This is a genomic window from Mycobacterium sp. (assembly GCF_035570115.1).
Classification (GTDB): domain Bacteria; phylum Actinomycetota; class Actinomycetes; order Mycobacteriales; family Mycobacteriaceae; genus Mycobacterium.
The window spans coordinates 1-44,870 of the sequence record NZ_DATMLH010000086.1; the positions used below are offsets into that span (position 1 = coordinate 1).

A 44,870-nucleotide genomic window follows, 5' to 3' on the forward strand; every position below is an offset into this window, starting at 1 on the left:
ACCGGGCGAGGTATTGCCGTGCGCTCGCGAAATCGCAAAGCGCATTGCGGCTCTGGCGCCGTTGGCCGTGCAGGGCACGAAACGAGCCCTGAACCATGTGACGTCGCTTCGGGCCGACGAAGTGGTCCGGCTGGCTTTCGAACTCGAAGAGCACACCCTGACCAGCGACGACCTGCTGGAGGGTATCGCCGCGTTCAAGGAAGGCCGCGGGGCCAACTTCGTCGGACGATGAGTGCCGCATGACAACTGCGCAAATTCCAACCAGTCGCGGCGCAACCGCCGACTGGGCCAGCGCGTCTCGAACCAGGCAAGGCTCAACTGCCAATAGGTCGCAACGCGTCAACCCTGACGATCCGTTGAGCGACTGGATCATTCCCGACTGTTACGTCCCAGGGCGGGCGGACTGTCAGTAAGGAGGTAAACGATCGTAAACCAAACAGGTCTTGACAATTCCCCGGAAATTTGTTGGTCTCCTCTAATCTAGACTCCCTGAATCGGCGCCGTGGACCAGGGAATACACAAAGGATGTCAGCCATGAACCGTCGCGCATCAGTGGTTGCCTTGATCGTGGGCATTGTCGCCGGCGGCGGGGCCGTGGGGACACTAGCACCGCAGGCACACGCCAAACCCGCGCCCGAAGTGGAGTTCGTGTACAACGTGCAGGTGCGGCGGTACTACTGGTTTCCGAACAATGACGCGGTCGGCTATGGCTATGGGATCTGCGGCAAGGTCGGCGCGGGCGAGGGCTACGCCCAGGTGATGGGTGATGTGAAACACGATGTGACTCCCAACGACGAGTTCGCGGCAAATTATCTGGTCTCCTATGCCGTCGATAATTTGTGCCCTGAACACATCTGGCAGCTGCGGAACTCGGCGCAGGGATACCGCCCACCACCAGGTCAAGAGTATTTCGGTAGCCCCGGCGCCGAGTGAGCCGCCGGACGACGTCGGTCGGATCGGCCAGGACTGACAGCAAACACTGGGCGGCCCGACTCGACCGGATCAGTGTTCCAGGACTTCCGTCCTGACTTACGGCATCGTGTAGCCGCCGCTGACCGAGATGAGCTGCCCGGTCACCTGCCGAGCCGCCGTCGGTGAGCAGAACCATGCAGCGGCCCGGCCGATGTCCTCGGCGCTGGTCAGGCGGCGCAGCGGGGTGCCCTTCACCATGTAGTCGATCTGGTCCTGGTTGAACACGTTCTCCTGGCCGACGGCCCACAGACTCGATTCGCCGACCGCTTCGGGACCCTCGGGAATCACCAGGCCAGGGCAGATGACGTTGGACCTGATCCCGTGGCGGCCGTGTTCGTGCGCCACGGTGCGGGCCAGGGCTACCACCGCAGCCTTTGACGCGCCGTAGACGCCTTGACGGATCTGTCCGAACGCGGCGTCGCTGGCGATGAACGCGATCGCGCCGCCGCCGGCCTCTTTCATCGGACCGATCGCGGCCTGGGTGGCGGCGATAGCGCTGAAAAGATTGATTTCGATGGTGCGCTGCCATTTGTCACGATCGGTGTCGGTGGCGATGAAGCCGGGCACGCTCCACCCCGCGTTGTTCACCAAGACATCGATGCCGCCCCAGTTGTTTACGGCGGTCCCAATCGCGGACGCGGCTCCGCCGGGAACGGTCAAGTCATCAATCGCGAGTTCGACTTCCGGCGCGCCTTTGGCCTGCGCTTCACCGCGCACCCGCTCCGCCTGAGGCTTGTCGATATCGCTGATCACGATTCGGGCACCCTCCGCAGCGAACACGTGAACGATGCCACGCCCGATGTTGGATGCGCCTCCGGTCACCACCACCCGGGCCCCTGCCAATCCAAGGTCCATTCTCTGCTCCTCGTCCGGGCGGCTGTTGTGACCGCCGTCAAGTTAGTTTAACGTGGATTAGAAATCGTGATTCCAGGTTCCGGTAGGGAAGGGTATTTCATGGCTGTGTCGCTGGTTGACCAGCGCGAGACTGCTCGATCGTTGACCGAGCGCGGCACCCGTGTGGTGCGTACGGGTCTCAACAAGGGGCTGCCCACATGACACTTGTGCGCAGCGATGTTACCGATGGGATCGCGTGGATCACGCTCAATCGACCCGAACGGATGAACGCCATCACCGTCGCGCTGAGCGGTGAACTGGAGAAGGCGATCGTCGAGTTGGGCAACGACCCTACTATCACCGTTGTCATCATCCGGGGTGCGGAGGGAAACTTCTGCGCTGGAGGCGATTTCGATGAAGTGGAGCGGCTTCGCCCGCAAGGGCCTGATGCGCTGCGCCAACTTTTCGTGGCGTTCCGCCGCGCCTGCGAAGCCATCGCCCGGGTCGACGTCCCGGTGGTTGCGGCGGTCGAAGGCGTCGCGATGGCGGGCGGCTTCGAGCTGATGCAGGCCTGCGACATCGTGCTGGTCAGCGAGGACGCCAGGATTGCCGACAACCACATCAAGTTCGGGTGGATCCCCGGCGGTGGCAGCACTCAGCGGTTGGCTCGGCTGGTCGGCCGCCAGCAGGCGCTGGGTCTGTTGTTATCGGGCGACCGGATCTCCGGCGCGGACGCGGTGCGTCTCGGCTTGGCATATCGCGGTTTTCCGCAGCCCGACTTCGACGACGGCGTGCGGCGGTTCGCCGCCGACCTGGCTGCGCGCCGGCGCGAGGCCGTCATTTCGATCAAGCGGCTGGTGTATGGCGGCCTCGAGGTTGCATTATCCGCAGGATTGGAAGACGAAATCGATTCCGTAGTGGACCATGTCTGCGGACACGCCGGACAGAATGGGGTGGCCGCTTTTCGGCAGCGAGGAGTGAAGCGATGAGTGTTGCAGGAACCACCGCGCCAGTCGTGCTCGACGTCGCCGACGGCGTCGCTCGGCTGCGTCTGAATCGACCCGAGGCGTCGAACGGGATGAACGTCGAACTCCTCAGGGCGCTGCACGAAGAGGTACTGGCGTGTCACGCAGATCCCGCGGTACGAGTGGTTCTGCTTACCGGTGAGGGCCGCAATTTCTGTGCCGGCGGTGATATCCACACCTTCGAGTCCAAGGGCTCGAGTCTCCCGGACTACCTGCGCGAGGCGACGGCGTGGCTGCAATTGGCCGCTGCTGCATTGATTCAGCTTCGGGCGCCGGTGGTGACCGCGGTGCAGGGTTTCGCCGCCGGCGGCGGCGGGCTGGGATTGGTGTGCGCATCCGACATCGTCGTCGCGGCGCGATCGGCGAAGTTCTTCTCGGGTGCGGTCCGGGTCGGCATGGCGCCGGACGGCGGCTCGTCGGTCACGCTGGCCCAGCTGGTCGGTCTGCGTCACGCGCTGCGAATTCTGTTGACCAACCCGACGTTGACGGCCACCGAGGCGCTTGAGATCGGGTTGATCACCGAGGTAGTCGACGATGATGAGTTGCCAAGCCGTGCAGAACAACTGGCGACTGAACTGGCAGCGATGCCGGCCAAGGCACTGTCGGCCACGAAACGACTGGTGTGGAGCGGAATAGGTTCATCGGTCGAGCAGCGTTTGGCCGAAGAGGCGCGCACCGTCTCGGAGCTGTCCGGGACCGCCGACGCGCTGGAAGGCCTACGGGCTGTCATCGAACGCCGCAAACCGAAATTCACCGGCCAATGAGCGACGACTGTGTTGTGGTCGAAGACCGCGGTGCGGTACGGGTTGTCACGCTGAACCGGCCCGAGAGGCGAAACGCGATCGACATCCCGGTTCGGCTCGAGCTTGCCAAAGTGCTGGAGGCTGCGGACGCGGACAGCTCGATCCGGGCCATCGTGCTGACGGGTGCGGGCCCGGCATTCTGCTCGGGCGGTGACATCGCCTCGATGAAGCCGATGGCGCTGGAGCCGGCCTTGGAGCGGGTACAGCTGGCGCAGAAGGTAATTCGCGCGATATGGAACACGCCCAAGCCCGTCGTCGCCGCGGTGGAGGGTTCTGCCTACGGCGCGGGCGTCGCGCTTGCCGCGGCGTGCGACCGTGTCGTCGCCGCCAGGAATGCGCGTTTCGCGACGACGTTCACCAGTGTCGGACTGGCGGGCGACATGGGAATATTCGCCTCACTGCCGACGCGGGTCGGTATCGCCCGCGCCCGCCAGATGCTGATGATGCCGAGCCCTATCGACGCGCCCGCAGCATTGGAGATGGGCCTCGCCGATGCGCTCGCTGAGCCGGGAACGGCGTTAGAGGTTGCGCTGGCCGATGCCGCGCGACTGGCCGCCGGTCCTACACGGGCCTACGGGGCGATCAAATCGTTGCTCTCCGTGGCTACCTCACTCAGCCCATTGGAGATCCTCGACCGCGAGGCTGACAACCAGGCACGGCTGTTCGGTAGTGATGACTTCGCCGAGGGCGTCGAGGCGTTTCGCGCAAAGCGGCGTCCGGAGTTCGGTGCGGTACGACAATGACCCCGAAGCTTTGCACCGACATTATCGCGCAACGTATTTCGCGCGAATTGTCCCGAGAGGAGCCATAACAGTGACGTCACTGATCGAATCGACCGCCGACGCCGGCAGTCGCTACGAGCGATTGATCAAACACGACAAGGTGCACGGGTCGCTCTACACCGACCCGGATATCTTCGCCGAGGAACTACGCAAGATCTGGTATCGCACTTGGGTTTTCGTCGGTCATGAAAGCGAAGTGCCCCAACCGGGCGATTATATGCGGAAGCGGCTGGGGCTACAGGACGTCATCATGACCCGAGACCGGGACGGGCAGCTACACTTGCTGCTCAACCGCTGCGCGCACCGCGGCAATCAGGTCTGCGCCGATGCGAAAGGTAACTCGTCGACTTTCCGCTGCCCCTACCACGGGTGGACGTATCGCAACACCGGCGAGCTCGTTGGCTTCCCGTTCTTCAAGGGCTACGGCCAGCGGGAGCTGGACCTGCGACTGGGGCGGGTACCGCGCATGGACACCCACCGTGGCTTTGTATTCGGCAGTTTTGCCACCGACGGACCCAGCCTTGCTGAGCATCTCGGCGCTGCCGCCGGCGAGATCGACCGGCTGGCCACGCTGTCGCCGGAAGGTGAAGTCGAGCTCACCGCCGGCTGGCTGCAGCATCAGACACGCGCGAACTGGAAACTGCTGGCGGAGAATGAAACCGATGGGTATCACCCGCAGTTCGTGCACGGCTCAATATTCGGTGTCACCGGCAGTCCTATCGGTGCTCTGTACAGTGATTCCTCGATCGCGGTGACCCGGGACTTAGGCAAAGGTCACAGCGAAAACGACCTGCGCCCGGAGTTCCGGAAGTTTGCCGAGCCGATGCGCTGGTTCGGCACCACCGAGGACCGGGTACCCGACTATGTCGCGGCGATAAGAAAACGCTACGGTGCCGAGGCCGAGCAGATCCTCGTTGAGGGCGGCCCCCACGTGATGATATTCCCGAACTTGTTCATCGCCGAGATCCAGGTATTCAACATCCAACCGATGGCGGTCGGCGAGTGCGTTCAGTACTCCACGGCCGTCCAGCTGGTCGGCGCAGCGGAGTTGAATAAGCGGATGGTGTCGCAGTGCATGGGCTCGGTGGGACCGGCCGGCATGTTGCTGGCCGATGACACCGAGATGTATGAGCGTAACCAGCTCGGCCTCGAGGCCCTGACGCCCGAGTGGCTGGACGTGCGTCGCGGCCTCAATAGGGAACGCCTCGACGAGAACGGTTTCACCATCGGCGGCGCCACCGATGAGACCGGGATGCGCGGTTTTTGGTCGCACTACAAGATGCTGATGGAGGCGCAAACGTGACGAGCATGCTGAACAACGCCACCGCGCCGGGTCCGGTGCCCGACGGTTTCGATCGCTGGGAGGTGGAGCAGTTCCTCTACCGCGAAGCGCGCCATGCCGACGAATCCGACTACGACGCCTGGGAGGCTTTGTGGACCGATGACGCGCTCTACTGGGTCCCCACGGCCTCAACCAATGACCCATCGCGCGAGATGTCGGTGATCTACGACAACCGCAGCCGCATCGCCACCCGGCTCAAGCAGATCCGCACTGGAAAACGCTACGCGCAGTCGCCGCCGTCCAACCTACGGCGGTTGCTATCCAACATCGAATTCCTCGGCGGCCGGGCCAATTCCAACGGTGGAGTCGACCTTGAGGTAGGCGCGAACTTCATGGTGCTGGAATCCCGCGCGCGCGGCACCCACCTGTGGGGCGGCCGAGTGACCTACCGGGTGCGTCGTCAGGACGGTGAGTTGCGCTTGGCGTACAAGAAGGTCGTCTTGGTGGACAATGACCGGCCGATTCCCACGCTCGGCTTCCTGATCTGAGCCCGCGATGACCATTGAATTCGGTGACGCTGATTCTGTGGACGTGCCGAGCGTGGGCCCGGTAATCGGCAATGAATTCGCCCAAGTCTCAGTGAATTTCGATACCTCAGCCAATACTCCACGGCTACGTTTGGAGGACCTGCGGTCCGGTCGGGTGCGCTACCTCGATGCGCTGGAGCTGGAAACGATTATCTGGCTGCCTGAGGAGCGTTTGACCGCGCTGATGGATCCGTCCGCCGGACGCTGGCGGGGCGACGCGTGAAGCGGGCGGCGATCGTCTGCCCGCTTCGCACTGCCGTCGGGGCGTTCGGCGGCAGTCTGCGTCCGCTGCGCGCCGAGGATCTCGCTGCGCGGGTCATCGAGGCCGTGGTCGAGCGCAGCGCTGTCGATCCGGGTGCCATCGAGGACGTCGTCTTCGCACAGTCCTACGCCAATTCCGAGGCGCCGTGCATTGGACGGTGGGCCGCGCTGCACGCCAACCTGCCGATCAGCGTGCCCGGACTGCAGATCGACCGCCGCTGCGGCGGCGGACTACAGGCCGTCCTCACCGCGGCGATGATGGTGCAAACCGGTGCCGCGGACGTCGTGCTGGCCGGCGGTGTCGAATCGATGAGCAATATCGAGCACTACACCACCACTGCTCGGTGGGGCTCGCGGTCCGGCAACCAGATGCTCTATGACCGGCTTGATCGCGGCCGCGAATTATCGCAGCCGATCTGGCGGTTCGGCGCGATCAGCGGCATGATCGAGACCGCTGAGAACCTGGCCACCGATTACGGTGTCGACCGCGAGGCCGCCGACAGCTTTGCCGCGCGCAGCCACCAGCGCGCCGCTGCGGCCCAGCGGGCGGGCCGGTTCGACGACGAGATAGTCGCCATCGAGGTGCCGCAGCGCAAAGCTGAGCCGGTGGTGTTCGACCGCGACGAGGGCATCCGTCCGGACACCACCCCGGAGACGTTGAGCCGGCTGCGCCCGGTCATGGCGGACGGCACGGTTACGGCCGGCAACTCCAGTCAGCAGAACGACGCCGCGGCGGCTTGCCTGGTGGTAGCCGAGGACCGGCTCGATGATCTCGGCCTGGAACCGCTCGGCTACCTCGAGGGCTGGGCGGCGGTTGGCTGCGAGCCGTCGCGGATGGGCATCGGGCCCGTCGGCGCAGTGGAAAAGCTCTTCCGGAGAACGGGTTTGGGGTTGGACGACCTGGCGCTGATCGAGCTCAACGAGGCGTTCGCGGTGCAGGTGCTGGCCGTGCTGGCCGGTTGGGGCGTCAAGCTCGACGACGTCGAGGACCGGCTGAACGTCAACGGTTCCGGCATCTCACTGGGACATCCGATCGGCGCCACCGGGGTGCGGATCCTGGCAACGATGCTGTATGAGCTGCGTCGGCGGGGCGGCGGCCTGGCGCTGGAGACGATGTGTATCGGCGGCGGTCAAGGCATCGCCGCGATATTCCGCGGCGCCCCGTCATGACACGGTTGCTCGGCTATGCCGGCTACCTGCCCCGCTACCGGCTGGCCGGTGTCGACATCGGGTTGCGCCGGGGTGATCGGGTCGTCGCCGCGTTCGACGAGGACGCCACCACCATGGCGGTCGCCGCCGCCGCCGATATACCTGGTGTCCGCGCCGCGGGCGCGCTGTATTTCGCCACCAGCACGCCGGCCTACGCCGACAAGACAAACGCCACCGCAATTCACGCCGCGCTCGGTCTGCCCGCCGATTGCCTCGCGGTCGACTTCTGTGGTTCGGGCCGCAGCGGGTTTGCCGCGCTTCTCGCCGCGGCGAACACCGGTGGCCTCGCGGTCAGCGCCGACGTCCGGGTGGGCCGGCCCGGATCGGCCGACGAGAAGCTCGGCGGCGACGGCGGGGCCGCCCTACTGTTCGGCGATGCGGGTCCCGCTATCGCCGAGGTGATCGCCACGACGTCGCTCACGGCGGAATTCCTGGACCGTTGGCGCGCAACGACTTCGGTGACCGGAGAGCAGTGGGAGGAACGGTTCGGCGCCGAGCGGTATGCAGCACTCATCCGGACGGCGGTGGAGCGCGTGCTCGACACCGCCGGGCTGGCCGGTGCCGACCACGTGGTCCTCACCTGCCCGAACAGCGGGATCGTCAAGCGAGCGGCAACCTTGGTGAAGGGGGAGAAGTCGGTGGTCACCTCACCCATCGGCTTCTCGGGCGCCTGCGACGCCGCACTCGCACTGTGCAGTGTGCTGGATATCGCCGATGCGGGGGAGACCGTCCTGGTGGTGTCGGCGGTCGATGGCTGTGACGCGATGCTCCTGCGGACCACCACTGCGCTGCCGAAGGCGCGTCAACCGCGGCCGGTCACTGCGCAACGGGCCGGCGGCTTGCCCGTCGCCCACCTGACGTACCTCTCCTGGCGCGGGCTGGTCGAGCTGGAACCGCCGCGTCGCCCCGAACCGGACCGGGCGTCGGGGCCGGCCGCCGGGCGATCCACGCCATGGAAATTCGGCCTCTGCGGTTCACGCTGTGACGCTTGCGGTTTCGTTCACTTGCCACCGGCGAGGGTGTGCAAGGGCTGTGGCGCAACCGACCGGATGAGCGTCATACCGGTCGCGGGCTTGCGCGGCACCGTCGCCACCTACACCGTTGATCACCTGGCGTACTCACCATCACCGCCGGTCGTGCAAGCCGTCGTCGACGTGACCGGCGGGGGGCGATTCACCTGCGAAGTGGCCGACGCCGAACCCGAACGAATCCAGGTCGGCTCGGCCGTGGGCTTCACCTTTCGGCGCCTGTTCACTGCGGGCCATGTGCACAACTACTTCTGGAAGGCTCGATTGGACGGGAAACGCGATGGCTAGCAAGGGAATAGCGGGCAAGGTCGCGGTGGTGGCCATGGGCTGCTCGCGGTTCGGCGAGCGGTGGGACAGTTCTGCCGACGACTTGCTGGTGGAGGCGGTCACCGAGTGTATGACGTCGGTCCCGAAGCTGGACAGGGACCACATCGATGCTTACTGGCTGGGCACCCTGAGTTCGGGAATGTCGGGATTGACCCTGAGCCGGCCGCTGGGCATCGGGGACAAGCCGGTCACTCGGGTGGAAAACATGTGCGCCAGTGGATCCGAAGCGTTCCGCAACGCGTGTTACGCGGTCGCCAGCGGTGCCTACGACGTCGCGATGGCGGTCGGGGTGGAGAAGCTGAAAGATTCGGGATTTTCGGGGCTGCTGCGTCAGGACCCGCCCGGCGATGGCACCGCGCCCGAACTGTCAATGACCGCGCCCGCCGCCTTCTCCCTGCTCGACCCGGCCTACTGCGCGAAATACGGCGTCCACGCTGAGCAGATGCGTGACGCAATGACACACGTGGCATGGAAAAACCATGCCAACGGTGCTCATAACCCTAAAGCGCAGTTCCGGTCTCCCGTCGCCAAGGAGACGATCGACAAGGCGCCCAAGGTGGCCGGACGGCTCGGCGTGTTCGACTGCTCCGGGGTGTCCGACGGTGCCGCATGCGCGATCATCGTGCCCGCCGAGCACGCGCGTGACTACACCGAAACGCCGATGTACGTGCGAGCGCTGTCGCTGGTCGCGGGCTCGGGGCGCGGCGCGATGGACCCGAGCTACGACTACACGAGCTTTCCCGAAGTTGTGCGCTCCGCCCGGGATGCCTACCAGCAGGCGGGAATCGACGATCCCCGTACCGCCTTCTCCCTGGCCGAGGTGCACGACTGCTTCACCCCCACCGAGATCGTCCTGATGGAAGACCTCGGCTTCAGCGATCCCGGTCAGTCCTGGAAAGACGTGTTGGCCGGTGATTTCGATGCCGACGGACGATTGCCAATCAACCCGGACGGGGGCTTGAAGTCGTTCGGGCACCCGGTGGGCGCCAGCGGGCTGCGGATGCTCTACGAAGCCTGGCTGCAGTTCCGCGGCGAGGCCGGCCAGCGGCAACTGCCCGACCCGCGCACCGCGCTCACCCACAACCTCGGCGGCCGGCCCGGCAGTTGTGTCTCATTCGTATCGGTAGTGGGCCGCGAGGCCGGTCGCTAAGGCAGTGCCTATGGCGTCACGGCGCCGTTGTGAGGGGGATGGCGCATCAAGCTCAACTGGGGGGGACCGAGGTGAACCGGCCAGCATCGAGCGCGTCGAGCAGCTGAGCGACGATCCACTCCAGAGCGGCCTTGTCGGGAGGTAGGGTCGCCTGCTCGTAGCCGACGAGCAGGTAGACCGCCCAGTCGGCGAACAGCTGGGCCTGCCGTTCATCGTGCAAGATCTCCAACGCGGACTCGCGCAGGATCTGGTGGCGCTCGTTGTCGACGTCGACTTGTACCGCATGCACATCGGAATCCGCGCTGCTCCAAGCCCGGATCGCGGCTTCGGCGCGATGCGGCAGATTCAAGCCGACGTCGATGATGGTGCCGATGCGCTGTCGTGGATCGGGTTCTGTTCGGATCCACTCGACCAGCCGGACGGTGTTGGCCTGGCGCCAGTGCTCCACCAGTTCTTTCGTGTACGTCGGCCAGTTGTCGAAATAGTGATAAAACGAGCCGGTGGTGACCCCGAGCCGGTTGCACACCTCGGCCAACTTGAGCCCGCCGTAACCAAGATCGGAGAGCACGGCTAGGCCCGTCTCCAAGTAGGCCACCCGCGACGCGCCGCTCACCATGCTTGGGACTCTAGCTGGTAATCGGAGCGTCAAATTCTCGCTCGTGTCCGAGATATGAACAGTGCTCGCCAGACCTGTTGCGCCAGCCGACCGCGGTGCTTGACGTCCGTCGATATTTTAATTTAGGTTAAACTGAGCCGTCAGCGCGTCAACACCAGTGGAGGAAGCAGAAGTGCCTGGAGTGCAAGACAGGGTCGTGATTGTCACCGGAGCCGGGGGAGGGTTGGGCCGCTCGTACGCAAAATTCCTTGCTGCCAACGGCGCACTCGTCGTCGTCAACGACGTTGGCGGGGCTCGAGACGGCTCCGGATCGGGCCGCAGCATGGCCGACGCGGTGGTCGAGGAGATCCGCGGTGACGGTGGCCGGGCGGTCGCCAATTACTCCAGTGTGGCCACCCGGGAAGGTGCCGAGGCGATTGTCGCGACCGCTATCGAGCAGTTCGGGGCCGTGCACGGTGTGGTCAACAACGCGGGGATCCTCCGTGATGGAGCGTTCCACAAAATGACCGACGAGAACTGGGATGCCGTGATCAACGTGCACCTTCACGGCGGCTATCAGGTTACTCGGGCGGCGTGGCCCTACCTGCGTGAGCAGAAGTTCGGGCGCGTTGTGATGGCGACCTCGACCAGCGGGATATACGGCAATTTCGGTCAGGCCAACTATGGAGCCGCCAAGCTGGGGTTGGTCGGTCTGGTCAACACGCTGGCGATCGAAGGTGCCAAGTACCAGATCACGGCGAATGCGGTCGCCCCGATGGCGGCCACCCGGATGACCGCCGATATCGCGCCCCAGGAGGTCCTGGACAAACTGGGCCCGGACCATGTCGCGCCGGCCGTCGGTTACCTGGTGTCCGAAGAGAATCAGCAATCCGGCTCGGTGTTCGTCGTCGGCGGCGGTCTGGTGCAGCGGGTGGCACAGTTTCAGAACGACGGTGTCACGTTCGGCGAACCGCCGAGTCTGGAGGAGATCACCAAGCGCTGGGCGGAAATCAGTGACATGTCGAACGCGAAGCTCGGCACCAATCCGGTGGGATAGCAACGCCCCCAACATGGTTCGACCGGGCCGTTGATCACCGACATCGAGGCGCGAAGAGAGGCACTGTCCCAGCGCTTCCCGGTGTGGCGAGCGCAGACGCTCGCCGGGTGGCTTGACACCTGCGCCGGCCGGTATGGCAGCCGCCCCGTCGTGCTGAGCGACGACGCGCAGCTTGGCTACTCGGAGGTGGCAGCCGAGTCCCGGCGGCTGGCCGACGGTCTTGTTGCACTCGGTGTTCGCCCCGGCGATCGGGTCGCCATGATCATGGCGAATTACCCGCAGTTCGTCACCGTGAAATTCGCGATCGCCCGGGTCGGCGCGATCGCGGTCCCGCTTAACTTCCTCTACCGGCAGGACGAACTGCGTTACGTCCTTGCCGACTCGGCATGCCGGGTAGTGGTCACCATGACGGGTTTTCGCGCCCTCGACTACCAATCGATGCTGGATGGGATCATGCCGGGCTGGGATTCATCGACGCCGAGCACACCGTGCACTGTGGTCCTGCTCGACACCGATGGCCGGGCGCGGCCGGGCCGTTTGACGGTGGCCGGCCTCGCCGCCCTCGGAGACGAGAACCGCGGCGCCAGCGCCGGTTTGGTCGTTGATTCCCACGATGCCAGCGACATGCTGTACACCTCCGGCACCACCGGTTCACCAAGGGGGGTCCTGGTCACCCACGACGCGGTGCTGCGGACGGCGTATGCATCGGCACTGACACGCGCCTACCAGGACGGCAGGCGCATACTGTTCTCCCTGCCCTGCTATCACATGTTCGGTTATATCGAAGGATTGCTGTCGATCATGTTCGTCGGCGGGGCGATCATTCCACAGACCACATTCAGCGCCGAGAGTTACTTCGCAGGTATCGAGCGCCACCGCGCCAGCGACATTCTGTGTGTTCCCACAATGGCTGTCGCGATGATCGAAAGTGCGGCCCGTCAGCAGTACGACCTCGACTCCCTGAACGCGATTTTGTGCGGATCGGCGCCGGCGCCGATCTGGCTGTGGCAGCGGATCGAACAAGACTTCGGGGTCAGCGAGATCGTCACCGGCTACGGGATGACCGAATGCGGTGGCGCGATGACACTGACGCGGCCCGAGGATTCGCTGCGCCTGACATCCGAAACCGCCGGGAAACCGAAAATGGCCGGTGCCGCATCGGTTCCGGGCACCGACGCTCTCGTTGTCTACAAGGCGGTGGATCCGCAAACGGGCGAAGATCTGCCCAGCGGCGAGGAAGGCGAGTTGGTGTCATCGGGACCGACCGCGATGTTGAGGTACTGGAACCGGCCCGAGGAGACCGTGGCGACCCTGCGCGACGGGTGGCTCTTCTCCGGAGACCTCGGTCGGGTGCGCGCCGACGGTTATCTGCAGGTAACCGGCCGGCGAAAGGAGCTGTACAAAAGCGGCGGCGAGCTGGTGATGCCCAAGGAGATTGAGGACCTGCTGGCTGCGCATGACCAGATCAGCCAGGTCTTCGCCGTCGGTCTGGTGGACGACCGCTGGGGCGAGATCGGTTGTGTCGTAGTCGTTCCGGTAGCTGATGCGACGCTCACCGAAAACGATGTGCTCGATATGTGCCGGGCAAAGCTGGCGCGCTTCAAGGTACCCAAGCGGGTGGTGTTCTACCGAGCCGAAGATCTGCCAACCACCCCGACCGGCAAGGTTCAAAAGTACAAGCTCGTCCAGCAGCTCACATCGACAAGGCGTTGAAGACAGGACCGCTTGGCGGACCCGCAATGCCGGTTACTGCCAATCGACCAATTCGTCGGCCAGTTCGGGGGAGGCGTCAAAGATGGCCTCGGACGCCGAAGCCATATGTTCGCGCATCAGCCGCCGCGCTGAATCGCCGTCCCCATGCTGGATCGCGTCGGCGATCCTGATGTGGTCGAGGTGCAGCCGAATACGGGTCTCGGGCGTGAACAGGTTGGCCCCGCCGTGGGCAGTGCGGCTGCTATAGATGTGGCTGGCGGATTCGGCGAGCAGGTCCAGTACCGGATTCGGGCTAATCTCGCGCACCAGGGTGTGAAACTGGCTGCCCGAATCGACGTAGGCCTGACTGGACAACGGGCGCTCGCTGACCCGGGCCATCCCGCGCCGGCTTTCCTCGACCATCTCGGCGATGGCCTCTTTGCTCGCGAGGCCCTCGCCGACCAGCAGGGCTGCGCGTTCTGCGGCCAGCGGCTCGAGGTAGATAACGGCCTCGTTGACGTCGCGCATAGTGGCGTGCCGGACCTGCAGGTGCATTGTCATCGTCTCGCCAAAGCGTTGCGGGGCCGAGGATCCCACGATGGGACCTCCGCCGTTGCCGCGGCGGATCTCGACGATGCCTTGCAGTTCTAGGAGCCGCAGGGCCTCGCGGATCGATGCTCGGCCGACGCCGAACTGGGTCGCCATCGCCTGTTCGGTGGGCAACGGGCTGCCCGTCGACAAGTTGTCGATGGCGATGCGCCGCACGATCGCCTGAGCGACGCCAAGCGAAATCTTGCCGCGCCGGATCCGGTCGACGATTTCGTGGCTGGCCGTGGCGCGGGTGGCCGGGTGCATATGCCTCATCTTCCTCGGTGGTGGCCGTCGATGGCGGGCATGCTCTACGTGCCTTGACTTTTTGTCGACCCGCCACGTACGTTGACCTCAAATAGTCGAACATTAGGATACTCCGGGAGTGTAGTGGCTTCGTTGTCCGGGCGCGTTGCGTTCATCACCGGAGCCGCGCGGGGGCAGGGCCGCGCTCACGCAGTGCGACTGGCCGCTGACGGCGCCGACATCATCGCGGTCGATATCTGTGCCAACATCGACACCATCCCCTACGACATGGGTAGTCGCGAAGAACTCGATGAGACGTGTCGCCTAGTGGAGAAGGAGGGGCGCCGCGCCAGCGCCCAGGTCGCTGACGTGCGCGACATCGAGCAACTGCGCCGGGCCTTTCGCGATGGCACGACCGCGCTGGGTGTGGCGCAGGCCGACATTGTGGTGGCCAATGCCGGCGGATGCGCTTACCCATCGGAGGTCGACGAGGTTCGCGCCTTTCGCGACGCACTGGACGTCATGCTGGTCGGAGTCTGGAACACCGTGAAGGTCACCACGCCCGCGCTGGTCGTGGCCGGACGTGGCGGGTCGGTCGTGATGACCAGTTCGACCGCGGCAGTCAAGGGATTCACCGGCGGGTGGGGCGGGTTGGACGGCTACACCGCGGCGAAGGCCGGAATCCTAGGCCTTATGCGGGTTTTCGCAAACCTCCTGGGGCGCCAGAACATCCGGGTCAACGCCATCCTGCCCACCGGCGTCAACTCGGGCATGGTGCAAAACGCCGCTTTCGAGAACTGGATCGGCGAAGCGGCGGCGAACCCGATCAGCAATCTCAGCAACGTGCTGCCCGGCGTTACGCTTATCGAACCCAGTGACGTCGCCGACGCGCTCGCCTGGCTGGTCTCGGATCAGGCGCGCCACGTGACCGGTGTATGCCTGCCGGTCGACGCTGGATTCTGCAACGCATGAGCGGAGAAGCGAAGTCGACTCCCGGCCCACGGGACCGCGGCCCCGAACGCCCCGACGACGACGATCACGACCTCTTGACCTACGGCGAGGCCGGGGCACGGCTCCACCAGGAGATCGAGTTGCAACAACAGCACCTGGCCCGGTTGCGGGCCGACGGTGCCCCTGGGGTCGAGGAAGCCCAGAAGCGTCTGAAACTGCTGCTCGACACCGCCGAACGCAACGCTCGTCAGCCCATCAACGACGCGAACTTCGAGCGGTTCTTCGGCTATCGCGGCACGGCTCGACGCAACACCTGACCGCGGTCGAATCGAGTGGCGGCGTGAGTTGACCGAATACTAAATATAGGTATATTTGTAGTATTGCCGATCACATGTGGGGCTAGCCCGCATGATTGGAGGACCACGATGCCTCTGCAGGATCACCATCAGATCATCTCCGTGGATGACCACCTCGTGGAGCACCCGCGAGTGTGGCTCGACCGGTTGCCGCGCGGCCTGCACGATGTGGCTCCCCAGATCAAAGAAGTCAACGGGTCCCAGTTGTGGCACTACAACGGCGACGCGTATCCGACGCTGGGCCTCAATGCCGTGGCGGGGAAGCCGCGTGAGGAATGGGGCGTCGATCCGCTGCGCTACGAGGACATGATCCCGGGATGCTATGACCCGGTGGCGCGGGTCAAGGATATGGACGTCGATGGCGTGCAGGCCGCCCTGTGCTTCCCGTCGTTCCCGGGGTTCGCCGGCAGCACCTTCTTCCGCGCCACGGACCGTGATCTCGCGGTGCTGTGTGTCCAGGCATGGAACGACTTCTACATCGAGGAGTGGTGCGCTACGGCTCCCGACCGCTACATTCCGATGGGCATCGTCCCGTTCTGGGACATCGATCTGGCGGTCAAGGAGACCGAACGTCTTGCGTCGATGGGTGCCCGGACCATCTCCTTCCCGGACACGCCGGTGCCCTTCGGTTTGCCGTCCTTCCACACCGATCACTGGGACCCGTTGTGGCAGCTGTGCTCCGATGCCGATATCCCGTTGTCACTGCACTTCGGGGCCGGGGGCTATGTGCCCGGATTCTCCTTTTCTGGTGCTCCGTTCGTCGCGAGTACGCTGCAAAGCAACGCCGTACCCTTTGCAGTGGCGATCGCTATTTTCGCGACCAATTCCTGGTGGACCACCGTCGATCTGTTGTTCTCTGGCAAGTTGCAGCAGTTCCCGAACCTGAAGTTCTCCCTGGCTGAGGGAGGCATCGGGTGGGTGCCCTATATGTTGGAGCGCATCGACTTCACTTGGGAACGTCACCGCTACTACCAGGACATCGACTTCGAAACCCGCCCATCAGAATTGTTCTACAGGCAATTCTGGACCTGCTTCATCGACGACGAGCACGGTCTGATCAATCGCGACAAGGTAGGTGTTGACCACATGATGCTTGAAAGCGACTTTCCGCATTCAGACTCCAACTGGCCCAACACCCGCAAGCGTGCGGCCGAGGTGCTGGCCAAGGTTCCCGATGACGAGGTGGCCAGGATCGCCGAAACCAACGCTCGCGAGCTGCTGCGCTTTCCGCGCACAGCCTGATTACCACCCTGGCCTGTCGAGAAAGGACCGTTGCCGTGGCTGAACGCACTAGTGGTCTTTACATCAACGGAAAATGGACCGACGGAACCGGTTCCGAACAGATCTCGGTGATCAACCCGGCCACCGAGACCGTCATCGGAACGGTGCCACAAGGAACGGTCACCGACGTCCAGGAGGCGTTGCGCGCCGCACGCGCGGCGTTCGACGACGGACCGTGGCCGCGGATGTCACCTCAGGAACGCTCGGCGGTGTTGACCCGGATGGGGGAGATCATGCAGCGCCGCTATGACGAACTCGTCGAACTCAACGTCGCCGAGACCGGCGCGACCCGGATGCTTGCCCACCACCTTCAGGTCGGCATCCCGGTCTCGGTGTGGATGGACATTGCGACTCGCGTGCTGCCCAAGTACGAATTCGAAAAACCATTGGCACCCAACGTGGTTGCGGGGCTGGGCATCGGTCAGGGCATCGTCGCGCGTCAGCCGTTTGGTGTCGCGGCGCTGATCACCCCGTTCAACTTTCCGTTCCTGCTCAACGTGTTCAAGGTCGCATTCGCGCTGGCTGCCGGGTGCACCGCCGTGCTCAAACCGTCGCCCTACACGCCGTTCGAAGCGTTGGTGTTCGGCGAGATCGCCGAGGAGGCCGGCCTGCCAGTTGGTGCGCTCAATGTGGTGACCGGCGACGTGGAGGCCGGCGCCGAACTGACCCGCAGCCCCATGGTCGACATCGTCAGCTTCACCGGTTCGGATGCGGTCGGACGTAAGGTGTACACCCAGGCCGCCGACAGCCTCAAAAAGGTGGTCCTCGAACTCGGCGGTAAGTCGGCCAACATCATCTGCGAAGACGCCGATCTCCAGGCCGTGATACCGAACGTGGTGGCCAACACCGTCACCCACTGCGGGCAGGGGTGTGCGATCCTGTCGCGCACTCTGGTGCACGCGTCGCGTTACGAAGAGGTGGTGGGCGCGGTCAGCGAGGCACTGCGCCACGTCAGCATCGGCGATCCCGCGGACCCGGGCGTGATGATGGGCCCGCTGATCCGCGAGCAGCAACGCACCCGCGTCGAAGCACTGATCAGCCAGGCTGTCGCCGACGGTGCCGAAATCGCTTACGGCGGTGGTCGTCCCGCCGGACTCGAGCGCGGCTTCTTCGTCGAGCCGACCCTGTTCACGGGCGTCAGTAATGACATGCGCATCGCGCAGGAGGAAGTTTTCGGTCCGGTCAACGTCATCATCCCGTTCAGCGACGACGACGAGGCGGTGCGCATCGCCAACGACAGCGACTACGGTCTTGGCGGCGGCGTATGGTCAGCGGATACCGTGCGCGCCCTGGGGATCGCACGTCGACTGCACACCGGAGGGGTCCAGATCAACGGCGGCGGCGTGGGTCTGTCCCAACATGGACCGTTCGGCGGATACAAAAAGAGCGGACTGGGGCGGGAGTTCGGCGCGTGGGGCATGGAGGAGTACCTGCAGCACAAGACAATTGAGTGGAGCGCGCGGTAGCGGCACTGGTGGTCGAACTCTTCCGACACTCAGATGATGGCGCCGCTGATCTTGAGCTCCAGTAGCCGCTCGTCACTCATACCGTGCGCGCGCAGCAACTCATCGGTGTGCTGGCCGTGATCCGGCGCCGGGGCCAGCTCGGCTGCGTTGCCGTCGAACTGGATCGGTGCTGGAACCAGCGGTAGCCGCGCGCCATTGTCGTACTCCACCACGGTGAAAAAGCCGTTGTCCCAGGCCTGTTGGTCATTGAGAGCCTCGCGCGGTGATTGCACGACACTCCACTGACCATCTTGGTTGGACAGCGCCGACGTCCAATGAGTCAGCGGATGTTCAGCGAACAGCTCATCGAGCAATTGCACGGTCTTCTCGACGTTGGCCAGGCGGACCTCGGCTGTGGCCAGGCTGGGATCCGCCACCCAGTCGGGACGCCCGACCGCCTCGCAGAAGCCTGGCCAATACCGGTCGGCCTCGAGCATGGCAAGGAAGATAAACCGCCCGTCTGCGGTGCGGTAGACGTTGGCGAGCGGGTTGCCGGGCCGGCGCCGGTCCGCCTTGGGAAGATGGTCACGGTCGATCACGTAGCTGCCGGCGATGGTCGACTGCATGGCCCACAATCCAGCCGCCAGCAGCGACGCGTCCACCACCGATCCCTCGCCGGTGCGCTCCCGGTGAAACAGGGCAGCGGCGATCCCGCCGGCGAGGTTAAGACCGGCCTGAATGTCGCCGACGGCCGGCCCGGGCAAGTTGATGGGGTAGTCGTAGTCCTTCGGCATGGCCGCGATGGCCAGCCCCGTGCGCGCCCAATAGGAGATTCCGTCGAAGCCGCCCCGGTCCGCGTCGGCGCCGCGGACTCCATGGCCGGTCCCGCGGGCATAGATGATGTCGGGGTTGCGGGCGCGGATGTGTTCGGCGTCGATGCGCAGCCGGCTGCGGGCCGGCCCAAGGAAATTGGTCACGAAGACGTCGGCCTCATCGACAAGTGACATCAGCACCTCGTAACCTTCTGGGTGCGCGATATCAATTCCGGCGCAGCGCTTTCCGCGATTAAGAACCTCCCACAGCATGGTCACTCCGCCGTCGCCGGGTTTGACACCGAATGCCGTCAACCCCCGGATCGGATCGCCGGTCTCGGGGTGCTCGATTTTGACCACGTCGGCACCCCAGTCGGCCAGGACGCTGGCCGCTGCCGGCACGAAGCCGTACAGGGCCACCTCCAAAACCCGCACTCCCTCGAGCACTTTGGTCATTGCTTCTCTCCTTTGTGGTGGGATACGGGCTCCCATTGCGGCAGTGCGATCCCGGTTGCGGTGTGGTCGAACCGAATTCGCAGCTGCTGGCCCTCGACGAGGTCGGGATCACCGTCGAGGCGTCCCAGCAGCCGCACCTGCGGATACTGGCGCAGCTCGACCAGCACCAAGGTGTAGGGCACCCGGAATGCCGGATGCACTCCGTGGCGCACGACGGCCCATGAGTACACGGTGGCCGCAGGCTCGACCTCGCGCCAGCAGGTATCGGTCGAACCGCAGCGGGGGCACTGCGGGCGGGGCAGGTGAATGGGTTGCTGGCATTTGGAACACAATTGGATCGCCAGCGCGCCACCCTGGGCGGCTTGCCAGTAGCCACCGGTGTCGGGGTCGTCGACGACGGGCGTCAGCTCAGCAGTCATGACAACCGCTATCTGGCCGCCGTCAACAGCAGCGCCCCGGTTGCCGTCGGCAGACCGGAGGTCACGAGGCACACCTCGGCGTCGCTGACCTGGTTGGTCGAGGTTCCGCGGATCTGTCGGGCCCCCTCGACGATGTGGTTGAGGCCGTGGATGTAGCCCTCCGAGAGGTTCCCTCCCGCAGTGTTGATCGGCAACGCACCGTCGAGTCCAAGCGCACCGCTGGCGGCGAAGGCCCCTCCTTGTCCTTTGGCGCAGAACCCATAGTCCTCGAGTTGCAGCAACACCGTGATGGTGAAGCAGTCGTAGAACTGGGCGACGTCGACGTCGGCGGGGCCCAGACCGGCGCGGCTGTACAACGTCTGAGCCACCCGAGCCGACGGCTGGGTCGTCAGGCTGTCGCGCATCAGCGCGGGAAAGACCAGTCCCGGCTGCTGTCCGGCGTCACCCCCCTGTGCGGCGGCGCGGACGAGCACCGCCGTTGCGGCACCGTCACGGGCCCGGTCGGCTGAGGTCACCACTACCGCACAGGCACCGTCGGTCTCCTGGCAATAGTCGAACAGCCGCAGCGGGTCGGTGACGGGCCGTGACGACAGGTAGTCGTCAAGGCCCATCGGCCGGCCATACATTTGCGCGGCCGGGTTGTTGTTGGCGTGTTCACGGCACGCCATCGCGATGGCGCCCAGCTGCTCGGGCTGGGTACCGAACTCCAGCATGTGCCGCCGTGCTATCAGCGCGAACATCTGCCCGGGTGCCAGCAGACCGTACGGGAGGAAGTACTCGTCATACGATCCGTTTCCCCCCACCGGCAGGTCGGCGTGACGGCCTTGCCCGTAGCGTGCTCCGGAGCGCCCGTTTAGCGAGCGGAACACCAGCACGCTAGTGGCCAGGCCGGCGATGATGGCCGCGCATGCCTGAGCGATCATTCCGGCCGGCGCCGATCCCCCGGTACCGGTGGATCCCCAGTAGTTCAATGCGGGTAGGCCCAAGACGTCGGCGAGGTCGTTGTGGCGGACGTTGTCCTGCTCGCACCGCACGATGCCGTCTATGTCGGCCGGGGCCAGCCCCGCATCGGTGATCGCTGCCGATGCGGCTTCCGCCGCCAACGCCACCTCCGTGCGCCCAGACCTGCGGGTGAAGTCGGTGGCGCCGATGCCAACGATGGCGCAACGGTCGCGCAGGGGGTGCGCGCGCGGGAGACCGACAGTGCTCACCGGGACAGCGTAGCGTCAAATGGACCTAATATGCCAGTATTTGAGGCGGGCGGGGCGATAGGAGGCAGCGTGCAAAGAGCAGTAGCCACCCGGGTGGCGAACGGGCCGGTGGCTGACGTCATCGAGGTCATCACCGAGGATGACCCGGCGCCCCGGCCCGGATGGACCGTCGTCGAGGTCAAGGCCGCAGCGTTGAATCGCCACGACTTGTGGGCGATTCGTGACGGGGGAGGGAGTCCCGACCGGTTCCCATTGGGCCTGGGCTCCGACGTGGCCGGGGTGACCACCGAGGGTCGAGAGGTGCTGGTGCACGCACTCGTCGCTCCCAATGCCTCAGGCGCGGCGGGTGAACTCCTCGATCCCGGTCGGGTCATGCTGGCCGAGGCAACCACCGGAGCATGCGCGACACGTGTGGCGGTGCCGGACCGCAACCTGGTGGACAAGCCGGCCGAACTCAGCTTCACTGCGGCGGCGTGTCTGCCGACCGCTTGGTTGACCGCCTACTCGATGTTGTACCGGAAAGCGCAGATCAGGCCTGGTCAAACCGTACTCGTGCAGGGCGCGGCAGGTGGCGTCTCCACGGCGGCGATCGCCTTGGCGCGCGCCGGCGGGGCCCGCGTCTGGGTCGCGGGGCGCTCGCGCGCGCGCCTCGCGGCGGCAGTGCAGATCGGTGCCGACGACATCTTCGACGCGGGCGCCCGCCTGCCCGAGCGCGTCGATGTCGTGATCGAGACGGTGGGCTCGGCGACGTGGGCGCATTCAGTGCGTGCGGTGCGCCCGGGCGGCGTCGTCGTGGTCGCCGGCGCAACCACGGGCGCGACCGTCGAACTCGACTTAGGCCGTATCTTCCTGCAGCACGTCTCAATCCTCGGTTCGACGATGGGCACCCTCGACGATCTGCGGTTGTTGGCCCGGTTCTGCGCCCTCCACGGCGTGACCCCGCCGGTCGACGCCGTCTACCCGCTCGCGGCAGCGCGGGACGCGGTAGCCCGGCTGGAGTCGGGTGACGCCATCGGAAAGGTCCTTGTTGACCCGTCCGCAGCTAGCGTCAAATGGCCGAAATGATGGTATGTTTGAGATCCATGTTTGGGGGCCTTAGCGCGCCAGTCAACGTAGACAGTGTCCGCACTCGGAGGAAACGGCATGACCAGTACGCTCAACACGAAAGCGCCCGATATCCAGATCGACTTGTACTCCGCGGCGTCCTTCAGCAACGGGCACCCGTTCGAGCAGTATCGCTGGTTACGCGCTAACGCGCCGGTGTATCGCCACCCGGCCCCGGACGGCGGGTTCTTCTGGGCGGTCACCCGCAACGCCGACATCCGTTCCGTGGAACACCATCCCGAGCTGTTCCGGTCAGCGCCAGGGGTGATGATTCTCGACATGAACGTGGAGGCCGGCTTCCTGGCAATGGACGCCCCGCGACACCCGCAATTTCGTAAAGTGGTGGCGCCCATGCTGATTCCCCCGAAGGTCAAGCTGATGCTGCCCAATTTGCAGCAAATCGCGGCCTCGATCGTCGACGAGATCGCCCCCCTGGGTGAGTGTGATCTCGTCGACGCGGTTGCCGGGCGCATGGCCGGCTTCACCGCCGCGGCGTTTCTTGGCATCCCGCGGTCCAGCGGACAGCGCCTGCACGAGCTGTTCATGATCAGCCACAGCTCCCCGGACGTGGTCGGCGAAGAGGCCATGAACGCCGCGACGATGGAGATCGTCGCCATGGGATTTGAGACGTTCGCCGAGAAGCGAGCCCACCCCAGCGACGACGTATTCAGCGCGTACGCCAACATGGAGGTCGACGGACGTCCCATCACCGACTTGGAATTCGTGGGCAATTTCGTCCTGCTGACCGACGGCGGCCTCGACACCTCACGCAACTTGATCTCGGGCGGCATGAAGCTGCTCTTCGACCACCCGCAGGTCCGCCAACAGCTTGTCGACGACATCGACGCTTTGCTCCCGGGAGCCATCGAAGAGATGTTGCGGCTACTGTCGCCCGTCGTCTACATCCGCCGGGTGGCTACCCAGGACACCGAATTGGGCGGGCAAAAGATCGCCGAAGGCGACCGCGTCGCTATCTACTACGGCTCCGGCAACCGCGACGAGGCGGTTTACACCGATCCCGAGGCGTTCGAGATCACCCGCAAGCGCAGTGAGCACATCGCCTTCGGCGGCGGGGGTCCACATTTCTGCGTGGGCTCGCACCTCGGCCGCGCCGAAGGCGCGATCATGATCCGTGAACTACTCACCAGGCTGTCCGACATCGAGCAAGCGGGACCGGAATCCTGGGCCGCCACCAGTCTGACGTCAGGGCTCTCGCGCCTGCCGGTCAGGTTCACCCCACGGTAAGCAAGCCCGCGTGCCGCATCGTGCTATGCGTTCGGTGCCGACCAGGCCTGAGGGGCAACCGTTCCGACACCTGGGGCGTCAACGCGCAGCCTTGACCATAAGTCGACTTATGGTAATCTCGCGTTCCAGGGGTTGTGTGACAGAGGTCATAAGCTGTGGGTCGAAGGACTCATCCAAAGCGGAGCGCTGTCCGGGGATGGGAATTGAATCGAAAGTAGATTAAGGAGAACAATGGGGTTCAAGGACGCGGCGGAGGTCACGAAATACATCGGCGGCATCTTCGAGACCGCCTTCGGCGATGCGGAGATCGGCCCCAAGCTGGTTGACACCGGACTCGTGGTGGCGTTCGACTTCACCGACCCCGAGGCTGTCGTAGTCATCGACATGGCGAACAAATCCGTGCGCGAAGGCCTGGCGGGCGGACCGGCGCCGACGGCGACGATGTCCATGACGGCCGATACCGGAAACGGGTACTGGCAGGGCAAGGTCAATCTGCCGCTGGCCATGGCCAAGAAGAAGATCAAGGTCGAAGGCAACGTGGCGAGCCTGCTCAAGCTGGCTCCGCTCGGCAAGAAGCTCTATCCCGGCTATATCGAGCGACTCAAGCACGACGGTCGCGACGACCTGCTCGTCTAAAAGTATGTTTCCGGGCACCCACGCGGCGTCTGCGCCCGACCGACCGGCCGTGATCATGGCCGAGTCGGGCCGGACGCTAACCTACCGAGAACTTGACGACAATTCGGCTCGGCTGGCCGCAGCGCTATACGGAATGGGCCTGCGCAAGGGCGATGTCATCGCCATGGTCTCGGACAACGCCGCCGAAGCGTTCGAGATTTACTGGGCTGCACTACGTTCCGGTCTGTACATCACCGCCGTGAACTGGCATTTGGCTGCAGAGGAAGCGGCCTACATCCTGCGCGACAGTGGGGCCCGGGTAGTCATAGCCTCTTCTGGTGTGCGAGAACTGGCCGAGCCACTGGTCGACCTGGTTCCGGAGGCGCAGTGGTGGTATTCGTTCGGTGACGCTATCACCGGGTACCTGCCGTATGGCGAGCTGCTGGCCGCGGCAGAACCACGACTGACCGATCAGCCGCGCGGTTCGGAGATGTTGTACTCCTCGGGCACCACCGGACGACCCAAGGGCATCAAGCCGCACCTGCTGCCGATCCAGGTCGACCAACCCGGGGACCCGCTCGTCGGGCTGTTGGAGCACGCCTTCAAGATCACCGGTGATGATATCTACCTGTCGCCTGCGCCGATCTACCACACCGCACCGCTGAGGTGGTGCGGCGGCGTTCAGGCGCTGGGCGGCACGGTGGTTCTCATGGAGCGCTTCGACGCCGAAAAGGCGCTGGCTGCCATCCAGAAGTACCGCGCGACGGTCACCCAGGTGGTCCCGACGATGTTCGTGCGGATGCTGCAATTGCCAGACGCAATCCGCAAAGCCTACGACGTCTCTTCGCTGCGAATGGCGGTGCACGCCGCCGCGCCCTGCCCGCCCGACGTCAAAGAAGCGATGATCGACTGGTGGGGACCGATCCTCGTCGAATACTACGGTGCGACAGAGGGGCATGGCACCACCGTGATCGCCACCGCGGAGTGGAAAACCAAGCGCGGATCGGTTGGCAAAGCCGCACTCGGTGTCCTGCGCATCTGCGACGACGATGGCAACGAGCAGCCGCCGGGCACGATTGGCACCGTCTACTTCGAACGCGACGTCGTGCCCTTCGAATATCACAACGATCCCGAAAAGACCGCTTCCTCAAGGCATCCGGAACACCAGAACTGGTCCACCGTCGGCGACATCGGTTATGTCGACGAAGATGGCTACCTGTTCCTGACCGATCGCAAGTCATTCGTGATCATCTCCGGTGGGGTGAACATCTACCCACAGGAAGTCGAGAATGTCCTGGCACTGCACCCGAAAGTCTTCGACGTCGCGGTGATCGGCGTGCCCGACCCGGAAATGGGCGAACAGGTCAAAGCAGTAGTCCAATTACGGCCCGGGACAACACCATCCGCCGAATTGGCCGATGAGATCATCAACTACGTCCGGGACCGTATCGCGCGTTACAAAGCACCCCGCACCGTCGACTTCGTCGACGAGCTACCCCGGACAGCCACCGGGAAGCTCGTGAAGAGAACTCTCAAAGCCCGCTACATGGAGGCAACCGCATGACTACAGAGATACCGCCGAAGATCGACCGCCCGCCCTTCGATCCGGTAAGCATCTCGCCGTTGGATTTCTGGGCGCGAAGCTTTGACGAGCGCGAGAAGGCGTTCAAAATCCTTCGCGACGAAAGCCCGGTCAGCTGGCACCACCCGATCGAGGGCTCCTTGATGGAGCCCGAGGTCGACGGCGTCTGGGTGGTCACGCGCCACGAGGACGTCAGCTACGTCAGCAAGAACCCAGAGATCTTCTGCTCCGGGCAGGGCATCACGTTCGAGTCCGTACCCGAAGAGATGCTCGAGGCCGCCCAGTCCTTCCTGGGCATGGACGGCGCGAAGCACTCGAGCCTGCGAAGGCTCGTCAGCTCGGTCTTCACCCCGCGGCAAGTCGCCACGATCAAGGACCAGATCGATCACCAGGCGAAGTCGATCATCGACGATCTGCTCAAGACGACGGAGGGTGACTTCGTCCAGCAGGTGTCCAAGCGTCTGCCGATGTGGACCATTTACGAGATGCTTGGCTTACCCGAGGACGAGCGCGATGAGGCTGCGCACCTGGCCGAGGGCATGGTGGCCTGGGCCGATCCCGATGTCGCCGCCGGTCGTGAACCCGCCGAAGTGCTGACCGATTCGCTGGTCGGACTGCTCAATATCGGGATCGGTTTGGCCGAGAGCCGGCGTGCACATCCGCAGAACGACCTGATGACCTCGCTGGTGCAGGCCGAGGTCGACGGGCGGCGGCTCACCGACGACGAGCTGGGCCCGTACTTCGTCCTGCTCTCGGTGGCGGCGAACGACACCACCCGCACCACTACCACCTTCACCACGATTGCTTTGCAGCAATTTCCCGAGCAGAAAGCGTTGCTGGAGAAGGATTTCGACGGGCGCATCAAGGTTGCCATCGAGGAGTTCGTTCGCTGGACGACCCCGGTGATGACGTTCCGCCGCACCGCCACCCAGGACACCGAGCTACGTGGCCAGCACATCCGCGAGGGCGACTGGGTGACGATGGTCTACTCGTCGGCCAACCGCGACGAGCGGGTGTTCACCAACCCTTACGAATTCGACATCACCCGATCGCCTAACCCCCACGTTGCATTCGGGGGCGGTGGCGCGCACTTCTGCATGGGTGCTTTCATGGCGAAGATGCAGCTGGAATCCATCTTCCGTGAGCTGATCTTCCGGGCGCCGAACCTGCGGGTCGGCGAACCCGAGTATCTGACCGGAAACTTCATCACCGCAGTCAAATCCCTGCCCTACACCCTCGACTAGGAGAGCCATGACTGACTTTTCCGGCAAGCGCTACGTCGTCACCGGCGCGGCATCAGGCATCGGCCATGCGGTCGCCGAGCGGTTGCTGGCCGCGGGCGCGGAGGTTCACTGCCTGGACCGAAACCAACCGAGCGCCAAGGTAACCCAACACATCGAGGTCGATCTGGCGAATCCGCACAGCATCGACACCGCCGTGGAACAACTCGGCGGCGAGTTCGACGGCCTGATGAACGTTGCCGGCATCCCCGGCACCGCGCCGGCCGACTTGGTGTTGGCCGTCAACAGCCTGGCGGTGCGTCACTTGACCGAGTCGTTCTTCGAACGACTGAAGCCGAGCGGTTCGGTCACAATCGTGTCGTCGACCGCCGGCTTCGGCTGGCCGCTGCGTCTTGACGCGATCCGCGACTTGCTGGCCACCGATACCTTCGAGGAGGGCGCGGCCTGGTTCAAGGCCCACCCGCAGCAGGGTAATGCGTACAACTTCTCCAAAGAAGTCACCACCGTCTACGCCATGTCGATGGGTTTGGCGTTGGCCGAGATGGGATTTCGGATCAACGCGGTGCTGCCCGGGCCGGTAGAGACGCCGATCCTGGTTGACTTCGAGGAGTCGATGGGCAAGGACACCCTCGACGGATTGAAGAACCTGCTTGGCCGGCACGCCGACCCGGGCGATATCGCCGATGTGGTGCTGTTTTTGGCTTCCGACGATGCCCGCTGGGTCAACGGCCAGGCGATTGCCGTCGACGGCGGCATCACCGGGGCGGTGGCAAGTGGCGTAGTGCCGGCCCCCGAAATCTAAGGTTAGCGGGGAGAATCTATGACCATTCATGCACCAGACACGACCGGCAGCGCCGGCGTGCTCACCGACCTGCGGCGGGTGTTCGCCGCCGGCCGCACCCGCGCCCTGGAATGGCGGCTAGAACAGCTGCGCGCGATCGAGCGCTTACTCGACGAGCGGGAGCCGGAGATCGCCGCGGCGCTGGCCGAAGACCTGGGCCGCTCGCCGGCGGAGGCGTGGCTGGGTGATGTCGCCTCGACCAAGGCCGAAGCTACTTATGCACGCAAGCATGTGCGGAGGTGGATGCGCAGGCGGCGGGAGTCGTTGCCCTTGGCGCAGCTACCTGGTCGGGCGTGGGTGCAGTACGACCCGCTGGGCGTCGTGCTGGTCATCGGGCCGTGGAATTATCCGCTGTACCTGAGCCTGGCGCCGCTGGTTGCCGCGGTGGCCGCGGGCAACTGTGCGGTCATCAAGCCCTCCGAGCTGGCGCCCGCCACCTCGGCGCTGTTGGCGCGGTTGCTTCCGCAATATGTCGATGCAGAGGCCGTGCGCGTCATTGAGGGCGATGCCGCCACCACTCAGGAGTTGCTGGCGGCGGGATTCGATCACGTTTTGTTTACCGGCGGCACGGAGGTCGGCAAGAAGATCATGGCCGCGGCCGCGCCGACCCTGACCCCGGTCACGCTGGAACTGGGCGGCAAAAGTCCGGTAATCGTTACGGCTGACGCCGACATCGATGTTGCGGCGCGACGCATCGCCTGGGTGAAGCTGTTGAATTCGGGCCAGACCTGCATTGCGCCGGACTATGTGCTGGCCGATCACAGCATCGTTGCCGATTTGGTCGACAAGATTGTCGCCAATGTCCGCGATTTCCGGGCGGACGAGGTGGATTCGGGGTTGCGGATCGTCAACCAACGTCAGTTCGACCGACTGGTTTCGCTGATCAGCACCACCGACGGCAAGGTCGTCACCGGAGGCCGCTCGGACGGCGCCACGCTGCGGATCGAACCGACATTGATCGTCGACCCGTCACCGACTGATCCGGTGATGGCCGATGAAATCTTCGGCCCGCTACTGCCTGTCCTCACCGTCGAATCCCTCGACCAGGCCGTGCAGTTCGTCAACAGCCGTCCGAAGCCCTTGGCGCTATACGTCTTTTCCTCTGGGCAGCTTGGCCGCGACCTGATCGACCGCATCCCGTCCGGCGGCGCGGTGATCAACCACGTCGCCATGCATTGTCTGGTGCCCTCACTGCCGTTTGGTGGTGTCGGCGCCAGCGGCATGGGCGCCTATCACGGCAGGTGGGGCTTCGAAACACTCAGCCACCGCCGCGCGGTGTTGGCCAGGCCGGCAAGACCCGATCCACGTCTGGTCTATCCGCCCTACAGCCAACGGGCCCTCAGCATCATGCGGAGGCTGTTCTGATGAAAGTCAAAGTCGACACCGCCAGGTGTTCGGGAATCGGATTGTGCGAAGTCACCGCACCGACGGTGTTCCAGGTCGGTGACGACGGCCAGTCGCACGCAATCAATCCCGAACCGCCAGAAGACGATCGAGCAGCAGTCGAAGAGGCTGTGAGCAACTGCCCGACCAGCGCGCTGTCAATCGAGGACTAAGACGCGATCACAATGGCTGACATCACCACCGCTGAACCGCACCGCTTCGTCGTAAAGCTGGACGGCCGTGCCGGTCTTCCCCGCGCGGCGCTGGGCAACAAGGGCTACGGCATTGATGCGATGCGGCAAAACGGGTTGCCGGTGCCGCCGGCGTTTTGCATCACTACGGAGGTGTGTGCGAGGTTCTTCGCCGACCCTCGTGGCTGTCTTGATGACATCTGGGGTGAGGTGCGCCAGATGATGCAGTGGCTGGAGGTCGAGACCTCACGCACGTTCGGGCGCGGTCCGCGGCCGCTGTTGGTCAGTGTGCGTAGCGGGGCGGCGCTGTCGATGCCCGGGATGATGGACACGGTGCTTGACCTTGGCATCGACGATGGGGTCGAAGATGCGCTCGCGGCGGTGGCGGGTGGGGAGTTCGCGGGCGATACGCGCAACCGATTTAGCGGTATGTACCGGCGCATCGTGTTGGGTGGGGACGAACACGCTGAGGTGCCCGCCGATCCCTGGGCGCAGCTGCGGGGAGCGATCGAGGCGGTCTTCGCGTCGTGGAACAGTGCGCGGGCGATCACCTACCGCGCGCACCACGGTCTGAGCGATGCGGCTGGCACCGCGGTTGTCGTGCAGGCCATGGTGTTTGGCAACTTGGCGGATAACTCGGGTACTGGGGTTCTGTTCTCCCGTAACCCGATGACCGGTGCCAACGAGCCGTTCGGTGAATGGCTGGCGGGAGGCCAGGGCGAAGATGTCGTCTCGGGCAGCGTCGACGTTGAACCCGTCGCCGCGCTGCGTGATGAGCAACCGGCCGTCTATGAGCAGCTGATGGCCGCGGCGCAGACGCTGGAGCGGCTTGTCGCCGAGGTGCAGGACATCGAATTCACCGTCGAGGAGGGCACACTGTGGCTGCTGCAGACTCGGGTGGCCAAACGGTCGGCTCAGGCCGCGGTGCGCCTGGCATTGCAGTTGTGCCGCGAGGGATTGATCGACGATGCGGAGGCATTGCGCCGGGTCACCCCCGCCCAGGTCGAGACTTTGCTGATGCCCTGCTTGCAACCCGAAACCCGGTTGGCGGCAACACTGTTAGCCAAGGGCCTGCCGGCGTGTCCGGGCGTGGTGTCGGGTAAGGCCTACACCGACGTCGATGAGGCGCTCGATGCCGCCGACGAAGGGCACGATGTCATCTTGGTCCGCACGGCGACCAGCCCCGACGATGTGCAGGGCATGCTGGCTGCCCGAGGCATCGTCACCGAGATTGGTGGAGCAACATCGCATGCCGCGGTGGTGAGCCGGGAGATCGGCCGACCGGCCGTGGTGGGGTGCGGCGCCGGGGTGGCCGCGGCCCTTGCCGGCAAGCTGATCACCGTTGACGGTGCTGAAGGGGAAGTGCGCGAGGGGATTCTGCAACGCACGGCCTGGTCGGAGAGCGACTCGCCTGACCTGGCTGAGCTCGCCGAGATCGCCCGCCGCGAGAGCCCGCTCCGTGCCCACGTGAGCGGCGACTACGAGGTGCTTGACGACACCTCTCCGGCGGCGGTTGCCGGTGCGCTTGCCGCCGGCCATACCGATGTCATCTCACCGCATCCGCTGATCACTATGCTCATTGCGCTACGACTGAATGAAGACACGAAGGGACTGGCCAATGTCTGAGTTGACTGTGTTGCAGGCCGTCCGACTCAAAGGCCGGGTTAGCGAGGCTGATCTGGTTGCCACCCTGGGTGAAGACGCCGCTGATGTCGCGGCGACGTTAGCGCAACTGACCGCCGCCGGACTGCTGGTCGAAGGGAAGACCTTCCGGATCAGCGCCGAGGGACGCGAGCGGCTCAACGCCCTGCTGGCAAACGAGCGTTCCGGTGTCGACCAGAACGCCCTGGCCGAAACGTACGGCGATTTCCGGGTCGTCAACAACGAATTCAAGGCGCTGGTATCGGACTGGCAGATCAAAGACGGTCAACCTAACTCACACGACGACGCCGAGTATGACGCCGCGATAGTGAACCGCCTCGACACCCTGCATCAGCGGGTGTCGCCCATCGCTGCCACGATCACCACGCTATTGCCTCGGCTAAGTGCATATGCTGCGAAACTGAACTCGGCCTTAGGCAAGGTCAAGGCCGGCGACGCAACATGGTTCGCTCGGCCGATCATCGACTCCTACCACACCGTGTGGTTCGAATTGCACGAGGAGCTCATTGGCGCCTCGGGCCTCACTCGCGAAGAGGAAGCCAGGGCCGGGCACGCGGATTAGCCAGCACCCGAGGGCATTCCTTGCCGGCTGCGCGGGGGATTTTGATCCGCGCCGGCCCGTCCGCTCCGTCGAGCGATACCGGGATCGGCCATTGTCCTGCCGGCCGGACTATCCAAACCCCGGAGGCCGGTATCCCAGCCAGGATCGTTTAATCTAAAATAGAATCTGGTTGAGAGGAGGTGATGGTATGAGTTCTGTGTTGACCGAGGAAGAACGGCTACTGGTCCAGACAGTTCGGACGTTCGTCGACCGTGACGTCAAACCGACGGTCCGTGACGTCGAACACGCCAACGAGTATCCCGAAAAGTGGATCGAACAAATGAAGCAGATCGGGATCTACGGGTTGGCGATTCCTGAAGAGTATGGCGGTTCGCCGGTATCCATGCCTTGCTATGTGCTGGTGACCCAGGAGTTGGCGCGTGGCTGGATGAGCCTGGCCGGCGCGATGGGCGGACACACCGTGGTGGCCAAATTACTCACGCTGTTCGGCACCGAGGAGCAGAAAAAGACCTATCTCCCTGTGATGGCCACCGGCGAGGTCCGCGCGACGATGGCGCTCACCGAACCTGGCGGCGGTTCCGACCTGCAGAACATGACCACCAACGCGCTTCCCGACGGGGAGGACCTGGTGATCACCGGCGCAAAAACCTGGATCTCCAACGCACGCCGCTCAGGCGTCATTGCCCTACTCTGCAAAACCGATCCGAAAGCAACGCCGAGGCACACCGGCATCTCGATTGTGCTCGCAGAGCACGGCCCGGGCCTGACGGTGTCGCGTGATCTGCCCAAGCTCGGCTACAAAGGCGTGGAAAGCTGCGAGCTGTCCTTCGACGGCTACCGCATTGCCGGATCGGCGATCCTCGGCGGCGTGCCCGGCAAGGGGTTTGCGCAAATGATGAAAGGCCTGGAGACCGGCCGCATCCAGGTCGCCTCCCGTGCGCTCGGCGTGGCGACCGCCGCCCTCGAGGATGCGCTTGCTTACGCGCAGCAGCGGGAGAGTTTCGGCCAGCCGATCTGGAAACACCAAGCGATCGGCAACTATTTGGCCGACATGGCAACAAAACTCACTGCTGCCCGACAGCTCACCCTCTATGCAGCCGAGCGCTATGACAGCGGTGAGCGCTGCGATATGGAGGCCGGCATGGCCAAGCTGTTCGCGTCGGAAGTGGCGATGGAGATCGCACTGAATGCCGTGCGGATCCACGGCGGTTACGGCTATTCCACAGAGTTCGACGCTGAACGTTACTTCCGGGACGCGCCATTGATGATTGTCGGCGAAGGCACCAATGAGATCCAGCGCAATGTAATCGCTGCCCAACTCGTCGCCCGCGGCGGTATCTGAATGGCTCGACGCCGCGCGCTTTTTGGGCCTGCGTGAGCATGCCGCGGTCCGTCACTGCCGAGCGGCGTGTGCTCGGCGACAATCCCTTTGGTGTCGAGCCCGGGCTGGACCTGTTGCATGCGCCGTCAGTCGACGTGCCGGGCTGGAGCGAGACCATGTATTTCCACGCCTGGTCACCGCAGGATGGTGTTGGGGTGTTCGTGCATACCGGCCGGTGGCCCGCTGACCTTGACTTGTGGTGGGCTCAGGTAATCGCGATGCTGCCGGACGGCGAGCTACTGGTGGACCGGTCGTGGGGGCGAGCTGTCGACGCGCGCGGCCCCGCGACGGGAAACCTGCGAGTCACATGCACGACTCCGCTGCGCGGTTGGCGGTTGGCATTCGACGGGGCAGGCGCTGTCTGCGACTTGGCCACGATGGCGACTGGCCCGGTCGGTGCCGGGCCGGCGCGCGCTTTCTCCTTCGACCTCGAGCTGCAAGCCGTCGCCCCGGTGTGGGACATGCACGGCGCGTTGGGTATCGACGGCTTGAGTTGGGCGTCGTTTCATCACACCCAAGGGTTCCGCGCGACTGGGCGGCTGACCGCGGGCTCCCGGAGCTGGGACGTCGATGGTGTTGCTCATCGAGACCATTCCAGCGGCCCGCGGGACATCGGAGGCCTCGGCGGGCTGCATTTCTTCGTGGTGGTCTTCCCCCGTACCGATCGCGTCGTCAACGGTCTGGTGAATTGGCGCCGCGACGGTCAGGTGGACCACCGCACCTTTTGCATCCAGCAAGCCGGCATCTGTGAGATCGGGACCGACGTCAGGGTCACCGGCCTGCACAGCATCGCCACCCACCAGCCGCACGCGATGACTATCACCCTGTCGCGGGCCGACGAGTCGACAGAGGTATTCAAAGCCTCTCGGTTGCATGGCTATTCGCTGACTTACCTGCAGCCCAACGAGAACATCAACGGGGTCGACCTGGTGTCGCAGCCCGACCCCGTCATCGTCACCCAGAGCACAGTGCATGCGGTTGCCGCCGACGGCGAGGTCGGTTACGGGGTCATCGAGCGTGACTACCGGCCGTCCATGCTCCCTTCAACGGAGGAACGCTAGAGTGCCGTCGAATCAGCCGCGACGCGCCACCGAGCTGACTCCCGACGAGCTGGCCGCCAGCCCGGTCCACTGGCCCGGGGCCAAGCTGCGCTGGACGACGGCCAATGTCGATGAGGGTCTGCCCGGAACGGTGACGCCGCTGACCTGGTCGATGTACTTCCCGCCGACCGAGTCCACGATGCGCGGTTGTTGGGTGGATCTTGGTGTGCTGCCGAAATCGCGGCGGCCGATTCCGGACGACGTCGATGGTCGATTCTTTTCCGTTGCCTACGGTCACGCCATTGGCAACCTCGACCTGCTGGGCCGCATGGCGGCGCAGGTGCCGGGCGGCTCGGCCGCGCTGATGGAGGCGCAGGTGTTCGGATCTGTGCAGCGCGGCGGTGAGCCCGAGCTCACCGGCCTGCGCAAGATGCGTCGTTATCCGTTCGTGGTGGCGAAGTTTCCTCGCGCGCTGCGGCGCGCGATGCGCAACCTTGAGCCATGCGCTGAAGAGACCGCACGGTGGTGGCAGGCCACGGTTTTCGAACCCCAACGGCTAACCGGCGATTCGGCCGTGGGCGCGCTCGTCGAGGCGCGTCGCCGGTTCGACGGGATCCTGGTCATTCACATGGTGTTGTCCATGGCGTGCCAGGGGGTGATGGGTCGAGTCGAGACCATGGCGATCAAAGCCGGGCTGGAGGGCCTGCAGCACGAGCTCATCAAGAGCGACGAGGGGACCGCCGAGTTCGATCTGGTCCGAGACCTGTGGCAGTTGTCGGCCGACAGGATTACCGTCGAAGATTTCCTGCGTCGGCATGGCTATCACGGGCCGCGCGAGGGCTTGGTGGAATCGACGGTATGGCGGGAGGATTCGCAGCCCGTCGTCGAGCTGGCCGCCACCTACCGGTCGCGGCGCGGGGCCGAGGATGTGGATCAGCTGGTGCGGCGGCGCCGCCGCGAACACGCCGTCGCCGTCCAGCGCCTGGAGCAGGTTCTCGGTCCGATCCGGTCGATACCGGCGAGGGCGCTTGTCCGCTTTGCCGCGCACGCACCGACATGGCGCGAGACCGGCCGTGCCAGCATGTTGCGGGCCATTGACGTCGGCCGCGCGGCGTCCCGCGTCGTCGGCCGTGACCTCGCCGACGCCGGAGTGCTCGACGATCCAACAGACGTGCGATTCCTGACCATCGACGAGCTCGCCCGCGGTAATCGTGGCGGCTGGGCCGACCTGGTCAGCCAGCGCCGGTCTGATCATGCGATGTTCGACCGGATGGTGCTTCCGCACGTATGGCGTGGCGAGCCTGACTTCGAGATCGGCGCCCGGGTCGCTGACGTGGCGGCTGACCGCCGGCCTGACACGGTCGAGGGCTTAGGGGTTAGCGCCGGCATCGCCGAGGGAACCGTGCGCGTCGTCCGCGATCTCGACGACGCCGACATCGACGAGGGCACTGTCCTGGTGTGCCGGGCGACCGATCCCAGCTGGGCTGCGCTGTTTCCGCTTGCCGAAGCGGTGGTCACCGACGTGGGCAGCGCCATGAGCCACGCCGCCATCGTCTGTCGCGAATTGGGATTGCCCTGCGTCGCCGGTACCCGGACCGGCACCACCACGTTGCGCGACGGCATGCGGGTGCGGGTGGACGGCACAACCGGCCGGGTAGAGATCCTCCAGAGCGCGCCAACGGCGTAGCGCAGCGCAAAGCGTCAGTAGACCTGCCGGATTTCGGCCGTATTCGAAAGCGGCCGATTGTGGGGTTTCTCGGTCAGAGATCGGCTGGGAAGGGGTCGTTCTGGCCGCTGGAGTACGGGTCCACGTCGGCCTTCCGGCGTTGCGCCACCAGCTCCTTGAGCACACCCAGTCGGCCACCTTTGTCCTCGAGGTGGAAGTGTTTGAGCATGATGCGCGCCGCGTTTTGGCCGGGCATACCGCTGATGCCGGCCACCGGGTGGGTACCCGACCCCGTCAGGTAGAGGCCCTCGACCGGGGTCTTGTACCCCGCGAAGCCGGCCACCGGCTTGTTCGGGCCGAAGCGGCTAAGGGTGGGGTCGACATGGTAGACCGAGCCGTCGATCGCCCAGAACCGCTCCTCGATATCGGGCAACACCAACGGGCGCACGGCCACCTGCATGTCCTCGACGCCCTTGTAGTACATCTCGGCGTCTTTGATGATGCTGTCGGTAATTGCCTTGCGCGCGACGTCCCAGCCGTCCTCGGGGTAGGACGGGGTCAGGCCGGTCCAGAACCACCACAGATCCTTACCCGGGGGCGACATCGACGGATCGAACGAGTTAGTCACCTGAGCCAGGCCGGGAATGGCGTCGGGCACCTTGCCTCGCACACAGGAGCGCGCGGCCTCCAGGGCCTGTTCGTAGGTGTGGTAGCAGTTGCACGCCTGGCGCAGGTCAATGCCATCACCACGCCACTTCTCGTGCCTGGACATGTCGACCCGGCCCGACAGCGCGACGTTGACCTTAGCGTCGGCGATACCGCGCTTGCGGGTGGGAATGTGATCGGCAGCGTTTTGCTTCTTGGGCTCCAAGACACCGCGCGGCAGCAGCCGGGTCAGCGTGGTCTTCGGGCTGCACGCGGTGAGAACCGCACGGCGGGCACGGATTTCGGCGCCACCCCTGATCCGCACGCCAGTGCAGCGGTTGTTGGTGACGATCAGCTCCTCGACGGGCGAGCTGGTGATCACGTCCCCGTGGTTGTCCTTGATGACACCAATCAGCGCCTTGGGCAGCGATCCGGTGCCGCCGTGGAACATCGCCACGCCATACTTGCTCAGCACACCCAGATAGATCAGCGACCACCCAGACATATCGGCGTCGAACGGCATGAACGGCAGACTGGTCAGCAACGGTGCCCGGATCATGTCGTGCTCGAAGCTCTCCTCGACGGCCTCGGCCTGCGAGCTCGACATCCAGCGACCGAGGGCGACCAATTGCTTACGGTTCTTCACCACCGCGCGCGCCGACTTCAGGATGCTCTTGATCTCGGGCTCGGTGACACTGGTCTGCATCATCGGCAGGCCGATCTCGACCGCGGCGTCGATTACCTCGTAGAGCTCCAGCAGCGCGCGGGCGTCCTTCTTCGAGAAGTACTCCAGCTCGCCCGCGGTCTTGCGCGGGTTGCGCCACAAACCCAGCGATGCGCCGTCGGCGGAGAGTTGGAAGTGCGCGGGATCGATGACCGTCTGGCGCAGCCCATAATTGCGTGACAGTCCGAGGTCGCGGTCGATGGTGGTGGTCCGGAACAGTGACGCCTGGATCGAGGCCTCGTTGATCATGTACTCCGGCGCCTCGGGTGCAAAGGGATTCGTCGAGGTCATACCGCCAGCGGTGGGGGACGCCTCGACGACGAGTACGTCGAGCCCGGCCTTGGCCAGATATGCGGCCGCAACCAGGCCGTTGTGTCCGGATCCGACCACGACAACGTCGGCGTCGCGCGGCGGGGGAGTGTGTTTCATGACCAGTCCTTCGATCGCCGGGGGAGCGGGCGCCGCCCGCTCGGACGTGAATCTAACCGCGATTAAAATTATATCGGACGGGATTCGCCATGTCGACGAAGCCTACTCTCGTCCGACCGGGCGTTGGGTGCCGCCGCTCGATTAGGCCCGCGTATGGGATGAAGCTGCGAACGTATGTTCTTGACCCAGTGCATATGGGCACTATTCTCGTTGCAGCGAAGAGCAAGCCGCCTATATGGGTGTCAAGGTACAAGTAAGTGCTCGTTAACGCTGTTGAAGGGAGCTTTGTCGCCATGGTCGAAATTTGCGACTTCCGGGTTGAGATCTCCGAGGCCGACATCGCCGATCTGCGCAGTCGCCTGGAGCGGACACGATGGCCAGATGGCGAAACCGTGTCCGACTGGTCGCAGGGCATCCCGCAGGATTACGTTCGCGAGCTGGCCCGCTACTGGGCGAGCGACTACGACATGCACCGGGTCGCCAACCGGCTCAATGCTTATCCGCAGTTCCGCGCGACCATCGGTGATTTGGGTATCCACTTTCTGCATGTACGCTCCCCGCATCGCGATGCGCGGCCGCTGATCTTGACCCATGGCTGGCCTGGCTCGGTGGTCGAATTTCTTGACGTGGTCGGTGCGCTGACCGATCCGGAACGGTTCGGCGGGCACGCCGACGACGCCTTTCACGTGGTCATCCCATCCTTGCCCGGATACGGGTTCAGTGACAGGCCAACAACACCAGGGGTGGGCATCGAGCGAATCGCCGAGGCTTGGAACCGACTCATGGTCGCCCTGGACTACCGCCACTACTACGCGCAGGGGGGCGACTGGGGCGCGTTCGTGACGGCGGCGATGGGTGTCGAACCCCCCGCCGGCCTGCTCGGCATCCACGTCAACCTTGCACTGGCCTCGCCGGAGGCGCTGGCCGGGCTCGGTGAACTGACCCCCGACGAGCAGGCAGCCGGGGGCTTGCCGGCGTACATGCAGCAAGAGGGCGCCTACGCCGTACAGCAGGCAACCCGGCCACAGACGTTGGGCTACGGGCTGGCCGACTCGCCGGTCGGTCAACTTGCCTGGATCACCGAGAAGTTCTACGCCTGGACCGACTGTGACGGGCACCCGGAAAACGCAGTGTCGCGAGACGTCATCCTGGACAACGTGATGCTGTACTGGTTGACCAACACCGCTGCTTCCTCGGCGCGCTTGTACTGGGAAAGCTTCTCGATGATCAGCTCATTTGACCAGGTCGCCGTGCCCTCGGCGTACACCCGGTTCCCGAAGGAAATCGTCAGGGTCAGCCAACGATGGCTTCGCACCAGGTTCACCGACCTTCGCTACTACCACGCCGTCGCCAAAGGCGGCCACTTCGCCGCCTTGGAACAGCCGCAGATTTTCGTCGACGAGATGCGCGCCAGTGTCCGGGCGCTCACCTGAATGCCTGCATATGCCGTGTGATCGGCTGGCGCATTTTCGAATACGACGGTTAGCAACGACATTCGCCGCACCGGCGTCGCATGTCCTCCGCATTGGTCCAGTGCGTCAGTAGTTGCCGCTAGTGGCGCAGGATCCCGGTCGCCAGCAGCCTGTCGGCCGCTCGCAGCCCGGTGGTGGTCGCCGCTTCGATGTTCTGGATGCTCTGCGAGTCGCCGGCGAGCTGGATACGCGTGTCTTCCTCGCAGAGCCTGCGGAACTTGCCCAGCTCGCGGTAGAAGCCGATCGGATTGACCTCGAGATACCACCGACGGACCTCGGCGAACTCCACCGTGGGAACGATTTGGGGCAGGATCGTGCCGACTCCCTCCAGTACGGCGCGGCGGATGTCATCGTCATCGTCGTCGCAGTGGTCACGACACCAGGTGTCAAGCAACGCCACCGACATCAAGCCCTTGCTCTCGGGCGCGCGCCCGGGCGCCTTGTAATGATCGAACATCAACCCGGTCACGAACGGATGTGTGGATTCGGGCACCAGGATGTAGGTGGTGTCCAGCGGTGGGCGTTGGGACAGACCAACATTGACGACCAGCAGGCGATTGTTGTTGACCCGCCGCAGAAAGCCCTTCCGCCAGTCGTCAAGCTGGGGAACCATCTCCGCAGTAACCCTTCCCGGGGTGGCGACGATGCACGCGGCGGCCCGTTCGACCCGCGGTGTCCCGCTAGCGTCGGTCCACTTGACGGTGACACCGCCACCAATCTCCTCGATATTGTTGACATTGGCACCCAGATCGACCTTCTTGTCCTGTGCGATGCGTTCGGCGTAGGAGTTCATGCCGTCCTTGAACGCCAACAGCTTCGCCCCACCGAGCAGCGTGAGCAGCGCGAGAAAGTCCACTCGCGACGTGTCGGCGCCGTTGGTGGCCGAGATGCCGCGCATCAGCGCGCCGATCAGAAATTCCTGCAGCTCCGGGCTCAGGTGCGACTCCGCCCAGTCGCGCACGGACTCGGTGTCGTAGCGGCCCGCGCCCGGAATCCGGTCGTAGAGAGCCCGTCTCGAGCGCACCAACTCCGGCCCGAGCTTGACCAGCTCAGCCTTGGCCCGCGGCGACAGCAGCTTGGTCTTGAGGATCGCCGAGACCAGGTGGTCGCCGTCCAGATCATGCAGCACACCGTCGCGCATGACGCTGAGCACGAACCTCCCGGCAACGACGTCGTCGCCCATCCCGATCTCGTCAGCGATCGACAGCACATTGCGGTAGGTGCTGGTGATGAAGAAGGCGCCGTTATCGACGATGAATCCACCCCGGTAGGTTGTGGACATCTTGCCGCCCACCCGGTCTGCGGCGTCCAGTAGCCGAACTGAAACGCCCGCTCGGGCCAGCCGCTGCGCCGCCGCCAGCCCTGAAGGGCCGGCTCCGACGACGATGACATCACCAGGATCCGGCCCCGGTGCCGCCCCGCTCACCACCTCACACCCGAAGTGCAATCAACGATTCAGGACGCCGGGGTCGCCGGGTCAGTCCATCGTCGAGTGCGGCGTTAATCGCAGTACCGATCGGCGCGGTTCCCAGCCGGGCGTTGTTGCTGACCTCGAAATCGCATATGCCCCAGCGGTTGTTATCGCCCGGGAGCCACACGTCACAGATCGAATCGACGTAGTAGACGTTGTGCAGGTGCGCCACGACAGCATCCATCGGGTCGGCTTGCAGTGTGAACACCTCGTCGTTCGGCATCGACCAGCGCACCTGACCGCCACGATGGGTCAATCCATCGGGTTCGAGGTATGTCACGGCGTCGACGTCGACGGCGTAGTCGATCTGGCCGTCGCGCACAAGATAACCCACCCTTACCAGTGAGTCGTCCGAGGCATGCCACAAGATCGAGCCGAAAGAAAGATCAGGGCCAAAGGTTCCGGAGATCCATCGGTGACTCTTTAGCGTCATCGTGTTCCGCAAGCCCCATGAGTGGTCCCGATGGTACATCCCGTTGATGTCATAGCTGCGGCCGTCGATACGCACGCGACCCGAAATCCGTCCGGAGGTCTCGTAATGGTCTTTAGCGAAGTCCTGCGCCATGCTGCTGCTCGGCGGAAAAAAGTCGGTGAGCGGATAGAACTTGTCCATGGTCAGGTCTGCGTAGACGCCGGGCTCGTCGATCACCAGCCGCGGCGCTCCCTCATCGACGTGCCACTGTGAACCCCCCGCGCGGAATCCTCGCTCGGTGGTCACCTGCTCCAGCGGCAGCTGAAAGTCGTTGCGGCGGTACCGGATGCCGTCGGCGGTAGCCACAAAGCACTGCAATGCCGCGCGACCGCCTCGTGGCCGATTGGGCTCGTGGCCGATCCTGCTCACACCGCCCACCCCCGCCACCCGGTCATACCAATGGACGAACACACTTTCCTGCCATTCCGAGTCCTCGGTGTCAGGTTCGTGGCTGCCTTCGTCAGCGATGTCGTAATGCTTGCTCATCGTCCTCGACCTACCGCCCCGAGCACGCTTCTGAATGGGTTGAGCATCGTGGGCCCTCTCTCCTGGCATCTGCAGATGCTTGCCGCACTTCTCCGGATAGCCAAGACATCATTCAGTCGGCGAGAGATCAGGCGGCCGCGGCCCATGATAGTGGCGAATGATCGTATATTCAATGTTGAAAGAATTTTCAGCTAGCTGCCGTCGATCGCCACCCTCGTCGGTTGCGCGGGGCCACTGACCGCGGTTTGCTGCGACGGTATGCTCTAGCCCTAGCAGGCACAATGATGGAACGCGACCCGTTCAGCACCCAACGAGACGTCGGCTTGGCCGTCGGCGCGGAGTTGAATGCGGCCGGATTCGACGATGCCGACGAAATCGGGCGCGGTGGTTTTGGGATCGTCTACCGGTGCTCCCAGCCGGGCCTGGACCGGGCAGTGGCGGTCAAAGTTCTCACGGCCGAACTCAACGAGAACCGGGAGCGGTTCTTGCGCGAGCAACGTGCGATGGGCCGCCTTACTGGACATCCCAACATTGTCGGCGTACTTCAGGTCGGCGAAACCGAAAGCGGCTATCCATATCTCGTCATGCAGTACCACCGAGAGGGGTCGTTGGAAGCACGGATTCGTCGGCTCGGGCCGCTGGCTTTGGACGAGGTCCTGCGGCTCGGGGTGAAGATGGCTGGCGCGCTGGCAACCGCACATCGGCTCGAAATAATTCACCGAGACGTCAAACCCGGAAACATTTTGTCGACCGAGTACGGCGAGCCGGCGTTGAGCGATTTTGGAATTGCGCACATCTCCGGTGGCTTCAAGACTGCCACCGGCACCTTCACCGGCTCGCCCGCATTCACCGCGCCCGAGATCCTCGGCGGTGATCCACCGACCGAGGCGTCGGACGTCTACGGTCTCGGCGCCACCCTGTTCTGCGCCCTCACCGGCCACGCGGCCTACGAACGCCGCAGCGGTGAGCAGGTCGTGGCGCAGTTTTTGCGGATCGCCACCGAGTCGGCGCCGGATCTGCGCGAGTCGAGCATCCCCGAAGACGTCTCGTCGGTAGTCGAGAAGGCAATGTCTCGCGATCCAAACGGTCGCCCGACAGCTATCGAACTGGGTGAAGAGCTGCGGAGGGTTCAGGCGAGCCACGGTTTTTGTGTCGACGAGATGGCGCTGCGAGGCGAAGCCGTCGACGTGGCCGAGCGGCGACACGTCGCAGGGGTTCGCTCGCTGCGGGGCAACATTCCTGTTGAGCTGACCAGCTTTATCGGTCGGCGCGCGGAACTGACCGAGCTGAAAAAGCTGCTGTCAACGTCGCGCCTGGTGACGTTGACGGGATTGGGCGGAGTGGGAAAGACCAGGTTGGCGCTGCGGGTGGCCGGCGAGCTGCGGCAGGATTTCGCGGACGGCGTCTGGCTGATCGAATTGGATGAGCTACACGACGGATCGCTGTTGGTCGACGTGGTGGCTGCCGGCTTGGGCTTGCGGGACGACTCAGCTCGATCATTGCTCGAAGGGCTGGTCGATTTCCTGAGCGCGCGCAACCTGCTGCTGGTGCTCGACAACTGTGAGCAAGTCGTCGAGGCAGCCGCGCAGCTGACGAGTGCCCTGCTGCGGGGGTGCCCGGACCTGCGGATCATCACCACCAGCCGTGAGCGCCTGGGCGTCGATGGGGAGTCGGAGCTGCGGCTGTCGCCGCTCGCGGTGCCGGATGCCGACTCCGTGCCGACGCTGGGTGGAGTGCCTCAACACGACGCGGCGACGTTGTTCACCCAGCGGGCGGCGTCGGCGGTGCCCGGATTCACGCTCACCGACGAGAACAAGGCGACGGTGGCCCGCATCTGTCACCAGCTGGACGGATTGCCCTTGGCAATCGAGCTCGCGGCCGCACGACTGCGTGCCATGTCACTCGAACAAATTTCCGACAGGCTATCCGACCGGTACGCGTTGTTGACGCGTGGAAGCCGAGGGGCGCCGAACCGGCAGCAGACGCTGCGCTGGAGCGTCGGCTGGAGCTACGACCTATGCAGTCCGGACGAACAACAGCTGTGGAGCCGACTGTCGGTCTTCGCCGGAAGCTTTGAACTCGAGGCGGCGGAAGACATTTGCGGCGGGGAATGGTCCGCGGACGAGTTCCTCGATCTGCTGTCATCCCTGGTCGACAAATCGATTTTGAACCGGACGGAAACGCGCGGAGCGGTGGGCTTCCGGTTACTCGACACACTCCGTGATTTCGGCAGGGAACAGATCCAACAAACCGACGCATACGTGGATCTGCGGCAACGGCACCTGGACTGGTACCGAAGGCTCGCAAGTAAGACCGCGACCGAATGGTTCGGTCCGCGGCAGATCGACTGGATCGAGCGCGTCGGACGGGAGATGCCAAACCTGCGCGAGGCACTGGAGTTTGGCCTGCAGCACTCCCCGGAGACCGCGGTCGAGATCGCCGCTGCCATCCATCCGGTGTGGACTGCGCGTGGAATGCTCAGCGAAGGACGTCGTTGGTTGGACCGTGCGCTGGCCACTACCGTGGCCGAACCGGGCCGGGCATGGGTGATGGCGCTATATGGTGCCGCAGCGATCAGCGGGCTTCAGGGTGACACGTCGGCTGAGGAGGCCCGCGTCACGGCGATGGGCGCGTTGGTCGAACAGATGACAGACCCGGTAGCGCGTGGTCTGTTCGCTATTGCCGACGGGTTCAAGTCGCTGGTAACCGGCAAATTCGACCGAGCCTGCACATGTTTGCAGGCCGGCCTTGATGCCGGCGACGATCCGATGGTGCGGCTTCTGGCGATGTGCCTCCTCGGGTGGGCACACGAATTCCGCGGTGAAACCCAAGAGGCCGCTCGTTGGGTCGAACGAGCGCTGGCCTTCGCGGAATCGCGCGGTGAGTCGGTGTACCGATCATGGGTGATGTGGACGGCGGGGATCGTCCAGTTGCGTCATGGCGAAATCGACCGCGCGGCAGAGACATTGAGCGAATCCCTGCGGTTGACGCATCGACTCAACGATCCGCGCAATGCCGCGACATGCCTGGAGGGTTTGGCCTGGATCGCCGGTGTCAGACACAACCCGCAGTTGGCCGTCACGCTGATGGCGGTCGCTGAGTCGTTGGGCCTTGCGGTGGGAACCGGTTCCACAGTGGTATTTCCCGCCCTACTCGGGCACCACCGTGATTGTGAACGCCACGCTCGGGAAGCGTTAGGCGAAGAGGGATTCGAGACCGCCCGTCAGAAAGGCCGATCACTCGACTTCGACGAGGCGGTTGCCTACGCACTTGGCGGGTGAGTTTCATT

Annotated in this window: 41 protein-coding genes; 32 read left to right on the forward strand and 9 right to left on the reverse strand. The window is 64.6% G+C overall.

What is annotated here, in order from left to right:
- A partial coding sequence (locus tag VNW74_RS06615) for an enoyl-CoA hydratase/isomerase family protein (RefSeq protein ID WP_414686615.1) occupies positions 1-232 on the forward strand: 232 nt, incomplete at its 5' end.
- 302 nt (positions 233-534) lie between these two features.
- Positions 535-933 (forward strand): DUF732 domain-containing protein, encoded by a 399-nt coding sequence (locus VNW74_RS06620; protein ID WP_325675802.1) that lies wholly within the window; start codon positions 535-537, stop codon positions 931-933.
- A 96-nt stretch (positions 934-1,029) separates the two neighbouring features.
- Here the strand turns inward: VNW74_RS06620 and VNW74_RS06625 are convergent, their stop codons facing one another.
- Entirely contained in the window at positions 1,030-1,827 is a 798-nt protein-coding gene (locus VNW74_RS06625) for an SDR family oxidoreductase (protein ID WP_325675803.1), read from the reverse strand.
- Positions 1,828-2,024: 197 nt separating this feature from the next.
- Here VNW74_RS06625 and VNW74_RS06630 point away from each other — a divergent pair, with 197 nt between their 5' ends.
- The 9 genes from VNW74_RS06630 (at position 2,025) to VNW74_RS06670 (ending at position 10,260) form a co-directional block, all read left to right on the forward strand.
- Entirely contained in the window at positions 2,025-2,795 is a 771-nt protein-coding gene (locus tag VNW74_RS06630) for an enoyl-CoA hydratase/isomerase family protein (protein ID WP_325675804.1), read from the forward strand.
- Complete coding sequence (locus VNW74_RS06635) at positions 2,792-3,595, forward strand: enoyl-CoA hydratase/isomerase family protein (protein ID WP_325675805.1); 804 nt, start codon at positions 2,792-2,794, stop codon at positions 3,593-3,595. Before VNW74_RS06630 ends, VNW74_RS06635 begins: the two co-directional genes overlap by 4 nt.
- Complete coding sequence (locus VNW74_RS06640; RefSeq protein ID WP_325675806.1) at positions 3,592-4,377, forward strand: enoyl-CoA hydratase/isomerase family protein; 786 nt, start codon at positions 3,592-3,594, stop codon at positions 4,375-4,377. The genes VNW74_RS06635 and VNW74_RS06640 overlap by 4 nt, the downstream gene beginning before the upstream one ends.
- Positions 4,378-4,447: 70 nt before the next feature.
- The gene (locus tag VNW74_RS06645) at positions 4,448-5,719 is read left to right on the forward strand and encodes an aromatic ring-hydroxylating dioxygenase subunit alpha (protein WP_325675807.1); all 1,272 of its coding nucleotides are present in this window, start codon (positions 4,448-4,450) and stop codon (positions 5,717-5,719) included.
- Between the two features lie 5 nt (positions 5,720-5,724).
- On the forward strand, positions 5,725-6,246 hold the full coding sequence (locus tag VNW74_RS06650) for an aromatic-ring-hydroxylating dioxygenase subunit beta (RefSeq protein ID WP_325675840.1): 522 nt from the start codon (positions 5,725-5,727) through the stop codon (positions 6,244-6,246).
- 7 nt (positions 6,247-6,253) lie between these two features.
- On the forward strand, positions 6,254-6,508 hold the full coding sequence (locus VNW74_RS06655; RefSeq protein WP_325675808.1) for a hypothetical protein: 255 nt from the start codon (positions 6,254-6,256) through the stop codon (positions 6,506-6,508).
- Positions 6,505-7,716, forward strand: coding sequence for an acetyl-CoA C-acetyltransferase (locus tag VNW74_RS06660; RefSeq protein ID WP_325675809.1), 1,212 nt, complete (start codon positions 6,505-6,507; stop codon positions 7,714-7,716). The genes VNW74_RS06655 and VNW74_RS06660 overlap by 4 nt, the downstream gene beginning before the upstream one ends.
- Positions 7,713-9,071, forward strand: coding sequence for an OB-fold domain-containing protein (locus VNW74_RS06665; RefSeq protein WP_325675810.1), 1,359 nt, complete (start codon positions 7,713-7,715; stop codon positions 9,069-9,071). The genes VNW74_RS06660 and VNW74_RS06665 overlap by 4 nt, the downstream gene beginning before the upstream one ends.
- Positions 9,064-10,260 carry an acetyl-CoA acetyltransferase gene (locus VNW74_RS06670; RefSeq protein ID WP_325675811.1) on the forward strand — a complete coding sequence of 399 codons (1,197 nt, stop codon included), beginning with the start codon at positions 9,064-9,066 and terminating at the stop codon, positions 10,258-10,260. The genes VNW74_RS06665 and VNW74_RS06670 overlap by 8 nt, the downstream gene beginning before the upstream one ends.
- A 52-nt stretch (positions 10,261-10,312) precedes the next feature.
- Here VNW74_RS06670 and VNW74_RS06675 read toward each other — a convergent pair whose 3' ends face one another.
- The gene (locus VNW74_RS06675) at positions 10,313-10,876 is read right to left on the reverse strand and encodes a TetR/AcrR family transcriptional regulator (protein ID WP_325675812.1); all 564 of its coding nucleotides are present in this window, start codon (positions 10,874-10,876) and stop codon (positions 10,313-10,315) included.
- Positions 10,877-11,048: 172 nt separating this feature from the next.
- Between VNW74_RS06675 and VNW74_RS06680 the strand changes: the two genes are divergently transcribed.
- Together VNW74_RS06680 and VNW74_RS06685 are read left to right on the forward strand one after the other, a co-directional pair.
- A complete protein-coding gene (locus tag VNW74_RS06680; RefSeq protein WP_325675813.1) occupies positions 11,049-11,912 on the forward strand; it encodes an SDR family oxidoreductase in 864 nt (287 codons plus the stop codon).
- Positions 11,913-11,945: 33 nt separating this feature from the next.
- Positions 11,946-13,625 carry a class I adenylate-forming enzyme family protein gene (locus VNW74_RS06685; protein WP_325675841.1) on the forward strand — a complete coding sequence of 560 codons (1,680 nt, stop codon included), beginning with the start codon at positions 11,946-11,948 and terminating at the stop codon, positions 13,623-13,625.
- A 33-nt stretch (positions 13,626-13,658) separates the two neighbouring features.
- Here the strand turns inward: VNW74_RS06685 and VNW74_RS06690 are convergent, their stop codons facing one another.
- The gene (locus tag VNW74_RS06690) at positions 13,659-14,459 is read right to left on the reverse strand and encodes a FadR/GntR family transcriptional regulator (protein WP_325675814.1); all 801 of its coding nucleotides are present in this window, start codon (positions 14,457-14,459) and stop codon (positions 13,659-13,661) included.
- A gap of 123 nt (positions 14,460-14,582) precedes the next feature.
- Here VNW74_RS06690 and VNW74_RS06695 point away from each other — a divergent pair, with 123 nt between their 5' ends.
- From VNW74_RS06695 to VNW74_RS06710, 4 genes are all read left to right on the forward strand, one after another.
- Positions 14,583-15,410, forward strand: a complete 828-nt coding sequence (locus tag VNW74_RS06695) for a mycofactocin-coupled SDR family oxidoreductase (RefSeq protein ID WP_325675815.1) — start codon at positions 14,583-14,585, stop codon at positions 15,408-15,410.
- Complete coding sequence (locus tag VNW74_RS06700) at positions 15,407-15,706, forward strand: acyl-CoA synthase (protein WP_325675816.1); 300 nt, start codon at positions 15,407-15,409, stop codon at positions 15,704-15,706. Before VNW74_RS06695 ends, VNW74_RS06700 begins: the two co-directional genes overlap by 4 nt.
- A 108-nt stretch (positions 15,707-15,814) precedes the next feature.
- A complete protein-coding gene (locus VNW74_RS06705) occupies positions 15,815-16,987 on the forward strand; it encodes an amidohydrolase family protein (protein WP_325675817.1) in 1,173 nt (390 codons plus the stop codon).
- A gap of 35 nt (positions 16,988-17,022) precedes the next feature.
- The gene (locus VNW74_RS06710) at positions 17,023-18,492 is read left to right on the forward strand and encodes an aldehyde dehydrogenase family protein (RefSeq protein WP_325675818.1); all 1,470 of its coding nucleotides are present in this window, start codon (positions 17,023-17,025) and stop codon (positions 18,490-18,492) included.
- 29 nt (positions 18,493-18,521) lie between these two features.
- On the opposite strand, the gene VNW74_RS06715 is transcribed toward VNW74_RS06710, so the two are convergent.
- Genes VNW74_RS06715 through VNW74_RS06725 form a run of 3 tightly spaced genes read right to left on the reverse strand, consistent with a single transcriptional unit; the run spans position 18,522 to position 21,369 of the window.
- Complete coding sequence (locus tag VNW74_RS06715; RefSeq protein WP_325675819.1) at positions 18,522-19,739, reverse strand: CoA transferase; 1,218 nt, start codon at positions 19,737-19,739, stop codon at positions 18,522-18,524.
- Positions 19,736-20,158 carry a Zn-ribbon domain-containing OB-fold protein gene (locus VNW74_RS06720; protein WP_325675820.1) on the reverse strand — a complete coding sequence of 141 codons (423 nt, stop codon included), beginning with the start codon at positions 20,156-20,158 and terminating at the stop codon, positions 19,736-19,738. The genes VNW74_RS06715 and VNW74_RS06720 overlap by 4 nt, the downstream gene beginning before the upstream one ends.
- Positions 20,159-20,166: 8 nt before the next feature.
- Positions 20,167-21,369 carry a thiolase C-terminal domain-containing protein gene (locus VNW74_RS06725; protein WP_325675821.1) on the reverse strand — a complete coding sequence of 401 codons (1,203 nt, stop codon included), beginning with the start codon at positions 21,367-21,369 and terminating at the stop codon, positions 20,167-20,169.
- 69 nt (positions 21,370-21,438) lie between these two features.
- On the opposite strand from VNW74_RS06725, the gene VNW74_RS06730 reads away from it, so the two are divergent.
- From VNW74_RS06730 to VNW74_RS06790, 13 genes are all read left to right on the forward strand, one after another.
- On the forward strand, positions 21,439-22,434 hold the full coding sequence (locus tag VNW74_RS06730; protein WP_325675822.1) for a zinc-binding dehydrogenase: 996 nt from the start codon (positions 21,439-21,441) through the stop codon (positions 22,432-22,434).
- A gap of 78 nt (positions 22,435-22,512) precedes the next feature.
- A complete protein-coding gene (locus tag VNW74_RS06735) occupies positions 22,513-23,718 on the forward strand; it encodes a cytochrome P450 (protein WP_325675823.1) in 1,206 nt (401 codons plus the stop codon).
- 231 nt (positions 23,719-23,949) lie between these two features.
- The gene (locus VNW74_RS06740; protein WP_325675824.1) at positions 23,950-24,354 is read left to right on the forward strand and encodes an SCP2 sterol-binding domain-containing protein; all 405 of its coding nucleotides are present in this window, start codon (positions 23,950-23,952) and stop codon (positions 24,352-24,354) included.
- Positions 24,355-24,358: 4 nt separating this feature from the next.
- The gene (locus VNW74_RS06745; RefSeq protein ID WP_325675825.1) at positions 24,359-25,897 is read left to right on the forward strand and encodes an acyl-CoA synthetase; all 1,539 of its coding nucleotides are present in this window, start codon (positions 24,359-24,361) and stop codon (positions 25,895-25,897) included.
- Positions 25,894-27,159, forward strand: coding sequence for a cytochrome P450 (locus tag VNW74_RS06750; protein WP_325675826.1), 1,266 nt, complete (start codon positions 25,894-25,896; stop codon positions 27,157-27,159). Before VNW74_RS06745 ends, VNW74_RS06750 begins: the two co-directional genes overlap by 4 nt.
- A gap of 7 nt (positions 27,160-27,166) precedes the next feature.
- Complete coding sequence (locus tag VNW74_RS06755) at positions 27,167-27,958, forward strand: coniferyl-alcohol dehydrogenase (protein WP_325675827.1); 792 nt, start codon at positions 27,167-27,169, stop codon at positions 27,956-27,958.
- Positions 27,959-27,976: 18 nt separating this feature from the next.
- Positions 27,977-29,362 (forward strand): aldehyde dehydrogenase family protein, encoded by a 1,386-nt coding sequence (locus VNW74_RS06760; protein ID WP_325675828.1) that lies wholly within the window; start codon positions 27,977-27,979, stop codon positions 29,360-29,362.
- Positions 29,362-29,553: a ferredoxin gene (locus tag VNW74_RS06765; protein WP_325675829.1), complete on the forward strand. Its 192-nt coding sequence runs from the start codon at positions 29,362-29,364 to the stop codon at positions 29,551-29,553. The genes VNW74_RS06760 and VNW74_RS06765 overlap by 1 nt, the downstream gene beginning before the upstream one ends.
- A gap of 12 nt (positions 29,554-29,565) precedes the next feature.
- A complete protein-coding gene (locus VNW74_RS06770; protein ID WP_325675830.1) occupies positions 29,566-31,197 on the forward strand; it encodes a pyruvate, phosphate dikinase in 1,632 nt (543 codons plus the stop codon).
- Positions 31,190-31,795: a MarR family transcriptional regulator gene (locus VNW74_RS06775; RefSeq protein WP_325675831.1), complete on the forward strand. Its 606-nt coding sequence runs from the start codon at positions 31,190-31,192 to the stop codon at positions 31,793-31,795. Before VNW74_RS06770 ends, VNW74_RS06775 begins: the two co-directional genes overlap by 8 nt.
- A gap of 187 nt (positions 31,796-31,982) precedes the next feature.
- A complete protein-coding gene (locus VNW74_RS06780) occupies positions 31,983-33,137 on the forward strand; it encodes an acyl-CoA dehydrogenase family protein (RefSeq protein ID WP_325675832.1) in 1,155 nt (384 codons plus the stop codon).
- 38 nt (positions 33,138-33,175) lie between these two features.
- Complete coding sequence (locus VNW74_RS06785; protein ID WP_325675833.1) at positions 33,176-34,237, forward strand: hypothetical protein; 1,062 nt, start codon at positions 33,176-33,178, stop codon at positions 34,235-34,237.
- Position 34,238: 1 nt separating this feature from the next.
- Positions 34,239-35,903, forward strand: coding sequence for a PEP-utilizing enzyme (locus tag VNW74_RS06790; RefSeq protein ID WP_325675834.1), 1,665 nt, complete (start codon positions 34,239-34,241; stop codon positions 35,901-35,903).
- A gap of 73 nt (positions 35,904-35,976) precedes the next feature.
- Here the strand turns inward: VNW74_RS06790 and VNW74_RS06795 are convergent, their stop codons facing one another.
- On the reverse strand, positions 35,977-37,680 hold the full coding sequence (locus VNW74_RS06795; RefSeq protein ID WP_325675835.1) for an NAD(P)/FAD-dependent oxidoreductase: 1,704 nt from the start codon (positions 37,678-37,680) through the stop codon (positions 35,977-35,979).
- A gap of 293 nt (positions 37,681-37,973) precedes the next feature.
- Here VNW74_RS06795 and VNW74_RS06800 point away from each other — a divergent pair, with 293 nt between their 5' ends.
- A complete protein-coding gene (locus VNW74_RS06800) occupies positions 37,974-39,113 on the forward strand; it encodes an epoxide hydrolase (protein WP_325675836.1) in 1,140 nt (379 codons plus the stop codon).
- A 118-nt stretch (positions 39,114-39,231) separates the two neighbouring features.
- Here the strand turns inward: VNW74_RS06800 and VNW74_RS06805 are convergent, their stop codons facing one another.
- Together VNW74_RS06805 and VNW74_RS06810 are read right to left on the reverse strand one after the other, a co-directional pair.
- Positions 39,232-40,578 carry a protoporphyrinogen/coproporphyrinogen oxidase gene (locus VNW74_RS06805; protein ID WP_325675837.1) on the reverse strand — a complete coding sequence of 449 codons (1,347 nt, stop codon included), beginning with the start codon at positions 40,576-40,578 and terminating at the stop codon, positions 39,232-39,234.
- 4 nt (positions 40,579-40,582) lie between these two features.
- On the reverse strand, positions 40,583-41,581 hold the full coding sequence (locus VNW74_RS06810; protein WP_325675838.1) for a DUF7065 domain-containing protein: 999 nt from the start codon (positions 41,579-41,581) through the stop codon (positions 40,583-40,585).
- 281 nt (positions 41,582-41,862) lie between these two features.
- Between VNW74_RS06810 and VNW74_RS06815 the strand changes: the two genes are divergently transcribed.
- Positions 41,863-44,862 (forward strand): protein kinase domain-containing protein, encoded by a 3,000-nt coding sequence (locus VNW74_RS06815; RefSeq protein ID WP_325675839.1) that lies wholly within the window; start codon positions 41,863-41,865, stop codon positions 44,860-44,862.
- Positions 44,863-44,870 lie beyond the last annotated feature (8 nt).

Excerpts from the sequence above, each read along its gene's own strand:
- VNW74_RS06655 (WP_325675808.1), top strand. The coding sequence starts at position 6,254 with ATGACCATTGAATTCGGTGACGCTGATTCTGTGGACGTGCCGAGCGTG.
- VNW74_RS06665 (WP_325675810.1), top strand. The coding sequence starts at position 7,713 with ATGACACGGTTGCTCGGCTATGCCGGCTACCTGCCCCGCTACCGGCTG.
- VNW74_RS06650 (WP_325675840.1), top strand. The coding sequence starts at position 5,725 with ATGCTGAACAACGCCACCGCGCCGGGTCCGGTGCCCGACGGTTTCGAT.
- VNW74_RS06720 (WP_325675820.1), bottom strand. The coding sequence starts at position 20,158 with ATGACTGCTGAGCTGACGCCCGTCGTCGACGACCCCGACACCGGTGGC.
- VNW74_RS06795 (WP_325675835.1), bottom strand. The coding sequence starts at position 37,680 with ATGAAACACACTCCCCCGCCGCGCGACGCCGACGTTGTCGTGGTCGGA.
- VNW74_RS06620 (WP_325675802.1), top strand. The coding sequence starts at position 535 with ATGAACCGTCGCGCATCAGTGGTTGCCTTGATCGTGGGCATTGTCGCC.
- VNW74_RS06670 (WP_325675811.1), top strand. The coding sequence starts at position 9,064 with ATGGCTAGCAAGGGAATAGCGGGCAAGGTCGCGGTGGTGGCCATGGGC.
- VNW74_RS06630 (WP_325675804.1), top strand. The coding sequence starts at position 2,025 with ATGACACTTGTGCGCAGCGATGTTACCGATGGGATCGCGTGGATCACG.
- VNW74_RS06750 (WP_325675826.1), top strand. The coding sequence starts at position 25,894 with ATGACTACAGAGATACCGCCGAAGATCGACCGCCCGCCCTTCGATCCG.
- VNW74_RS06765 (WP_325675829.1), top strand. The coding sequence starts at position 29,362 with ATGAAAGTCAAAGTCGACACCGCCAGGTGTTCGGGAATCGGATTGTGC.
- VNW74_RS06625 (WP_325675803.1), bottom strand. The coding sequence starts at position 1,827 with ATGGACCTTGGATTGGCAGGGGCCCGGGTGGTGGTGACCGGAGGCGCA.
- VNW74_RS06800 (WP_325675836.1), top strand. The coding sequence starts at position 37,974 with ATGGTCGAAATTTGCGACTTCCGGGTTGAGATCTCCGAGGCCGACATC.
- VNW74_RS06705 (WP_325675817.1), top strand. The coding sequence starts at position 15,815 with ATGCCTCTGCAGGATCACCATCAGATCATCTCCGTGGATGACCACCTC.
- VNW74_RS06740 (WP_325675824.1), top strand. The coding sequence starts at position 23,950 with ATGGGGTTCAAGGACGCGGCGGAGGTCACGAAATACATCGGCGGCATC.
- VNW74_RS06780 (WP_325675832.1), top strand. The coding sequence starts at position 31,983 with ATGAGTTCTGTGTTGACCGAGGAAGAACGGCTACTGGTCCAGACAGTT.
- VNW74_RS06690 (WP_325675814.1), bottom strand. The coding sequence starts at position 14,459 with ATGCACCCGGCCACCCGCGCCACGGCCAGCCACGAAATCGTCGACCGG.
- VNW74_RS06635 (WP_325675805.1), top strand. The coding sequence starts at position 2,792 with ATGAGTGTTGCAGGAACCACCGCGCCAGTCGTGCTCGACGTCGCCGAC.
- VNW74_RS06745 (WP_325675825.1), top strand. The coding sequence starts at position 24,359 with ATGTTTCCGGGCACCCACGCGGCGTCTGCGCCCGACCGACCGGCCGTG.
- VNW74_RS06735 (WP_325675823.1), top strand. The coding sequence starts at position 22,513 with ATGACCAGTACGCTCAACACGAAAGCGCCCGATATCCAGATCGACTTG.
- VNW74_RS06810 (WP_325675838.1), bottom strand. The coding sequence starts at position 41,581 with ATGAGCAAGCATTACGACATCGCTGACGAAGGCAGCCACGAACCTGAC.
- VNW74_RS06775 (WP_325675831.1), top strand. The coding sequence starts at position 31,190 with ATGTCTGAGTTGACTGTGTTGCAGGCCGTCCGACTCAAAGGCCGGGTT.
- VNW74_RS06760 (WP_325675828.1), top strand. The coding sequence starts at position 27,977 with ATGACCATTCATGCACCAGACACGACCGGCAGCGCCGGCGTGCTCACC.
- VNW74_RS06675 (WP_325675812.1), bottom strand. The coding sequence starts at position 10,876 with ATGGTGAGCGGCGCGTCGCGGGTGGCCTACTTGGAGACGGGCCTAGCC.
- VNW74_RS06640 (WP_325675806.1), top strand. The coding sequence starts at position 3,592 with ATGAGCGACGACTGTGTTGTGGTCGAAGACCGCGGTGCGGTACGGGTT.
- VNW74_RS06770 (WP_325675830.1), top strand. The coding sequence starts at position 29,566 with ATGGCTGACATCACCACCGCTGAACCGCACCGCTTCGTCGTAAAGCTG.
- VNW74_RS06715 (WP_325675819.1), bottom strand. The coding sequence starts at position 19,739 with ATGACCAAAGTGCTCGAGGGAGTGCGGGTTTTGGAGGTGGCCCTGTAC.
- VNW74_RS06785 (WP_325675833.1), top strand. The coding sequence starts at position 33,176 with ATGCCGCGGTCCGTCACTGCCGAGCGGCGTGTGCTCGGCGACAATCCC.
- VNW74_RS06815 (WP_325675839.1), top strand. The coding sequence starts at position 41,863 with ATGATGGAACGCGACCCGTTCAGCACCCAACGAGACGTCGGCTTGGCC.
- VNW74_RS06755 (WP_325675827.1), top strand. The coding sequence starts at position 27,167 with ATGACTGACTTTTCCGGCAAGCGCTACGTCGTCACCGGCGCGGCATCA.
- VNW74_RS06700 (WP_325675816.1), top strand. The coding sequence starts at position 15,407 with ATGAGCGGAGAAGCGAAGTCGACTCCCGGCCCACGGGACCGCGGCCCC.